The 56455-nt window shown below is 74.5% G+C and carries 48 protein-coding genes and 1 riboswitch (1 of these 49 running past the window's edge); of the genes, 24 read left to right on the top strand and 24 right to left on the bottom strand.

Features of this window, described 5'->3' with window-relative positions; genetic code table 11:
* Positions 1 to 5: 5 nt before the first annotated feature.
* The 9 genes from ACFVFS_RS07395 to ACFVFS_RS07435 form a co-directional block, all read right to left on the bottom strand.
* Positions 6 to 2045 (bottom strand): PIG-L family deacetylase, encoded by a 2040-nt coding sequence (locus ACFVFS_RS07395; RefSeq protein WP_380621148.1) that lies wholly within the window; start codon positions 2043 to 2045, stop codon positions 6 to 8.
* Positions 2046 to 2434: 389 nt separating this feature from the next.
* Entirely contained in the window at positions 2435 to 2818 is a 384-nt protein-coding gene (locus ACFVFS_RS07400) for a VOC family protein (RefSeq protein WP_380621150.1), read from the bottom strand.
* 122 nt (positions 2819 to 2940) lie between these two features.
* A complete protein-coding gene (locus tag ACFVFS_RS07405; protein ID WP_380621257.1) occupies positions 2941 to 4071 on the bottom strand; it encodes a methyltransferase in 1131 nt (376 codons plus the stop codon).
* Positions 4072 to 4395: 324 nt separating this feature from the next.
* Entirely contained in the window at positions 4396 to 5316 is a 921-nt protein-coding gene (locus ACFVFS_RS07410) for an STM4011 family radical SAM protein (protein ID WP_380621152.1), read from the bottom strand.
* An 11-nt stretch (positions 5317 to 5327) separates the two neighbouring features.
* Positions 5328 to 6719, bottom strand: a complete 1392-nt coding sequence (locus ACFVFS_RS07415; protein WP_380621154.1) for an STM4012 family radical SAM protein — start codon at positions 6717 to 6719, stop codon at positions 5328 to 5330.
* Positions 6716 to 7558: an STM4013/SEN3800 family hydrolase gene (locus ACFVFS_RS07420; protein WP_380621259.1), complete on the bottom strand. Its 843-nt coding sequence runs from the start codon at positions 7556 to 7558 to the stop codon at positions 6716 to 6718. The genes ACFVFS_RS07415 and ACFVFS_RS07420 overlap by 4 nt, the downstream gene beginning before the upstream one ends.
* A gap of 56 nt (positions 7559 to 7614) precedes the next feature.
* Positions 7615 to 8850 carry an STM4014 family protein gene (locus ACFVFS_RS07425; RefSeq protein ID WP_380621156.1) on the bottom strand — a complete coding sequence of 412 codons (1236 nt, stop codon included), beginning with the start codon at positions 8848 to 8850 and terminating at the stop codon, positions 7615 to 7617.
* A gap of 10 nt (positions 8851 to 8860) precedes the next feature.
* Positions 8861 to 9811 (bottom strand): STM4015 family protein, encoded by a 951-nt coding sequence (locus ACFVFS_RS07430; RefSeq protein WP_380621260.1) that lies wholly within the window; start codon positions 9809 to 9811, stop codon positions 8861 to 8863.
* Positions 9812 to 9895: 84 nt separating this feature from the next.
* Positions 9896 to 10867: an STM4015 family protein gene (locus tag ACFVFS_RS07435; RefSeq protein ID WP_380621158.1), complete on the bottom strand. Its 972-nt coding sequence runs from the start codon at positions 10865 to 10867 to the stop codon at positions 9896 to 9898.
* A 229-nt stretch (positions 10868 to 11096) separates the two neighbouring features.
* Between ACFVFS_RS07435 and ACFVFS_RS07440 the strand changes: the two genes are divergently transcribed.
* The 3 genes from ACFVFS_RS07440 to ACFVFS_RS07450 all read left to right on the top strand — a co-directional run bounded on the left by ACFVFS_RS07440 (position 11097) and on the right by ACFVFS_RS07450 (position 13702).
* The gene (locus ACFVFS_RS07440) at positions 11097 to 11423 is read left to right on the top strand and encodes a hypothetical protein (RefSeq protein ID WP_380621160.1); all 327 of its coding nucleotides are present in this window, start codon (positions 11097 to 11099) and stop codon (positions 11421 to 11423) included.
* 112 nt (positions 11424 to 11535) lie between these two features.
* Positions 11536 to 12669 (top strand): DUF6745 domain-containing protein, encoded by a 1134-nt coding sequence (locus ACFVFS_RS07445; RefSeq protein WP_380621162.1) that lies wholly within the window; start codon positions 11536 to 11538, stop codon positions 12667 to 12669.
* 484 nt (positions 12670 to 13153) lie between these two features.
* Positions 13154 to 13702 carry a YciI family protein gene (locus tag ACFVFS_RS07450; RefSeq protein ID WP_380621164.1) on the top strand — a complete coding sequence of 183 codons (549 nt, stop codon included), beginning with the start codon at positions 13154 to 13156 and terminating at the stop codon, positions 13700 to 13702.
* Positions 13703 to 13797: 95 nt separating this feature from the next.
* Here the strand turns inward: ACFVFS_RS07450 and ACFVFS_RS07455 are convergent, their stop codons facing one another.
* A complete protein-coding gene (locus ACFVFS_RS07455; RefSeq protein ID WP_380621166.1) occupies positions 13798 to 14007 on the bottom strand; it encodes a hypothetical protein in 210 nt (69 codons plus the stop codon).
* A 269-nt stretch (positions 14008 to 14276) separates the two neighbouring features.
* Between ACFVFS_RS07455 and ACFVFS_RS07460 the strand changes: the two genes are divergently transcribed.
* Positions 14277 to 15161, top strand: coding sequence for a hypothetical protein (locus ACFVFS_RS07460; RefSeq protein WP_380621167.1), 885 nt, complete (start codon positions 14277 to 14279; stop codon positions 15159 to 15161).
* A gap of 15 nt (positions 15162 to 15176) precedes the next feature.
* Here the strand turns inward: ACFVFS_RS07460 and ACFVFS_RS07465 are convergent, their stop codons facing one another.
* Positions 15177 to 16028, bottom strand: coding sequence for a class I SAM-dependent methyltransferase (locus ACFVFS_RS07465; RefSeq protein ID WP_380621169.1), 852 nt, complete (start codon positions 16026 to 16028; stop codon positions 15177 to 15179).
* Positions 16029 to 16090: 62 nt separating this feature from the next.
* Positions 16091 to 17587, bottom strand: a complete 1497-nt coding sequence (locus ACFVFS_RS07470; RefSeq protein WP_380621171.1) for a bifunctional phosphatase PAP2/diacylglycerol kinase family protein — start codon at positions 17585 to 17587, stop codon at positions 16091 to 16093.
* Between the two features lie 169 nt (positions 17588 to 17756).
* Between ACFVFS_RS07470 and ACFVFS_RS07475 the strand changes: the two genes are divergently transcribed.
* On the top strand, positions 17757 to 18431 hold the full coding sequence (locus ACFVFS_RS07475) for a lysophospholipid acyltransferase family protein (RefSeq protein WP_380621173.1): 675 nt from the start codon (positions 17757 to 17759) through the stop codon (positions 18429 to 18431).
* On the opposite strand, the gene ACFVFS_RS07480 is transcribed toward ACFVFS_RS07475, so the two are convergent.
* A complete protein-coding gene (locus ACFVFS_RS07480; RefSeq protein ID WP_380621175.1) occupies positions 18364 to 19017 on the bottom strand; it encodes a hypothetical protein in 654 nt (217 codons plus the stop codon). The two genes, ACFVFS_RS07475 and ACFVFS_RS07480, sit on opposite strands and share 68 nt — an antisense overlap.
* 164 nt (positions 19018 to 19181) lie before the next feature.
* Here ACFVFS_RS07480 and ACFVFS_RS07485 point away from each other — a divergent pair, with 164 nt between their 5' ends.
* A complete protein-coding gene (locus ACFVFS_RS07485; RefSeq protein ID WP_380621177.1) occupies positions 19182 to 19595 on the top strand; it encodes a VOC family protein in 414 nt (137 codons plus the stop codon).
* A gap of 217 nt (positions 19596 to 19812) precedes the next feature.
* Here ACFVFS_RS07485 and ACFVFS_RS07490 read toward each other — a convergent pair whose 3' ends face one another.
* Positions 19813 to 21414 (bottom strand): ABC-F family ATP-binding cassette domain-containing protein, encoded by a 1602-nt coding sequence (locus ACFVFS_RS07490; RefSeq protein ID WP_380621179.1) that lies wholly within the window; start codon positions 21412 to 21414, stop codon positions 19813 to 19815.
* A 192-nt stretch (positions 21415 to 21606) separates the two neighbouring features.
* Between ACFVFS_RS07490 and ACFVFS_RS07495 the strand changes: the two genes are divergently transcribed.
* The 8 genes from ACFVFS_RS07495 (at position 21607) to lepB (ending at position 35998) form a co-directional block, all read left to right on the top strand.
* The gene (locus ACFVFS_RS07495; RefSeq protein ID WP_380621181.1) at positions 21607 to 22590 is read left to right on the top strand and encodes a RimK family alpha-L-glutamate ligase; all 984 of its coding nucleotides are present in this window, start codon (positions 21607 to 21609) and stop codon (positions 22588 to 22590) included.
* A 114-nt stretch (positions 22591 to 22704) separates the two neighbouring features.
* Positions 22705 to 22887, top strand: a riboswitch (M-box (ykoK) riboswitch).
* 368 nt (positions 22888 to 23255) lie between these two features.
* Positions 23256 to 24422: a magnesium and cobalt transport protein CorA gene (locus ACFVFS_RS07500; protein ID WP_380621183.1), complete on the top strand. Its 1167-nt coding sequence runs from the start codon at positions 23256 to 23258 to the stop codon at positions 24420 to 24422.
* Between the two features lie 874 nt (positions 24423 to 25296).
* Positions 25297 to 27444, top strand: a complete 2148-nt coding sequence (locus ACFVFS_RS07505) for a hypothetical protein (protein WP_380621185.1) — start codon at positions 25297 to 25299, stop codon at positions 27442 to 27444.
* 85 nt (positions 27445 to 27529) lie between these two features.
* Positions 27530 to 29074, top strand: a complete 1545-nt coding sequence (locus tag ACFVFS_RS07510; RefSeq protein ID WP_380621187.1) for an N-6 DNA methylase — start codon at positions 27530 to 27532, stop codon at positions 29072 to 29074.
* Positions 29067 to 30299: a restriction endonuclease subunit S gene (locus ACFVFS_RS07515; RefSeq protein ID WP_380621189.1), complete on the top strand. Its 1233-nt coding sequence runs from the start codon at positions 29067 to 29069 to the stop codon at positions 30297 to 30299. The genes ACFVFS_RS07510 and ACFVFS_RS07515 overlap by 8 nt, the downstream gene beginning before the upstream one ends.
* On the top strand, positions 30296 to 33403 hold the full coding sequence (locus ACFVFS_RS07520; RefSeq protein ID WP_380621191.1) for a type I restriction endonuclease subunit R: 3108 nt from the start codon (positions 30296 to 30298) through the stop codon (positions 33401 to 33403). The genes ACFVFS_RS07515 and ACFVFS_RS07520 overlap by 4 nt, the downstream gene beginning before the upstream one ends.
* 267 nt (positions 33404 to 33670) lie before the next feature.
* The gene (locus ACFVFS_RS07525; RefSeq protein ID WP_380621193.1) at positions 33671 to 34741 is read left to right on the top strand and encodes a helix-turn-helix transcriptional regulator; all 1071 of its coding nucleotides are present in this window, start codon (positions 33671 to 33673) and stop codon (positions 34739 to 34741) included.
* 114 nt (positions 34742 to 34855) lie between these two features.
* The gene (gene lepB / locus ACFVFS_RS07530; protein ID WP_380621195.1) at positions 34856 to 35998 is read left to right on the top strand and encodes a signal peptidase I; all 1143 of its coding nucleotides are present in this window, start codon (positions 34856 to 34858) and stop codon (positions 35996 to 35998) included.
* 75 nt (positions 35999 to 36073) lie between these two features.
* Here lepB and ACFVFS_RS07535 read toward each other — a convergent pair whose 3' ends face one another.
* On the bottom strand, positions 36074 to 37552 hold the full coding sequence (locus tag ACFVFS_RS07535; RefSeq protein WP_380621197.1) for an MFS transporter: 1479 nt from the start codon (positions 37550 to 37552) through the stop codon (positions 36074 to 36076).
* Between the two features lie 71 nt (positions 37553 to 37623).
* Here ACFVFS_RS07535 and ACFVFS_RS07540 point away from each other — a divergent pair, with 71 nt between their 5' ends.
* Together ACFVFS_RS07540 and ACFVFS_RS07545 are read left to right on the top strand one after the other, a co-directional pair.
* Positions 37624 to 38280 (top strand): TetR/AcrR family transcriptional regulator, encoded by a 657-nt coding sequence (locus tag ACFVFS_RS07540; protein ID WP_380621199.1) that lies wholly within the window; start codon positions 37624 to 37626, stop codon positions 38278 to 38280.
* Positions 38281 to 38352: 72 nt separating this feature from the next.
* The gene (locus tag ACFVFS_RS07545; RefSeq protein WP_380621201.1) at positions 38353 to 39546 is read left to right on the top strand and encodes a trans-sulfuration enzyme family protein; all 1194 of its coding nucleotides are present in this window, start codon (positions 38353 to 38355) and stop codon (positions 39544 to 39546) included.
* A 154-nt stretch (positions 39547 to 39700) separates the two neighbouring features.
* On the opposite strand, the gene ACFVFS_RS07550 is transcribed toward ACFVFS_RS07545, so the two are convergent.
* Together ACFVFS_RS07550 and ACFVFS_RS07555 are read right to left on the bottom strand one after the other, a co-directional pair.
* Positions 39701 to 41482 (bottom strand): SpoIIE family protein phosphatase, encoded by a 1782-nt coding sequence (locus ACFVFS_RS07550; RefSeq protein ID WP_380621203.1) that lies wholly within the window; start codon positions 41480 to 41482, stop codon positions 39701 to 39703.
* Between the two features lie 98 nt (positions 41483 to 41580).
* The gene (locus ACFVFS_RS07555; RefSeq protein ID WP_380621205.1) at positions 41581 to 42045 is read right to left on the bottom strand and encodes a MarR family winged helix-turn-helix transcriptional regulator; all 465 of its coding nucleotides are present in this window, start codon (positions 42043 to 42045) and stop codon (positions 41581 to 41583) included.
* 90 nt (positions 42046 to 42135) lie between these two features.
* Here ACFVFS_RS07555 and ACFVFS_RS07560 point away from each other — a divergent pair, with 90 nt between their 5' ends.
* Positions 42136 to 42981 carry an SDR family NAD(P)-dependent oxidoreductase gene (locus tag ACFVFS_RS07560; protein ID WP_380621207.1) on the top strand — a complete coding sequence of 282 codons (846 nt, stop codon included), beginning with the start codon at positions 42136 to 42138 and terminating at the stop codon, positions 42979 to 42981.
* Between the two features lie 314 nt (positions 42982 to 43295).
* Here the strand turns inward: ACFVFS_RS07560 and helR are convergent, their stop codons facing one another.
* A complete protein-coding gene (gene helR / locus ACFVFS_RS07565; protein ID WP_380621209.1) occupies positions 43296 to 45497 on the bottom strand; it encodes an RNA polymerase recycling motor ATPase HelR in 2202 nt (733 codons plus the stop codon).
* 348 nt (positions 45498 to 45845) lie between these two features.
* Here helR and ACFVFS_RS07570 point away from each other — a divergent pair, with 348 nt between their 5' ends.
* Entirely contained in the window at positions 45846 to 47063 is a 1218-nt protein-coding gene (locus tag ACFVFS_RS07570; protein WP_380621211.1) for an ROK family transcriptional regulator, read from the top strand.
* 32 nt (positions 47064 to 47095) lie between these two features.
* On the opposite strand, the gene ACFVFS_RS07575 is transcribed toward ACFVFS_RS07570, so the two are convergent.
* The 3 genes from ACFVFS_RS07575 to ACFVFS_RS07585 form a co-directional block, all read right to left on the bottom strand.
* The gene (locus ACFVFS_RS07575) at positions 47096 to 47569 is read right to left on the bottom strand and encodes a DUF6623 family protein (RefSeq protein ID WP_380621213.1); all 474 of its coding nucleotides are present in this window, start codon (positions 47567 to 47569) and stop codon (positions 47096 to 47098) included.
* Between the two features lie 163 nt (positions 47570 to 47732).
* A complete protein-coding gene (locus ACFVFS_RS07580) occupies positions 47733 to 47951 on the bottom strand; it encodes a DUF397 domain-containing protein (RefSeq protein ID WP_380621215.1) in 219 nt (72 codons plus the stop codon).
* Complete coding sequence (locus ACFVFS_RS07585) at positions 47948 to 48991, bottom strand: DUF5753 domain-containing protein (protein WP_380621217.1); 1044 nt, start codon at positions 48989 to 48991, stop codon at positions 47948 to 47950. The genes ACFVFS_RS07580 and ACFVFS_RS07585 overlap by 4 nt, the downstream gene beginning before the upstream one ends.
* A gap of 104 nt (positions 48992 to 49095) precedes the next feature.
* Here ACFVFS_RS07585 and ACFVFS_RS07590 point away from each other — a divergent pair, with 104 nt between their 5' ends.
* On the top strand, positions 49096 to 49530 hold the full coding sequence (locus tag ACFVFS_RS07590) for an ATP-binding protein (protein ID WP_380621219.1): 435 nt from the start codon (positions 49096 to 49098) through the stop codon (positions 49528 to 49530).
* Positions 49531 to 49625: 95 nt separating this feature from the next.
* Here ACFVFS_RS07590 and ACFVFS_RS07595 read toward each other — a convergent pair whose 3' ends face one another.
* A complete protein-coding gene (locus ACFVFS_RS07595; RefSeq protein WP_380621221.1) occupies positions 49626 to 50477 on the bottom strand; it encodes a class I SAM-dependent methyltransferase in 852 nt (283 codons plus the stop codon).
* Between the two features lie 73 nt (positions 50478 to 50550).
* On the opposite strand from ACFVFS_RS07595, the gene ACFVFS_RS07600 reads away from it, so the two are divergent.
* The 5 genes from ACFVFS_RS07600 (at position 50551) to ACFVFS_RS07620 (ending at position 55069) form a co-directional block, all read left to right on the top strand.
* Positions 50551 to 51600 (top strand): HEAT repeat domain-containing protein, encoded by a 1050-nt coding sequence (locus ACFVFS_RS07600; RefSeq protein ID WP_380621223.1) that lies wholly within the window; start codon positions 50551 to 50553, stop codon positions 51598 to 51600.
* Positions 51601 to 51748: 148 nt separating this feature from the next.
* Positions 51749 to 52819 (top strand): sheath polysaccharide-degrading enzyme, encoded by a 1071-nt coding sequence (locus ACFVFS_RS07605; protein WP_380621225.1) that lies wholly within the window; start codon positions 51749 to 51751, stop codon positions 52817 to 52819.
* Positions 52820 to 52905: 86 nt separating this feature from the next.
* Complete coding sequence (locus tag ACFVFS_RS07610; protein ID WP_380621227.1) at positions 52906 to 53676, top strand: class I SAM-dependent methyltransferase; 771 nt, start codon at positions 52906 to 52908, stop codon at positions 53674 to 53676.
* Positions 53673 to 54266: a DedA family protein gene (locus tag ACFVFS_RS07615; RefSeq protein ID WP_380621229.1), complete on the top strand. Its 594-nt coding sequence runs from the start codon at positions 53673 to 53675 to the stop codon at positions 54264 to 54266. Before ACFVFS_RS07610 ends, ACFVFS_RS07615 begins: the two co-directional genes overlap by 4 nt.
* Positions 54267 to 54484: 218 nt before the next feature.
* On the top strand, positions 54485 to 55069 hold the full coding sequence (locus ACFVFS_RS07620) for a hypothetical protein (RefSeq protein ID WP_380621231.1): 585 nt from the start codon (positions 54485 to 54487) through the stop codon (positions 55067 to 55069).
* Between the two features lie 23 nt (positions 55070 to 55092).
* Here the strand turns inward: ACFVFS_RS07620 and ACFVFS_RS07625 are convergent, their stop codons facing one another.
* Together ACFVFS_RS07625 and ACFVFS_RS07630 are read right to left on the bottom strand one after the other, a co-directional pair.
* Complete coding sequence (locus tag ACFVFS_RS07625; protein WP_380621233.1) at positions 55093 to 55773, bottom strand: transcriptional regulator; 681 nt, start codon at positions 55771 to 55773, stop codon at positions 55093 to 55095.
* Between the two features lie 298 nt (positions 55774 to 56071).
* On the bottom strand, positions 56072 to 56455 hold the 3' portion of the coding sequence (locus ACFVFS_RS07630; RefSeq protein ID WP_380621235.1) for a response regulator. Its footprint extends 294 nt past the window's final position; 384 of the gene's 678 nt are visible here — the last part of the coding sequence; its start codon lies beyond the right edge, outside the window — the gene reads right to left on this strand; it ends in the stop codon at positions 56072 to 56074.

The following is a 56455-nucleotide window of genomic DNA, read 5'->3' on the forward strand; positions in this document are numbered from 1 at the left end:
CGGAGTCAGTCCCCGGCCTGCTGCCAGCCGCCGAAGGGGCTGTCGGCCCCCGGGTCGATCTGGCGCGCCGTGTGCAGGACGGCGTCCGGCCCGAGGGCCAGGACGACGCGGCGGCCGGCGGCGTCGAGTGCCACGGTCGGCGCGCCGACGATCAGCCGGCCGAGGTCGGACCACTGCGCGTTGAAGCCGCGGGCGGACGCTGACAGCGAGGCCACGCTGATCCCGCCGGCGCCGTTGCGGATGGCCACGGTCGTCCGGCCCTCGCTCCCGGTCACCGCGGCGACGCCCTCCAGGCCGCTCGGGCCGCCCAGCGACTCGGGCGTGGTGGTCCAGGAGCCGTTCGGCCGCACGTAGCGGGTGACGACCTGGCCGGTGCCGGCCTGGTGGAAGAAGAGCTCCAGTCGGCCGTCCGCGGCGCGGCCCACGGTGATCGGTCCGGCCGGGGCCGGGCCGAGGAAGGCGGGGTCCCGGGTGAAGGGACCCCCGGGCGCCGACTGCCGCCAGTGCCCGATGCCCTCCCTGGTCGGTGCGAACAGCTCGATCCGGCCGTCGGCGGTGAGGGCGGCGGCCAGGCCGTCCCGCACTCGGGTGCCGCCGAGGTCGGCCCAGGCGGCCGGCCAGTCGCCGCCCGGCAGCTGGCCCAGCGCGCTGACCCCGCCGCCCGCGTTGCGGACGAAGACGGTCAGCCGCCCGTCGCCGCCGAGGACCGGGACGGGGCTGCCGATGAACCCCGGGGTGGCGGGGTCGGGGTTGCCGAGCACGGTCCACTCGCCCCAGCTGCCCGGGGAGGTCTGGGCGACGGTGACGACCCGGTCGTCGCTCAGCCGGATGCCGAAGAGGTGGATCAGTCCGGAGGCGTCCCGCACCACGCCGAGCGCGGCCGCGATGTCCTCGCCACCGGGAACGGGTACCGGCCCGCCCCAGTCGCCGCCCGGTTCGGACTCGCGCCAGGCCTGCACCCGGTTGTCGAGCACCGCGAAGGCGTTCAGCGCGCCGGTGCCGTCCTGGGCCGCCCAGGCGGTGCCGTTCGACCAGCGCGGATACTGCCGGGACGGGAAGTCCGCGTAGAAATTCGCCTCGTCCGGATTCGGCTGGGGGTCGTACCTGCCCGAATATCCGCTGCCGGCCGTGGGGCGCTTGGGCCCGAGGTAGGCGAGAAAGGTCTTCTTCTTCTCTTTCGCGGTACTCGCGGGCAGATTCGGCGGGTCCATCCGGACGTTGTAGTCGCGGTAGTTCCGGAGAATCACCCGGCCGTTCCCGTCCGGCCCGTGATAACCGAGCGCGGCCTTTCCGGCGAACCGCGCGGCGGCGATGTGGTCGGTGTGGTCGGCGGGATTGAGCGGATTGCGGTCGTAGCCCTTCGGCACGCGCGGGTCCTGGGTGAGCAGCACCGTCGGGCGGAACCGCTCCATCAGTTCGGTCAGCGTGGCCAGGAGTTCGTCGTGGGTGTAGCTCTGGTGCGCGTACGCGAGGTCGCAGACCCCGTCCGCGGGCAGGCTGCCGAGGGTCGCCTGGTGGGAGGGCCCGCCCGGTCCCTCGGCGAAGAGGGTGTCCAGGGTGGCCCGGCCGCCGCCGGCGGGGTAGTTGGTGTCGCCGCCGTCGTGCAGCCTGAGGAAGACCAGCTGGATCTGCGGCGCCTGGTCCAAGGTGTCCAGCTGGACGATCTTTCCACTGGTCAGCCGTTCTGCGGCGGTGTTCCAGGTGGGTTCGGCCACCCCGGCCAGACGGGCGTGCGCGGCCCGGGCCCCGGCGTCCCGGCTCTCCGAGTAGGCGCACGGGCTGGGGAACCGGGGGTCCGTCGTCTCGCCGCCGGTCAGGTAGACGGTGACGGACGGGGCCGCGTACTGCCGGTTCAGGTCCGGGTTCATGAAGAGGATGTCGTCGTCCTGGTGCGCGACGATCTGCAGGAAGGATTCGTCGCCCGCGACGGCGGGTGCGACGGCGGCGGCGGGCTCCACGACCTCCGCCGGGGCGGCGCCGGCCGGCCCCTGGGGCGTGCTCAGGGCGGCCACCAGCACGGGCCCCACGGCCTTCGGAAATCGCATTGCACCCCCGGTCTCCTCGCCCCCGAGCAGGAGATCGGTGGTATCGCCCGGTCGGCCCGGAATGGACTATCCCCGGGGCGATCGGCCGGCGTCAAATCCCCATCGGCAAACCCCGCCGATCGTCGGGGGTGCGGGTCGGGCGTCGCCTCGTAAATCACCCTTTGCTGGCGAAGAGATGCATATCAGGCATCACGTGAGATATGCGGGCAAGTCGGGCGGTCGGCGGGCGCGATATGAGGGGTGCGAAATCCGTGTGCCGACAATTCCGGTCGCGACTCCGCGATTCCCGGCGGCGGGATCCCGGTGCTCACGGCCGGACGGCGGCGGGCACGCCGACGCCCGGCCGGATCCGGTCCGGCCGGGCGCTCGGGTGACGCGGTCGGCGGCCGTCAGCCGGAGGTCCGCTCGTTCAGGCAGAGAATGTTGCCCTCGCTGTCCTTGAACCAGGCGGCGCGCATGCCCTCGGCTTCCGCCACGCCGTCCACGGTCTTCAGCCAGGGCAGGTCGTACTCCTCGAACACGACGCCCTTCCCGCGCAGGGCCGCCATCTCGGCGTCCAGGTCGGGGACCTTGAAACTGGCCAGGGTGTGGGCGGCCTGGCCGGCGCTGGGTGTCTCGTAGATGCCGAACTCGGTGCCGCCGCACTCGAAGGTCAGATCGCCCTCCGGGCCGGCGTCGGTGAGTGCGAGACCGAGGGTGTCGGTGTAGTAGGCCCTCGCCCGGGCCAGGTCGGCGGCAGGGATGATCGCCACCAGGGGTGCCTCTCCAAGCATGCTGATCGCCTCCTCGTCCTTCCAGCGTAGGTACGCCGGGCCGTCGTCGGCCACGCCGGCCGCCCGCCGGATCCTTGGCGGGCGGCCGGTATGGCCCGGTGTGTCCGGCGGGCGACGGGACGTCACACCGGGGCGAGGCGCCAGAGCGACGTCACCTCGGCGGCGCGGGCGGCGCGGAGCGGATCGACGGCCCGGACGTCGGTGCGCGGGGCGGCCTCGGTCGCGCGGCGGTGCCGGGGGCGGGTGTCGAGGCGGCCGACGACGCGCAGACCGGCGGCGGCGAAGGCCGTGCGCAGGTCGGCGCGCGATCGCAGGTCCAGGCGCTCGGCGAGATCGGAGAGGATCAGCCAGCCCTCGCCGCCCGGGGCGAGCCGGTCGGCCAGCCCGCCGAGGAAGCCGTGCAGCATCCGGCCGCCGGGGTCGTACACGCCCTGTTCGAGGGCGGAGGTGGGCTCGGCCGGCAACCACGGCGGATTGCACACCACCAGGCCGGCCCGCCTGCCGCCCGAGGGGTAGAGACCGGTGCCGGCCGGTCGGACGCGGTCGGTCAGGCCCAGGCGGCGTGCGTTGTCGAGCGCGCAGACCAGGGCACGCGGGTTGGCGTCGGTGACCAGCACCCGTCCGACCCCGCGTCGGGCCAGTACGGCGGCCAGCACTCCGGTGCCGGTGCCGAGGTCGAACGCGCTCCCGTGGCCGAGTGCGGCGGTGGGCAGCGGCGCCCGGGCCACCAGGTCGACGTACTCGCCGCGAACCGGGGCGAACACGCCGTAGTGCGGGTGGACCCGCGCGCCGAGCGCGGGCACGTGCACGCCCCGCTCGTGCCATTGCCACGCGCCGAGGATGCCGAGCAGCTCCCGGAGCGCGACCACCCGCGGCCCGTCGGACGGACCGTACGCCTCCCGGCACGCCTGCCGGACGTCGGGTGCGCGGCGCAGCAGGAGGGCGTGGTCGGCCTCCAGCCGCACCACGAGACGGCCGAGCAGGCCTGCGGTCCGGGCGCGTTCACGCCGCTGGTCCCGGAACGCCTCGCCCGGGGTCGTCGGGTCCGCGGAACGAGGTGGGCGTGCCTCGCGTTCGGCCCGGCGGGCGAGGGCGGTGAGCAGTTGGCGGGCACCGTGGTAGTCGCCCTGCCAGAGCAGGGCGGTGCCCTGGGAGATCAGCCGGTGGGCGGCGTCGGCCCGTAGCCGGTCGTCGGCGAGGACGACGCGGGCGGGCGGCGGCGCGTCGGTCTCGCTGTGCCAGCGGGCGGTCAGGGAAACGGCAGGAGCGGTGGCGGCGGTGTTGGTGCCGGCTTTTGCGGAGGCGTCGGTGCGGATGGTGGTGGGCACGGGGATTCCTCGTGGTCGAACGTGCGGATGGGCACGAAGAGCACACCGACGAGGAGGGGAGCAACGGTGGGTCAGACGAGATGTGGCTCCCCGGTCGGCGTGCGGACCGACGAGTCGCCGAGCACCAGGCCCGGTACGGCGCGGCTTGCCATGGGCAGTCCTTTCCCTGGGATCACCGTCTTGGGGATCACGGTCACGGTGTCACGCACTGTGGTCGGCCCGCAACAGGTTTTCCCGGGCGGCGGGCCGTCACCAGGTGTGCGGGATGCGCTCCAGGACGCCGTCCGCGAAGACGTCGTACAGCGGCAGGGTCTCCAGGTGGACGTAGCCGATGTGGCAGTCGCAGACCGCGAGCGGGCAGGGGCGCGGGGCGAGGCGGGCGCGGTAGGAGCCGTCGTAGAGGTTGCCGAGTTCCTCGCGGACGAAGTGGCAGCGGCGGACGGTGCCGTCGCCGTCGACCGACACCACCGACTCGCCGGTCCGGCAGGGGCGGCCGGCACTGGGGTGGGCGTTCCGGCTGAAGCCGAAGTGCGGGTCGAGGGCGGTCCAGTCGGCCGCCTCGGCATCCGTGTAGGTGTACCCCTCGGCGGCGTTGATCCAGACGTAGGCCTCCGGGGACAGCTCGGCGCGCAGTCGCCGGGCGGCCGCCAGGTGCTCCGGCTGCCCCACCACCCCGATGCTGTAGCGCGCGCCCAGGGCGTCGAGTTCGCGGCACTTGGCGAGGAAGCGGTCGTGGTCGACCTGGCCGGGGTGGTAGGTGACCCAGAGCGCGAGGGTGGTGAGGTCCGCCTCGGCCAGCCAGCCGGTGCGGCAGCTCAGGTTGGTCTGGATGGCGACCCGCCGCACGTGCGGCAGCCGGCTCAGGTCGACCATGGCCCGGCGGTACCAGGACCGCACCAGCCCCTCGCCCCAGGGGGTGAACAGCACCGAGACGGTGTCACCGGTGCCGGCGCGGTCGGCCACCCAGCCGGTGAACCGCTCCAACGCGGCGCGGTCGGCGCGCAGTTGCTCCGGCGTGTCGCGCCGCTTGGCGAACGGGCAGTAGGGGCAGTCGTAGTCGCAGGAGGCCAGCGGGCCCCGGTAGAGGATGCCGAGGTCGAGGGGCTGTCCGTTCGGGGTGTCGGCGGCGTTGGAGGAGGCGTCGGTGGTGGTGCCGGTGGTGGAGGGCATGCCGAGGAAGGTCATTTCGCCTCGTATTCGGCCATCAGCGTGCGCACCTCGGGCGAGAACAGCATCGGGCCGACCGCGTCCGAGTGCGCCAGGCCCTCGGGCGACAGGCGGAGGTCGGTGTCCGTGCCGCCGTCCGCCAGCCAGCCGCGGGCCGCGAACGCCGCCAGCTCGGCCGGGAAGTCCTCGGCCGGCGTCCCGCCGAAGCGGGCCCGGTACTCGTCGAGCGCCAGCCCCTCGGCCTGGAGCAGCGACTGCACCAGGTGCCGCCGCCGCGCCTCGGCCGGCGTCATCGCCCGGCCTACCAGCGCGCGGTCGAAGGTCTCGGTGGCCACGTAGTCGTCGATGATGCGGCGTACCTCGGTGGCGTCCACCGCGTAGTCGAAGGAGTAGTGCAGCCGGGACGTGTAGGAGCGGGCGCCGCAGCCGAGGCCGACCATGCCGTCGGTCTGGCAGGCGTACTCGCTCACCCCGGCCTGCGGGGCGGCCGCCCGGCGGAACATCCGCATCGACACCTGCTGGTAGCCGTTGGCGAGCAGGTGGTCGCGGCCGGCCCGGTAGAGCGCGAGCCGGCGGGCGTCCCACTGGACCGGGCTCTCCGCCTCCCCGCGCCGGGCGAGACCGGTCAGCGGGCGCACGTAGAGCGGGTAGAGGTACAGCTCCTCGGGCTGCCAGGCCAGCGCGGCGTCCAGCGAGTGGAGCCAGCTGGCCTCGGTCTGACCGTCGATGCCGTAGATGAGGTCGATGTTGAGGACCGGGAACCCGGCGTCGCGGATCCGGCCCAGCGCGGCCTCGACGTCGGCGCGCTTCTGCGGGCGGACCGCCGAGCGGGCCTCCGCGTCCACGAAGGACTGCACGCCCAGGCTGAGGCGGGTGGTGCCCCGCTCGGCGAGCACCGCGAGCCGGTCGGCCGTGGCCGTGGCGGGGGAGGCCTCGACCGACAGCGGGACCGCCCGCAGGTCGGCGCCCATCCGGTGCTCGGCGATGTCGCAGAGCCGCTCCAGCTCGGCGGCGCTCAGGTAGGTGGGGGTGCCGCCGCCGAACGCGGCGAGCGCGAACCGGGCGCCGTCGCCCAGTGCCGCGCGCACGGCGCCCGCCTGCCGGTCGAGGGCGTCCAGGTAGGCCGTGGTCAGGCCGTCCGGGCCGCCGATCCGGGTGAACAGGTTGCAGAAGCCGCAGCGCACCTCGCAGAACGGGATGTGCAGGTAGAGGGAGAGCGCGTGCTGTGCCTCGCCCTCCCACAGCTCGCGCAGCGGCGGCCGGTCGGGCAGCTCGCGGTAGGCGGTCTTGTGCGGGTAGGCGTAGACGTACGACTGGTACGGGGGCGCGTACGGCGGCTCGGCCGCCGCTGCGGGCCCGGGCGCGGAGGCCGTGTCGTGCGACGGGCGGGCGGGGGCGGTGGTCATGCGGTCTCCTCGGCGGGCGTGGCGGAGGGCGGGGTGCTCGCGGGGAGCGTGAAGTGGGCGTACGGCACCGTCCAGACGACCTCGTGGCCGATCCGGTGGCCGGTGTAGCCGTCCTCGCCGTAGGCCGTGCCGTGGTCCGAGCAGACGATCGCGAAGCACGGCCGGCGGGCGCTCATCGCCGCGAACAGCCGGCCGATGTGGGCGTCCACGTACTCCAGGGCGGCGGCGTGGCTCGCCCGGCTGTCGCCGTGCTCGCGGGTCGCGCCGGGCAGGTGGAACCAGTTCGGCTGGTGCAGCGCCGGGACGTTGACGAAGAGGAAGAGCGGCTGTCCGGCCGGCTGTTCGGCGGCGACCTGCTCGGCGCGGGCGACCTGCTCCTCGAAGGAGGTCGGCGAGGGCACCCCCATCTCCGGCGACCAGTGGCTCTCCTGGAAGAGCCCGGGCAGCACCGAGCCCAGCGGGCCCTGCTTGTTGAAGAAGCCGACGCCGCCGATGCAGACCGTCCGGTAGCCGGCGGCGGCGAGCGCGCCCGGCAGGTCCGGGGCGTCGAACACCCAGGTGCGCGGCGCGGTGCTCTCCGAACCGGCGAACCGGGCGGCGAACAGGCGGGGGTGCGGCCCGCCGGGCGCGGCCGGGGTCGGCAGGAAGCCGGCCAGGATCGCCTGGTGGGCGGCGTAGGTGAAGCTGCCGGGGGAGTGCCGCCGCTCCCAGCGCCCACCGGGCAGGTGCGCCGCCAGGTGGGGGATCCGTCCGGCGGCGGCCAGCTCCTCGGCGACGTCGAAGCGCAGGGTGTCGAGCGTGACGAGCAGCAGGTCGTGGCTGCCCACCACGGTGTTCATGTCGGGGGACTCGGGCGGGTGGACCGCGTCGGCGGGGCGGGTGCTGGGCTGGTGGTTCATCGGTGCTGTTCCGTACGTGGGTGGATCGTCGGGTGCGGGTGCGGGTGCGGGTGCGGGTGCGGGTGCGTGGGCGGAGGGGGCGGGGGCGCGCCGAGCGCGGCGAGCTGGGCGGCGTAGGTGTCGAGGCCCTCGGCGGGGCCGCCGGGCAGGCCGGTGAGATGGGGCAGCAGGTCGCCGAAGGCGTTGACCTCGCCGACCACCGTCCGCCGCCACGCCGCGGTCGGCAGTACGTCGACACCGACCATCGGGGAGTGCGGGAAGCAGGCGGCCGCCCGCTCCGCCGTCTCCAGCACGTCCGGCCAGGCCGGTCCGGCGACCTCCCGGGCCAGCTCCAGGCTGCCCCGGGCGCCGCCGAGGTGGAGGTTGGTCATCGGGTGGGCGCTGGTGCGGACCACCGCGTGGGTGGCCCGCCCGGCGACCACGACGACCCGCAGATCGGCCGAGCGGCCCGCCTGGGAGGCCTTCGGCACCCACTGCTCGACGTGCAGGCCGTCCGGGGCGAGCCGGTCGACCAGCTCCGCGACCAGCCGCTCCTCCTGGTAACGGCGGACCCGCAGCGAGTTGTGCAGCCGTCCGTCGGCGAGCTCCACCGAGGTGGTGGCCCGCAGCTGGCCGCGCGGGCCGAACTCCAGCGCCACCACGCCCGACGCGGAGGAGCCGTGGGACGGTTTGACGAAGACCCGGCGCAGCCCGGCGGCGTCCAGCCGGGCGCGGAGGTCCTCCCAGCCCGTGACGGCCGCCCCGTCGAGGGCCTGCGGCACCGGCACGCCGGCGCGCGACAGCAGCGCGTGCGCCCGCCGCTTGTCGAACATCACCGCGATCTCCTCCGGGTCCCCGAGCAGCCGCACCCCGGGGGCGTCGGCCAGCGCGCGCAGCGCGGCCATGACTCCGGCGTACCAGGCGGCGCCGCCCTCGACCCGGGTCGGCGCGTACTCCGTGCCGAGCGCCGGTCCGCGCAGCAGCGCGTCCACGGCCTCCTCCTCGCCGGGCGACTCGATCCGCAGCACGGTGCCCGCGGGCGGCCGGTACCCGCCGCGCAGCAGGTCGAGCCAGGGCAGGACGGCGGGCTCGGGCAGTCCGGCGGCCCGGGCGGCGGCCGCGAACAGCGTCACCCGGCGGTGGCCGGGGTTGCCGAGCACGGTCAGCCGCCCGTCGGGCGGCAGCCGGTGCTCCGGCCGGGCCGGGCGCGCGGCCCGGGCCCGGTCGGAGCTCTGGGGGGTCGTCGTCAGCATCGGTGCCCGCCTACTCGGCCACCGCGACGTAGCGCCACTCGTCCTCGTCGTCCTCCTCGGCGTCGGAGAGGTCGACGTCGACGCCCGGCAGGGCCTGGCGCACCCGCTCCTGCATGGCGTCGGTGAGGTAGTGGTGGTGCAGGTCGAGGGACTTGAGGTGGGTGAGCGGCTGGCCGTCGAGCAGCGCGGCCGCGCCCTCGTCGCTCAGCACGCCCATCGCGAGGCTCAGCGACTCCAGCTGCGGCACCACCGGGGCGTGTGCGACGGCGGCGGCGATCTCGTCCTGGAACTCGCTGTTCTCCAGGCCGAGGTGGCGCAGCGACGGCAGCCGGGTGCCGGCCAGGAACGGCGCGAGGTCGTCGATCGTCGCGTCGCCCCCGTACTCGTCGACGCCCAGCCACAGCTCCAGGCGCTCCAGCGCGGGCAGTTCGCTCGCGGCGACCGCCCGGACCACGTCGTCCGGCAGCCCGCCGGCCTCGAACCGCAGGTCGGTCAGCCGGTCGTGCCGCACCGGGTGGAGCACGAGTCCGTTGCCGCCGCGCACCACCAGGGTGGTGATCTGCGGGAACGCCTTCAGCACCGGGGTGACGTCCGACATCTCCAGCCAGGAGATCTCGCAGTCCTCGGACGTCACGTCGGCGATGTACAGCGCCTCGAGGGCGGGGAACCGATCGGCGTCGGCGACGATCCGGTCGAGCGTCTCGCGCACCGGTACGTAGTCCCGCACCCACCAGGGGCCGATGAGCAGGGCGCGGACGGCGGAGGGGTCGACCGCGGCGAGGAAGGCCGACCAGAGTTCGTCGAAGCCGTGCTTCGACCCGTAGCCGACGGCCAGCCGCCAGGCGGCGGTGTCCGCCGCGGGCAGCTCGTCGGTCAGCCCGCGCCGGTCGTGCCGGCCGGGCTCGTTGAGCGAGAGGTTGACGACCGGAAGGTGGAGGAAGTGGTCGCCGAGCTTGGTGATGAACACAGGTGCCCCCCTGGGCGGCGTGCATGGCGCTGGTGCTTGAGCGGGTGCGGGTAGCGGACGGGTGGACGCAGGCGCGGGCTACTCGGCGACGGCGACGTAGCGCCACCGGTCGTCGGGCTTGCCGGGCTCGGAGAGGTCGATCGCCACTCCGGGCAGGGAGTCGCGCAGTCGCTGCTGCATGGCGTCGGTGAGGAAGTGGTGGTGCAGGTCGAGGGACTTGAGGTGGGTGAGCGGCTGGCCCTCCAGCAGCGCCGTCGCACCCTGGTCGGTGAACACGCCCATCGACAGGTTCAGCGACTCCAGCCGGGGCACCACGGGGGCGTGCGCGACGGCGGCGGCGATCTCGTCCTGGATCTCGCTGTTCTGCAGGCCGAGGTGGCGCAGCGCGGGGAAGCGCGCGCCGTCCAGGAACGGCTCCAGGTCGGCCAGCTCGGTGGTTCCGCCGTAGTTGGCCACCCCGAGCCAGAACTCCAGCCGCTCCAGGGCGGGCAGCTCGCTGGCGGCGACCGCCTGCGGCACCTCGCGGGGCAGGCCGCCCGACTCGAAGCGCAGCGCCCGCAGGTGCTCGTGCTTCACCGGCTGGAGCCCCATGCCCTCGCCTTCGCCCTCACCCTCGCCCTCGGCGGCTTCCTCGCAGGTGCCGCGCACCACCAGTTCGGTGAGCAGCGGGAAGGTCGTCAGCACCGGCGTCACGTCGATCATCTCGATCCAGGAGATCTCGTTCTCCTCGAACGTGATGTCGCCGATGAACAGGCCGCGCAGGCCGGGCAGCCGGTCGGCCGCGCCGAGGATCGCGGCCAGCGGCCCGGCGAAGCTCTCCGGGCCGTCCTGCGACCACTCGCCGACCACCACGGCGCTCACCCGGGCGGTGTCCACGCGGTCCAGGAACTGCTGCCAGCGCGCGGCCCAGTCCTCGTCCGCCTCGAACTCGATGGCGATCTTCCAGGCCACGGCGGCGGGATCGGGCAGCGGGGCGCCCCCGTCGACGGCCGCGACGAAGTCGAGGACGGGGAGGCCGTGGAACTCCTCGATGTGGTTGTTGACCGTCATGCGCTGCTCCTCGGAGGGGTCGGTGCGGGCCGAACAAGTGTCTACCAGCCCCGACCGACAATCCGGTGCCCGGGGCGTCGCCCGGGCGCGTTGCGCACGCCTCCCCCGCGCCCCGCCGGCCCCGTTCGGCACGGCCGCCACCCGGGCCCCGGACGTCGTTGTCAGACCCCTGTCCTATGGTCCGGGGCGTGGGATTCCGATGCGTCGTCGAGTCGGTGAGGGAGAGCTGATGTTCCGTCAGGGAGATGTGCTGATGGTTCCGGTGGAGGAGGCCGCGGTGCCGGCCCGGGTGGAGTCGCTGGCCGCGCAGCCCCGGGACGCGCGGGGCCGGATGGTGCTGGCGCTGGGCGAGGTCACCGGGCACGCGCACGCGGTGGTCGGCCCAGGGGAGCTGCGGCGCGAGTCGGGGCCGTTCGGCACGGCGTGGCTGCACCTGCCCGAGGGCGGCCGGGTGGTGCACGAGGAGCATGCGGCGATCCCGCTGCCCAAGGGCTGGTACCGGGTGGTCCGCCAGCGCGAGTACGTGCCGGGCGCGGTGCGCGTGGTTGCCGACTGACGGACGGTGGCGCGCGCCTGGGCGCGCGGACGCAGTGGACACGGACGAGGGCGGGCGCGCGGCGCCCGCGGCACGGCCGGGCGGGGTGCCCGGGCGGGAACGGAGAGTTGTGATGGTGACTGGACAGACGGCACCGGCCCGCGTGGCGGGCGGACCCGCCGAGGTGACGGCCCGCTGGCGGGCGGCCGCCGCGGCCACCGGCCCGGCCGACCGGGCCGGGGTCGAGCGGGCGGTGCGGGCCGCCTACCGGGCCGCGGGCCTGGCCGAGCCCGCCGCCGTGCGGTGGTTCGGCTCGCCGCTGGCGGCCGCCGAGGCGGCGCTGGAGCTGCGCGAGGCGGGCGCGGTGACGGTGCGCGAGGCGGTCCGCACCCTGCCCTGGGAGGCGGTGCGCCGCCAGGCCGTCGAGCGGACCGGCGCGCTCGGCTGGGCGCCGCTGTGGGCGCTCACCGGCGGTGAGCTCGGCCCGGTGACCAATGTGCTCGCCGACCGGATCCGCGGCGCCGTCCTCGACCGGCTCGCGCCGGAGCCGGACACCGAGAACGACGAGGACGAGGTGGTCGAGGCCGCCCGCGAGCGCCGGACCGCCGCCCGGATCGCGCTGCTCGACGCCGTCCGCGGCCAGCACGACGCCCCCTGGTTCGCCGCCCTGGAGGCGGCCGGCGCGCTCGGCCCGTCGCCGGAGGCGCCGGGCGGCCCCGCGGCCGAGGCCGTCACCGCGCTGGCGGAGGTCGCCCTAGGGGCGGGCTGGTGGTGGCCGTACGCGGACGTGGCACTGGTCAGTGAGCGCCCGGTGGCACTGCACCGCGACGAGGCGGGCCGGCTCGACCGCGCCGACGGCCCGGCCCTGGCGTACTCCGACGGCTTCGCCCTGCACGCCTGGCGGGGCATGCCCGTGCCCGCCGAGTTCCTCGCCGGGCTCGGTACCGTCACCGTCGAGCGGATCCGCACCGAGGAGAACGCCGAGCTGCGCCGCGTCCTGCTGGAGCACTACGGCTACGAGCAGTACCTGGCCGACTCCGGCGCCGTCCCGGTGCACCAGGACGAGACCGGCGTGCTCTGGCGGATCGACCTGCCCGACGACGAGGCGGTCGTGATGGTCGAGGTGGTCAACTCCACCGCCGAGCCCGACGGCACCTTCCGCACCTACTGGCTGCGGGTCCCGCCCGGCACGCTCACCGCGCGCGCCGGGGTGGCCTGGACGTTCGGCATCACCGAGGCGGAGTACCACCCGCAGCGCGAGACCTGACGGGTGCTGCCCCGCCGGGCAGCCGACCCGGGGCGGCGGCAGGGCCCGGTCACCGGAAGGCGGCGGCGTTCCGGCGGGCCCGGCCGGCGAACGGCGTAACCGGGTTTCCCGGCAGCCGCTCGACGTCCGGGCCGACCTGCCGTTCGGTGGCGGTCGGTTCGCCCAGGATGTCGAGGGTGCGGTCGGCGACGCCCGACTCCGGGCCATGGAAGCGGAGCCGTGAGGTTTGCAGGTACCGGATCCGGCTGACACGATGCCGGGTCCGAGCCTGGGACCGGAGCCGACAGCGACGAGTTCACGGAGCTCCGCGGAGGCGCTCCGCGCTTCGCCGACCTCCGGATCAACGCCCGAAAGGCTCTGGGGACGACCACCGGCGTCGGCCGGCCCCGATCATTCCGCACGGGGAGGACGGCGCGGGCCGGGCCACCGGGGCCGTCGCGGAAATCGGGTCGACGCGGTCGCCCGGGGGCGACACCCTGCCCGCATGGAGTTCTTCACCTACCACCGGGACCGGCCCCGCTCGCTCGCGCTGCGCGAGGGGTTGCTGGAGGACCACCGGTCCTACATGGACGGCTTCGCCGCGGAGATGATCGCGCGCGGCCCCACCCTGTCCGATGCCGACGGCACCCCCACCGGCAGCGTCCACGTCCTCGATCTGCCGGACCCCGCCGCCGCCCGGGCCTTCGCCTTCGACGAGCCGTGCTACCAGGCGGGCGTCTACCGGGACGTCCTGCTGCGGCGGTGGCGCAACCTCCTGGGGCGCACCATGGCGGACTTCCCCGGCGGCCGCACTGGCGGCAACCGCTACCTGGTGCTCGGCCTCGGCGCCGGTGCGGCCGCCGACCTCGCCCCGCCGTCCGAGCGCGACGAGCTGATCGCCTACGGTCCGCTCCTCTCCGACGACGGCGGCGCCTGGCTGGGCACCGCGGCCCTCCTGCGCGCCCCCGACCCGCACACCGCCCGCGCCGTCCTCACCGAGGGCTGCTACGCCGCCGTCGAGGTTCACCGCTGGCAGTTCGGCGGCCGGGCCTGACGGGGGACCGGTGCGGCCGGGGGGGGGCTTGGGAACGCGGCACCGCCCGCGCCTGGGACGGGCGCGGGCGGTGCGGATTCGATGGAGCGGTGGGGTCAGCTGACGTCGATGCCGTCGAAGGAGCCGATGATGGCGTCGCCGCCGACATTGGTGATCTCGCCGCCGGCGAGCTGGTTGCCGGTGCCGATGACGGTGATGGTCGTGGTGACGACCGTCACCTCGTCGGCGAAGGCCTGGGAGGTGGGCAGGGAAAGGGCGCCGACGGCGGCGACGAGGACGGCGAACGTACGGATGGTGCGGTACATGGTGCATATCCCTTCGTGAACCAACGGTGCTTCGAACCCTAGATACCTGCACGGTGTCAGGGATAGGAATGTCACCCGAACGGATTGATGTGCGTGTCGCCTGGCGGACTTCGTCGTTTTGCACTCAGGGGGATCTCGGCCTGGCGAATAAATGATCATCAGAGCGGTTCGCGGAGCCGGAAAATCGGATTGCCTACCCGGGGGTGCGCTGTCACAGTGCTCCTGCGGTCGGGCCCCGGCCGTACCGGGGGACGGGAGGGCCTGGAACGGTGCCGCCATCACCTGCAGAACTGGCGGCGGCCTACGACCGGCCGCCGTACCGCACGCCCTCCCCGCCGCCACGGGAGCGGCACGAGGTGGTCCTGGACGTGCTGCTGCCCTGGCGGCTGGCCGGACGGGTCTACGGTCCGTACCGGATGATGCGGCTGACCGCCTCCGGGGTCACCGCCGTCGTCGGTGCCGAGTTCCTCGGCCCCGCCGTCCAGCCGATCGCGACCAGGGCCGCCGCGGAGACGCTCGACCCGGTCGTCGAACGCCTGCTGACGCTGCGGGCCCTCCTCGGCCTCGGCATCGTCCTGTACCTCGTCCGCGCGGTGACCGGGACCTGGACGACCGGCGACCTGCTCACCGAGCTGATCGGCGTGGACAGCGTCGTCATGCTGCTCACCGGCCCGATCGCGTTGGTGCTGGGCTGCGTGCCGCTGCTCCTGCTGGCCTATCCGGGCACCCGGCGGCGGGTGGGCCGGCTGATCGTCCGGCCGCTGCTGGTCGGGCTCTTCACCGCCGTCGTGTTCGTCGTCATGATGCGATCGGCCTTCTTCCCCCTGGCCGGCCTGCTGATGCTGTGGCTGGCACCGTTCAACCTCTGCGTGCTCTACCTCGTGCACCGCAACTCCTTCGCCGTGCGCGCCCACCCCCTGGTGAGGCCCCTGGTCGCGGTGCCCCTGGTCTGGCTGACCGCCCTCGGGCACGTCCTGTTCGTCGACACGAAGGGCGCCTCCACCCACGGCCCGGCGCTGGTGGCCCTGTTGGCGGGCCCGATCGGGGTCACCGTGACCGCGGTGGTCGAGATCGTGCTGCTGCGGCGCCGGCACCGGGTCGGATTCCGCGGACCCCTCGGGGAGGCCGGGGGCTCCGCGGGACTCCGGGCATGACCGTCGAGGGGGGCGTCAGCCCGCGCGGCCGGAGCCGGCCGCGCGGGCGAGCAGGACCGGCTGGAAGAAGCCGGTCGCGGATGGCGGCTGCCACTCCACCGCGGTGAAGCCGGCCTCGGCGGCGAACCCGCTGAGCTGATCCCGGGTGAGCGCCCAGTACGACGTGCGGTGCACGCGCACCGCTCCCCAGCCCTCGCGATCCGCGTCCTCGCCGCTCTCCCCGTCCTCCCCGCCGTCGCGATGCGCGAGCCGGAAGAGCTCCAGGTCGTACCGCTCACCGTCATCGTGCCAGTGCCACAGCTGGAAGGTGACGGTCCGTCGGCCATGCTCGTCCGTCGCCACCTGGGGTGCCGTTGACGTCGGCCGGTCGCGCCGCAGTTCGTCGTACGGGCGGACGGAGAGCAGCAGCAGGCCGCCGGGGCGCAGCACCCGGTGCAGTTCGGCGAACGCGGTGCGCACGTCCGCCGCGGCGAGCAGGTGCGGCAGCGCGTTGTCCGCGCAGACGACGGCGTCGAACCGCCCGTCGGCGCAGGGGAGTCGGCGCATGTCGGCGGCCGCGGTCGGCAGGTGCAGCCCGCGGGCCGCCGCCTCGCGCGCGGCCCGGGCGGCGGCGGCCGGGCTGAGGTCGGTGCCGGTGACCCGGTGGCCGTGCGCGGCGAGCCCGATCGCCTGGGTTCCGATGCCGCAGGCGCAGTCGAGGAGGTCGGCCGGTGCGTCGCCGAGCCGGGCGCGCAGGAGCGCGTCGAGGCTCGCGCCCTGCCGCTCCACGCTCGCCTCCCAGTCGGCGTAGACCCGGTGGTAGTCGGCGGCCAGGTGATCGTAGAAGCGGGCGACGGAACGGTCCGGCCCACCGGTAGGCGCGTCCATGCGGTCACGCTAGCGGAGCCCCGGCCGACCCGTCCCCGGAGATTTCGCGGGCTACGGGGCGCTCAGGCCGCCGCGGGCCGGTAGACGGTCAGCGCCCGGGGGGCCTTGGCCAGCCGGAGCGCGCCGGCGGCGGGCAGGGACTCGCCGTCGACGGCGAGCCGGTCGGCGTCGCCCAGGGCGTCCAGGTCGAGGGCTCGGAGCCGGGCGGCGTGGTAGACCCGGGAGCGGGCGAGCGTGCCGGAGAGGAACGCGGCCGCGAGCCGGGTCCGGGCCAGCGGCCGTCCGCCGTCGACCACCCGGACGTCCAGCAGGCCGTCGGCGAGCCCGCTCCGGTGGGTCGGGGCGAAACCGGGCGGATCGTAGGCGCCGTTGCCCGCGAACAGCAGCCAGAGCCGGCGTTCGCGCCCGCCCGCCCGGACGGTGACCGGCTCGGCGGTGGTCAGCACCCGCGCGGTCGCCACCGCGAGGGCCGGCCACTTGCCCAGCCGACCCTCGAACTCCTCGCGCAGCCGGACCAGTTCGGGATAGACGCCCAGGCTGAAGGTGTTGAGGAAGTGCCGGCGCTCGGTGTCGTCGGCGGCCAGGCCGAGGTCCACCCCGCACGCCTCGCCGGCGGTCACGGCCGCCGCCGTCGCCTCGATGCCGTGGATGCCGAGGTCCAGCGCGAAGTGGTTGAGGGTGCCGCCGGGGAAGACCGCGAGCGGCAGGTTGCGTTCCACGGCCAGTCCGGCGGCCAGGTTGACGCTGCCGTCGCCGCCGCAGACCCCGAGCGCCCCGCCGGCCGCCGCGGCCCGGTCGGCGGCCTCGGCGAGCAGCGCGGGCAGGTCGTCCTCGGGCCCGGAGAGCCGGACGTCGGCCCGGGGCAGCAGGGCGCGCAGCGCGGCGACCGTCTCCTCGGGGCCGTCGGCGGACAACGAGCCGCTGCCGGAACCGGAGTTGACCACCACCCACAGGCCAGCCCCCTCGGGGAGCGCCGGGGCCGGACGGCGCGGCGGCCCGGCGGCCGGCCGCAGATGGGAGGCCCGGGGCCACCACCGGAGCGTGAGCACCGCGAGTGCGGAGCCCAGGGCGAACCCCGCCAGCACATCGCCCGGGTGGTGCGCGCCGGTGTACACCCGGGAGGCGCCGACGGCCAGGGCGACCGGTGCGAGCAGCGCGGCCGCCGCCGGGGACTCGATCGCGACGGCCGTGGCGAACGCGGCGGCCGAGGCGGAGTGGCCGGAGGGGAACGAGGTGGTGACCGGCTGGCGGAGCAGCCGCCGGGCCACCGGAACGGGGTGCAGCGGGGGCCGCGGGCGACGGGTCAGCTGTTTGGCCGCGATGTTGGCGGCGGTGGAGGCGAGCAGCAGCGAACTCACCCCGCGCAGTGCCGCCCGCCGTTCGGCCCGCCCGCCGACCGCCCCGAGCACGGCGGCCGTGCCGAACCAGAGCATCCCGTGGTCCGCGGCCCGGCTCAGCCGACGCAGCCAGGGACCGGCCAGCGACCCCGCTCCGAAGGGGCGGTGGGCCGCGGCGACCCGGTGGAACAGGGCCCGGTCGATGACGTCCAGTCGCCTCATTCGTTCGAGCCTAGACCCGATCGGCCGCCCGCGCGCGGTGAGCGGCCGGGCCTCGCCCGGGGCGGTACCCGGCCCCGCTGAGTACGGGTACTCAGGCGTGGCCCGCCGGTTCTGCGCAGACTGGTCGGCAGGACCCGCACCGCCGTCACCGAGGACCCACGCCACCGCCATGCTGAGCCGCGCCTCCACCCTCCTGCTGCCCGCCTTCGGCCGTCTGCACATCACGGCCGACCCCGCCGACGCCGATGGGCCCGCTCCGGGCAGCATCGTGGCGGCCAACCACACCTCGCTCGCCGACCCCGCCGTCGTCCTCGCCGCCCTGCACCGGCTCGGCGCGCGGCCGGTCGTCCTGGCCACGGCCGGGCTCTGGCGGGTCCCGCTGCTCGGACCGGCGCTGCGCCGGGAGGGGCACATCCCGGTCCACCGGGGCACCGCGCGGGCGGCGGAGTCGCTCGACGCGGCGGCCGAGGCCCTGGCCGCCGGGCGGGTCGTGCTGATCTACGGCGAGGGCGGACTGCCGCGCCGCCGGGACTCCGGGGAACTGCCGCCCGGCCCGTTCCGCAGCGGCCTGGCCCGCCTGGCGCAGGCCACCGGCGCGCCGGTCGTCCCGCTCGGCCAGGCCGGATCCCGCCGACTGACCTCGGGCGGCCCGCTCAAGCAGTTCGCCGGCCTGGTCACCGCCCCGGTCCGCCGTCCCACCCTGCACGTCCACCTCGGCGCCCCGCTGCACCTGCCGGCCGACACCGCCGCGGCCACCGCCGAGGCCCACCGCGCCGTCACCGCCGCCTGGACGGTCGCCGCCCGCCGGGCCGGGAGGGCTGGAGCGGAGCCCGGGCCGGCGTGATCCGGCCCGTCGGCGCCCTGCCGGCGTCGAGGCCCCGGTAGCGACGGTCGGGTGATGCCGGGGAGGTGGTCGCCCGCGGCGGCCGCACCGGCGAGGCGCCGGGGCGGTGCCGTGCTGCTCGACAGCCCGAGGAGCCCCAGAAGACGACCTCGTCCGGCTGGTCGTCGGCGTGGAGCACCGTGCGGCGGCCCGTCCAGCGGCCGGGGGACAGCGTCTCGTGCGCGTCGGCCTCCACGGTCCGCGACCAGCCGGCGAGGGCGGACCGCTGCGAGCCGAAGAGCGCCAGAACCTCGTGGTCCGCCAGGGGGTGGAGCCGGTGGAAGAAGGTCCCGCCGTGAAGATCGGCGGCCGGCGCGGCCGGATCCCCGGCCTCGTGGATGTCGAGGACGGAGTGGGTGCCGCCCTCCAGAGCCTCCTCGTCCTCCAGGAGTGCCATCAGCTCCGCGACCGTCGCGGGCGGTGCCTCGCCCTCCAGGGGGTGGTACTGGTAGTCGCCGGCGGTGAGCACCTCCAGCTTCGGCGCGTCGAGCGAGGCGGCGAGGCCGCCGAGCCGGCGCCTACGGTAGCTCCACCCGGTCGCGCCCACAGTCGTCCGCTCCTTCGTCCACCCCGGATCCGGTCCGCATCAACCCCACGCTGTCGACCGCTTCTGACACACCGTCCGCGGAGTACCGGTCGGGGAGGGCCCGGCCGCCCCGCGCGGGGCCGGTGTCCGGGGCCGGTGTCGGTGGGGTGGTCTACGGTCGCGGCATGGATCACGAACACGACGCGACGGCAGGGCTGTTCACGACGATCGGCCGCACGGTGGTGCTTGTGGAGGACGCCGACGCGGCGCTCGCCTTCTACCGGGACGGCCTCGGCTTCACCGTGCTCTTCGACGGGGACCTCGACGGGTACCGGCTGCTGCACGTGGGGCCGGCGGGCGGGGCGGGGGCTGGGCTGTGGCTGATGCCGGCGGAGTCCGCGGACGCGCGGGCGGCGGTGGGGTGCCAGACGGGCGGCATGCCGCTGCTGGTGCTCCACACGGACGACCTCGACCGGGTGGCGGACCGGCTGGCGCAGCTCGGCGTGGCCACCCGGCCCGGCGTGCCGGACGGCGGGCCGGGCCGCTCGCTGCACTTCCGGGACCTCTACGGGAACGAACTGATCGCCGCCCAGCTGTAGGCGCGCCGGGGCCGGAGGACGTCGCGGGCGCCGCCCGGGTGGTGCCGGTCCTCACGGCGGAGGCCCACTGGGAGCGGGCGCGCGAGCTGCGTGCCCTGATCCGGGCGGAGGGGCCGTCCGTGGCCCGCTCCGCCCGGTTCCTCATCGAGGCCCGCGTGCCCTGACGACACCCGGGGACCCTGACCCGGGGACCCTGACACCCCAGGGGGCGGGCGCGTCAGCCGGCGGCGACCAGGTCGAGGTAGTCCTCGCTCCACAGGTCCTCGTCCCCGCCGGGCAGCAGCAGGACCCGGTCCGGCCGCAGCGCCTCGACCGCCCCCGGGTCGTGGGTGACCAGCACGATCGCGCCCGGATAGCCGCCCACCGCCGCCAGCACCTCGGCCCGCGAGGCCGGGTCGAGGTTGTTGGTCGGCTCGTCGAGCAGCAGCACATTGGCACCCGAGTGGACCAGCCCGGCCAGGGCCAGCCTGGTCTTCTCGCCGCCGGACAGCACCCCGGCGGGCTTGTCGGCGTCGTCGCCGCGGAACAGGAACGCGCCGAGCACGTGCCGGACGTCGCCGTCGCCGAGCCCCGGCGCGGCCGCGGCGAGGTTCTCCCGGACGGTGCGGTCCGGATCCAGGGTGTCGTGCTCCTGGGCGAAGTAGCCGAGCCGCAGTCCCGGCCCGGGAACGACGCGCCCGCCGTCCGCGGCCTCCCGGCCGGCCAGGATCCGCAGCAGCGTGGTCTTGCCCGCCCCGTTGGGGCCGAGCACGACGAGCCGACTGCCCCGGTCGACGGCCAGGTCGAGCCCGTCGAGCACGGCGCGCCCGCCGTAGGACTTGGCGAGGCCGACCGCGCCGAGCGGCATCCGGCCGCAGGGCGCCGGCTCGGGCAGCCGGATGCGGGCGGTGCGCTCGGCCTGGCGGACGGGTTCGAGCGCCGCGATCATCCGGTCGGCCCGGCGGGCCATCGACCGGGCGGAGACGGCGGTCGCCACGTTGGCCCGCATCCGGTCGGCCTGGGCGTGCAGGGCGGCGGCCTTGCGCTCGGCGTTGGCCCGCTCGCGGGCGCGGCGGCGCTCGTCGGCCGCGCGCTGCGCCAGGTACGCGGCCCAGCCGGTGTTGTGGACGTCGACCGTGGCGCGTTGCGGATCCAGGTGGAAGACCCGGTTGACGGTGTCGGCGAGCAGCGGCACGTCGTGGCTGATGAGCACCAGCCCGCCCGGGTAGCCGGCCAGGTGGCCGCGCAGCCACTGGACGGCGTCCGCGTCGAGGTGGTTGGTGGGCTCGTCGAGCAGCAGGGTGCCGTGGTCGGCGAAGAGGATCCGGGCCAGCTCGACCCGGCGCCGCTGGCCGCCGGAGAGTGCGCCGAGCGGGCTGTCCAGCACCCGCTCGGGCAGGCCGAGGCCGGCCGCGACCCGGGCGGCCTCGGCCTCCGCCGGGTAGCCGCCACGGGCCTGGAACTCGGCCTCGGCCCGGCTGTAGGCGGCCATGGCGCGGCGCTGGGCGCGCTCGTCACCGGCGGTGGCCATGGCGTTCTCGGCCGCGCGCAGGTTCCGGACGGCGGCGTCCAGGCCGCGCGCCGCCAGGATCCGCCCGGTGACGGTCACGGCCGGGTCGGCGGCGCGGGAGTCCTGCGCGAGGTAGCCGACCGGGCCGGTGCGGGTGACGGTTCCGGCGGCGGGGCGCAGCCGCCCGGCGAGGGTGGCGAGCAGGGTGGTCTTGCCGGCGCCGTTGCGGCCCACGAGGCCGATGCGGTCGCCGGGGGCGATGTGGAGGGTGACGTCGGACAGCAGCAGGCGGGCGGCGACGCGCACGTCGACACCACGGGTGGTGATCAAGGGAATGACGCTCCGTAACAGCGAACGGACACACGGGTGGCGTGGTGGCGGGTCCGTCAGCTAGGAGATGCGGGGCGTCGACATGGCGCCGAGGTTAACCCGCGATGCCCGGCGGGCGCACACGAATTTCTCCCGGGACGGAATTCCGGGAAGCCCTTGTCCGGGCATGTCCGTGACATGTTCCATGGGCCCATGGGGCGTAGCGAGCTCGTTCTGATGACCGATCACGGCTCGACCGAGGGCAGCCGGGAAGCGCTGGCCACCGCCGTCCGGCGGCTCACCGGGCGGGCGCCGGTGCTGCTCGACGCGCGGCACTTCATGAGCGGCGGCCCGGCCGGTCCGCCCGGCGCCGGCCGGGTGTGCGGCACCGGCGACGGGGTCGTCCTGGAGGTCCCCGCCGAGGGTCTCGCGGTGCCCGCCCGGACGGTGATCCTGTACGAGATACCGCCGCACCGGCGCCTGGAGCTCGCCGACTGCCAGCGGGCCCTGCGCGAGCACGGCGTCCGCTCCCTCGGCACCGCCGTCGACGGCTGGCGCGCGGCCAGCGACAAGCGGCTGACCGTCGAGGCCCTCGCCCGCCACGGCGTCCGCCAGATGCCCACCGTCACGCTCTCCCGGCCCACCGCCGCCGAGGCCGCCGAGGTGTTCGACCGGCTCGGCGGCGACGTGTGGGCCCGCCCGGCGGTCGGCATGAGCGGGCAGGACGTCTTCCACGTCACCACCCGCGCCCGGCTCGCCGAGGCGGCCGAGTGCTACGCGCGGGCCGGCGCCGACTGGCTGCTCGCCCGGGACGCCCGCAACTTCACCGCGGACGGCCGCGGCCGCCACCAGTACCGGGTGACCGTGCTCGGCGGGCGGGCGCTGCGCGCCGTCGAGCACGTGCAGGACGACCCGGACGAGCCGTGCAACCTCGCCCGGGGCGCCGTCTCCACCCCGCTGTCGCCGACCGAGCTGCCCGCCGGGCTGGCGGAGCTGGCGGTGGCGGCCACCGGGGCCGTCGGGCTGCCCTTCGCCGCCGTCGACCTCGCGGCGGAGAGCGGCGGCGTGGTCTTCGAGGTCAACGTCCACCCGGCGTTCGGCTCGCCCGGTGCGGTGGAGGCGGTCGCCGTGCCGTACGTGGCGGCCCACCTGGATCCCGAGGGGCAATCGTCCTTCCAGGTCGCGAATATGACGTAGCGTCACGAGATCGCGCGCCGGGCGCGCGTCACCGGCGCACGCTCCTGAGGCGCTCACTACCGAACCCCCGGTCGAAGGAACCCTCCGGCGGGTACTAGACTCGGGGAGGTTGTGAAGGCACCTCGTTCGGTGAGGCGTCGCCATGGACACAGGCCACTGACCCCACGACGTCGAGAGACGCCCAGGGTCAGGACAGGTCTCCCCGGCCTAAGGGGTGACCCCAAGTGGCTGCACCCCGGGATCCCGGGGCGCTACGCCGTGGCGTGCCAAAGCTCTGACGAGATTCAGGGGTGCCCACCCGTCGTCGCGGCGCCCGTGCGCGCCCGCCCGGCGGTGTGGAGCCTCCTGGCGGCCCGGTTACGGCGACCCCGCGCGGGCGCCCCGACGGCGAGGAGGTGAGAGCAGTGGAGTGCAGTAGTAGTCCGGGTCGAAGTCGGCCCCGCCCCAGGATGTCGTCCCCCACTCTTCCTGGCACCCGGCACCCCTCCTCCCGTACCGCTCCCGGCCCCCGCCGCCGCACCGCCCGCCGCTGACTCCGGCGCGGCCGCGCGCGGCCCGGGCGCCGTGCGTGGTGGAGGACGGCCGGGCGCCTCCCGCCCGCCCCGCACCCGCGACCTGTCCTGTTCCCGGGTGCGGCGGCCACCGAACCGCGGAGGTACCCCGTCATGTCCGACTGGCGTGTACGCGCTGTGCGTGCGAGCAAGCGTCCCTTCACCCGTCCCGTCACCCCGGCCGGCGCCGCCGTCCAGCCGGCCCCCGAGCACTCGATGGACCCGCGCCCGGACCAGCCGGCCGAGCCGGTGAGCCTGGAGCGCTCCGTCGTCGACGCGGCCGTCTACCGCGACGGCCACCGCGTGCAGTCGGCCGCCAACCTGGCCGACGTCTACCGCGAACTGCCGGGCAAGCCCGGCACCATGGCCTGGATCGGGCTCTACCGCCCCGCCGAGTCCCAGCTGCTGGAGGCCGCCGAGCGGTTCAACCTGCACGAGCTGGCCGTCGAGGACGCCATCGTCGCCCACCAGCGCCCCAAGCTGGAGCGCTACGGCGACACCCTGTTCGTGGTGCTGCGCGCCGCCCGCTACCTGGACGACGTGGAGGAGGTCGACTTCGGCGAGATCCACCTCTTCGTCGGCCCCGACTTCGTCCTCACCGTCCGCCACTCCCAGGCCCCCGACCTCTCCGCCGTCCGCCGCCGCCTGGAGACCGACCCGGAACTGCTGGCGCTCGGCCCCGAGGCCGTGCTCTACGCGGTCCTCGACGCCGTCGTCGACGGCTACGCCCCGGTCATCGCCGGCCTCCAGCACGACATCGACGAGATCGAGACCGAGGTGTTCGGCGGCGACCCGCAGGTGTCCCGGCGCATCTACGAACTCTCCCGCGAGGTCATCGAGTTCCAGCGCGCCACCCGGCCGCTGCTGGAGATCATGCGGAGCCTGGAGGCCGGTTTCGGCAAGTACGGCACCGACGAGGAGCTCCAGCGCTACCTGCGCGACGTCGCCGACCACGCCACCTACGCCGCCGAGCGGGTCGACGGCTTCCGCCAGATGCTGCAGAACATCCTCACCGTCAACGCCACCCTGGTCTCGCAGCGCCAGAACGAGGAGATGAAGCAGCTCGCCGAGGCCGGCCACGCCCAGAACGACGAGATCAAGAAGATCTCCTCCTGGGCCGCCATCCTCTTCGCCCCGACCCTGATCGGCACCGTCTACGGCATGAACTTCGACACCATGCCGGAACTCCACTGGGCCTTCGGCTACCCCTTCGCGATCGCCCTGATGGCCCTGGTCTGCACCAGCCTCTACCTGATCTTCAAGCGCCGCGACTGGCTGTAGCCGGTGAACGGGAGGGCCCGGGGCCGGGAAGGAATCCGGACCTGCGGACCCCGTGGACCCCGTGGACCCCGAGCCACGGTGCGCCGGCGCACCGCTCCGCCCGACCGGGGGTGTGCCCGGTCGGGCGGAGCGGTGTCCGGGCGGCGGGCGGACCCGGGCGTCCACTCGGTCACAGTCTGTGCCGGGTCCACCAGACGACGGCGGCGACCACCGCACCACCCGCCGCCGTCGCGATTCCCCGGACCAACTCGTCGCCGACCATGCGGACGACCCGCCGCCACCCGCGGGGAAGGGGCTCATGGACAGTCGGGCCCGCGGCGTCGTGATGCGGTTCGGGCGGGGCTGCGGCCCGACTCGACGCGGCTTTCTCGAAGGACGTACCCTCCGGGACGGAACTGATGGCTTTCTCCGTTCGACATGGCGTGCTGGAAAGCTGTCGGATCTTGTGATGAGCGGCCCCTCGTTGGCGCGGGGGGCCGTCGTCGTTCCACCTCCGGGCCTGCGGCACCGGGCGGAGTCGTGCGGGCGTGAACCCAGGTGCGGACGGGCGGACGCCGTCCGTCCGCGGCGGGCCACCGGGAACGCGTTCGGTCAGCCCGCGCCCACGTGCGTGGGCCGTTCGTCGGCGAGGGCGTGAACAGTGGTGCCAGGGGCCATGCGTACCTCCGGGGAACGGGCCGTGTGATCACCGGCCTCGGGACCGCCGCCGCGGCGGTCCGGGTGATGGACATCGAGACTGACAGGCCTTGCCCAACCGGTGATCTGACATCCTGATAGCACCCGCTATCAACTCACCGGAGACCTCCCCGAGCGGGGTGATCGATAGAGTGCCGGCGCGGCACACCGCCGTGGGCGGCCGAGGAGGGGAGCCACAGTGGCCGGTGACCGGGGACCTCGTGGTTCCGAGCCGTCCGGGGCGTCGCCCTGGCGGATCTCGCCGACGGAGATCGCGACGCTCGCGCAGGTCGAGCGAGCCGTACCCGCCAACTGGCGGCGGCGGCACGACGATTTTCCCGCCCCGGTCGAGCATGTGGGCGGGCGTACCTACTTCGACGGCCGCGCGGTGGTCGACTGGCTCCTGACGACGGGCCGCGGCAACGCCGATGAGAACGACCTGGGCACGGAACTCGCCCTGCACACCCTGACCTCCTGGACCGCGCGCCTGCCGGCACGGGACCTGCTGGACGTGCTCACCGCGCTCCTGTGCGTCCGTCACGGCAAGGGCGGTCCGCTGGTCCTGGGCGGAACCAGCTGGGAGGAGGTCGTCGAGAGCGGCAGGGCGCTGGACGCGGACGACACCTGCCTCATGCGCGAGTTGGCGGCCGCCGGCCCGTGGGGCCTGTCGCTGGCCCGGCTCACCGACGAGCTCGCGGAGGCCGCCGCCAACATGCGCCGGCGCGGTGATCACCTGGCGGCGGCGCACCGTGCACCCGTGGCGGACGCCTTCGAATGGCTGCTCGGGGCACGCCGCCGATTCGGGCTCCACGAGCTGACGGCCGATACCCTCCACGGCGGGATGGCCGAGTGCATGGCGCGGGTCACGGGGATCGACGGTATGGCCGACCCGGTGGTCGCCAACCCGGACGCCCGCAGTGGCGACCTCCTGGTGGCCCTGCACGCTGCTGCCGGACGGGACAGCGGATGGCGGTTCCTCGCATCCGACCCGGACCCCGCGCTGGCCCGGCTCGTCCGGCGCCGGATGCTTGTCCGGGGTGTGACGGGGGCGGCCCTCGACGTCCAGGAGGGCGAGGGTGTCGCCGACGGCCGCGACGGCCCCCATGTGGTCGTCTCCGTAATTCCCTACCGGGGCGGCGAGAAACGGCGACCCGAAGAGGCACTGGAACGGGTCGAGGCGCTGACCGACCTTCTCGCCGACGGCTGCGTGGCCGTCGTCCTGGGTCCCGCCGATGCCTTGACGGAGCAGCTGAGCCCGCACGGCGAAGCGGACCGATTCCGCCGGACCTTCCTGACGGACGGACTCCTCAAGGCCGCCGTCGCACTCCCCGGCGGGGCCTTGCCCTATCGGCCGGGGTACCGCACCGCGCTGTGGGTACTGGCGCGCACACCCGAACGGGAGAGGCGGGGCCGGGTCCTGCTGGCGGACCTCTCGGGTGCGGACGCGTCGGGGCGGACGCTCGCCGGGCTCGCGGCGGACATCAGGGGGTGGAGCGCCGCCGGCTGGGACAACGACCGTCCGCTCGCGCTCCAGCACGGCGTGGTCGTCGCCGTCGAGGAACTGAACGGCCGCGCCGGGGCGGCGCTCTCACCCGGGCGGCGGCCCTCCGGCGCGGCCGTCGACCGGCCGGCGCGCATCGCCGACCTGGAGCTGCGGCTGAAGGACCTGGGCGAGCGAACCGCGCGGGACGCGGCCTCGCACGGGGACCTGCGGGTCCATGCCGCGCTCCGGCCGGACAGCAGGGGCCCGGTGCCCATGACCACCATCGCGAGGCTGCGGAGTGAACGCCGGCTGCGGACTCTCCCGGGCCACCGGATCGCCACCGGGGACCTGGCGGGAGCCGGAGACCACGTCGTCCTCACACCTGCGGAGGTCCTCGGGACGACGGCGGTCGGAACACACCGCATCGACCGTGCCCTGTTGATGACCGCCTACGGCCACGCCGCTTTCACCGAGCCGGGTGACCTGGTGGTCACGACCCAGCCCCGGTTCGGGGTGTACCTCGACGAGGACGGATTCTCCGTCGTCGCCCATCCCGCCCGGGTGCTCCGGCTGCGGAGGGGGAGCGGAGCGCGGGCGCGCCCGCGGGTCCTCGCCGCCCTCCTCGGTCTGGCCGCAGCGGACCACGGCCGTGGGCGGGGCTCGGTGCACACCGCGCGTACGCTCGAAAGGCTGGAGATCCCCGATGTCGGCACGGAGGAGGCCGAACGCCTGGAGGCCCTTCTCGACGAGATCGAGCGGCGGTCCTCGATCCTGCACCGGCAGGCCGAGGCCCTCCACGATCTGGGGCGCCTGGCCGCCGCCGGGACCGCCGACGGAACCCTGGCCCTGTACACCGACCGGTGACCGACCGACCCGCCCACGAGGGAGCTGAACCACCGCCATGCCGCCGCGCAGAAAGCAGGCCGACGCACGGATCGAGCCGTCCGGCATGCCAGCCTCCGAGGAGGCCCGGAGACTCCTCTGGACGGCCGCCGACAAGCTGCGCGGTTCCATGGCGGTCGCGCGGTACAAGGAGTACCTCCTCGGTCTGGTCTTCCTGAAGTACCTCTCCGACGCCTTCGACGAGCGCCGTCGGGAGATCGTCGAGGAGCTCGCGGAGGAGGGGCTGGACGCCGATCAGCGGGCGGGATTCCTGGAGGACAAGGACGAGTACATCGGGTATCACACCTGCTGGGTCCCGGAGACCGCCCGTTGGAGCGCCATCGCCGCCCGGACCGGGAGCGAGGAGATCGGCCAGTTCCTCGACGACGCGGTTGGCGCCGTCATGCGCGAGAACCCCTCGCTCGCCGGTGTGCTGCCGAGGATCTACGGCCAGGAGGACGTCGGCTGGCGCCGGATCGCCGAGCTGGTCGCCCTGATCGGCGACGAACGGTTCACCGGCCGCGGCGCGAAGCCGGCGCGCGAGGCCATGGGCGAGGTCTACGCCGGACTCCTCGACGGGTTCTCCGCAGCGGAAGGGCCACGAGGCGGTGACTTCCACACACCGGCGAGCGTGGGCGAGCTCCTGGTCGGGATGCTGGAGCCGGACCAGGGCCTGATCTACGATCCGGCCTGCGGTGCGGGAGGCTTGCTGGTCCGAGCCGCCGGGTTCGCCACCGGTGGCCGTGCGGCCGGACACACCGGCCTGCAGGTCCGTGGCCAGGACCGGGGCGAGCTCGCCTGGAGGCTGGCGACGATGAATCTCGCCATTCACGGTACCGATGGTGACTTGGCCCCGGCGGACAGCCTCGGTGATGACCGGTTCCCCGGGTTGAAGGCCGACTTCATCCTGTCCAGGCCTCCCTTCAACCTCAAGAACTGGGCACCGGACGCCTCAGACCCGCGCTGGCGGTTCGGTGTGCCCCCGCAGTCAAATGCGAACTTCGCCTGGCTGCAGCACATCGTCGCCAAGCTCGGGGACCGGGCCACCGCAGGAGTGGTGCTGGCCGGCACCTCCGTCATCGGCGGTCAGGGCGGCGAGAGCGGGATCCGCAGGGCGCTGATCGAGAGCGACCTGGTGGCCTGTCTGGTGGCACTGCCGCCGAACCTCTTCCGCAGCACCTCGATCCCGACGTTCCTGTGGATCCTCGACACGGACAAGTCCCCGCGGGGAACGGGGGCCCTGGAGGACCGGCGCGGCCAGATCCTGTTCGTCGACGCCGCGGGAATGGGCACCGGGGCCGGCCGAGGAGGGCGGGTCCTCACCGACGACGACATCGCGGAGGTCGTCGGCACCTACCGTGCGTGGCGCGGCAGGGCCTCGGCCGGTGACCGGCGGTACGCGGACGTTCCGGGGTTCTGCGGGTCGGCCGGTCTGGCAGCGGTCCGGGACGCCGACCACGTGCTCCTGCCGGCCCGGTACATCGCCGAGGCGGGAGTGGAGTCGACCGCGGACCGGATCGGGCGTCTGACCGAGGAGCTCTACGCACTCTTCGACAGGGCGGACGAGCTGACCGGGGCGGTGCGGGCACAGCTGCGGAGGATCGATGGCTGACTGGCCGTTCGTCGAGTACCAGTCGCTCGCCTCGCCGGAGGACCGTGCGGCGTTCGCGATGGGCCCGTTCGGGCCGAGGATCACCAAGGATGACTTCGTCCGCGAAGGCGTTCCCGTCATCCGCGGGGTAAACCTGGTGACCGGTGTCCTCGGCGGAGAGTTCGCCTACGTCAGCGAGGAGAAGGCGGACGAGGTCCGGTCGGCCAACGCCGGTCCGGGAGACATCGTCCTCACGCATCGCGGTGCGGTCGGCCGGGTGTCCGTGATTCCGCACGGGCGCGGATTCAGCCGGTACGTCATCGACTCGGCGCAGTTGAGGTGCCGGCTGGACCGGACGAGGGCGGTGCCGGAGTTCTACCACTACTGGTTCCGGTCCGAGGCGGGCCGGCGGTCGATCCTGGCTCAGGCCTCCGCCCCGGGCAGGCCCGGCATGGCCGCCCCGCTGACCTCGATCCGCACCCTCCGGGTCCCGTGTCCGCCGCTGGCCGAGCAGCAGGCCGTGGCCGACGTTCTCGGCGCCTTGGACGACAAGATCGCCGGGAACGACGATCTGGTGGCGGCGCTCCACGAACTGGGGCTGGCGCACTTCGACCGGGCCGTCGAATCGGACGGCTCGGTCCGGGTCGCGGTCGGATCCGTTGTGCGCGAGCCGTTCCGGGGCACGGCGTCCGGGGAACTCGACGTCCCGGGCGGTGTCCGGGTGATCGACCGGGACTGCATCCGCGACGGCCAGGTGTCCGTCGAGTCCGCGCGCCGGGTGCCCGCGCAGGAGGCGGACAGCACGAGGATGCTGCGGCGCCACGATGTCCTGGTCGCCCCGGCCCACGGCGGTGGACCGGGGCGGGGCGCCCGCTGGACCTCGGACGCGGCCGCGGTGGCCGACGCCCGGCTGCTGGCCGTCCGCTTCGCGCCGGAGCTGGTCGACCCCGTGTGCGCGGGCCTGGCGGTGCTGCGGGCGCAGCCCCGGATCGACGCCGCGGCCGAAGGGGCCTCCAGGCAGGCGGGGCTGCGTGAGACCCACCTCGCGCGCCTGGAGCTCGTCCTGCCCGGGCCCGCTCGCCGTCCCGCCCTCCGGGCTGCCCTCGATGCGCTGGAGAACCGGGCTGACGAGGCGCGCAGGGAGTCCGACACCCTGGCGGAGCTCCGGGACAGCCTCATTCCACACCTCATGACGGGCTGGGTGCGTGTCAGGGACCTCGAAGCAGCCGTGGAGGGCGCTACGTGACCGGTCCGCTCACCGAGGCCGAGTGGGTCCGGCTCGGCTGGGAGGTGGTCGAAGGAAGCCGCCTCGCCCCCGGATCCGGCCATCGCCGTTCCTGGGACGACCTCGTCCTCCACGACCGGCTGCGCGACGCCGTCGTCCGCCTCAACCCCGGCCTGCCGGCAACCGCGGTGAGCGAAGCGCTGTCCGCCGCGGCCGATCCCGTCTCCCACGACCTGTACGCCGAGAACCGGCGCGGGCACGGCCAGCTGACCCGCGGGGTCCCGGTGGTCCATGTGGACGAGTTCGGTGCCCGGCACACCCTCCTGGTCCGCCTGGTCGATCCGGCGGACGCGGACGCGAACCGGTACGTCGTCGCGACGGGCGTCGTCCTCGCCGGCGCCGACGGCCGGCGCTGCCGCCTGGACGCCGTCCTGTACGTCAACGGTCTGCCGGTGGCCGTCATCGAGGTCAAGGAGTCCCGGAAAGCGGGGATGTTGCAGGGGGCGCACCGCCAGGTCCGGTGTTACACCGAGGCGTTTCCCGGAGCCTTCCGCCACACGGCCGTGACCCTGCTCGCCTCTGCGGCGGACGCCCTCTACGGGATGCCCCTGACCCCCTTCGAGCACTACGCGCCCTGGAACGTCGACGAGGCGGGCCGGTCGGTCCGGCAGGACGGAACAGACCGGCCCGCCGGGGAACGGGTTCTCCTGGCCGTTCGCGGCCTGTTCGACCGCACGCGGCTGCTGAGGCTGGTCGAGGGGTTCGTCGGGTTTTCGGCGGAGGCCACGTACATCGCGCGCCCGCACCAGTACTTCGCGGCCACGAAGGCCGCGCGCAGGGTGGTCGAGGCCTTCCGCACCGACGGACGGGCGGGTGTCGTCCACCACGCGGCCGGTGCCGGCGGATCCTGGACGATGGCTCTGACCTGCGGCCTCGTCTTCCGGGAGCCGGTGCTGAACCGGCCGACCGTTGTCGTCGTCACGGACCGGGCCGATCGCGCGCGCCAACTGTTCGAGACCTTCCGGGAGCGGGGGACCGTGCCGGAGCCCCTGCACCACGCGTTCTCCCGGGAGGATCTGCGTGAGCTGTTGGCGGGCGGGCAGTCCGGTGTCGTCTTCACCACCCTGCAGAAGTTCGGCCCCACTCCCGGTGAGCAGAAGTCCGGCGGGGGCCACCCGATGCTGTCCGATCGGCGGAACGTCGTCGTCATCGTCGACGAAGCGCACCGCTGGACGCGCTCCTCGCACCTCCACCGGGCGCTGCCGAACGCGACCCTGCTCGCCTTCACCTCCGCGCCGCCCTCCGCGGACGACCGGGCGATCCGCCGGCTGTACGGTGCCGGGATCGACGTCTACGACTTCGAACGCGCCACCGCGGACGGCATGACGCTTCCCGTCTTCTACGAGAACCGGACCGTCGAACTCGATCACGACTCGTCGTCCGACCTTCCGGAGATCGACGAGGAGTCCGATCGGCTTCCCCGGCCGGGCGGCCGCCGGCTGCAACGGACGGTCGCCACGCTGAACTCCGCGCACGGATCCCCAGCCCGGGTCCGCACGCTGGCGGCCGATCTGGCGGCGCACTGGGAGCAGCGCCGTGCTCACATGGCACCCTTCATCGGCGCGCCCGGCAAAGCACTGATCGTCTGCGCCAGCCGGGAGTTGTGCGTCCGGGTCTTCGACGCCCTCAGGGAGGAGCGACCCGACTGGGCCCACCCGGCGGTCGACCGCGGCAGGATGAAGGTCGTCGTCTCCGACTCCGGCACGGATCCGGACGGACTGCGCGCACACGCCCTGACACCATCCGAACGCTCGATCGTCGAGATGCGGGCTCGGACGGCGGACGACGACCTCGAACTGCTCATCGTCCACAGCATGCTGCTCTCCGGTTTCGACGCGCCTCCGGTGCACACCATGTATCTGGACCGTCCGCTCAGAGGCACGCTGCTGATGCAGGCCCTGGCCCGGGTCAACCGGCCGTTCCGCGGGAAGCCGGCCGGCCTCCTGGTGGGCTACGTGCCGCTCGCCGACGGCATCCGCCGGACGCTTGCCGAGTTCTCGCCCGGCGGCCGGATCACGGGAACCGATGACCCGAAGATCTTCGCCGTACTGGACGAACTGCGCGCGGAGTACGACACCGTGTGCGAGCTGCTCTCGGGCGTCGACTGGCGGACCATGCTCGCCGCACCGGGCCCCGACGCGTACCGCGGCGCGGTGTGGCGGACCCTGGACCACCTGCGGGCCCCCCGCACGCCGGGGAACGGGGGCGCCGCCGAGCCGAGGCTGCTCGGGCGGCGCTTTCTCGAACACACCCACCGTTTGCAGTGGTTGTACGCGATGGCGTTCGCCGGTGACGGGGTCTCGGAACGGTTCCCGGAGTTCCCGGACTGGCGCTCCGACATCGCGTTCCTGACGGAGGTCCGGGCCGGGATGGCCGAGCTCGAACCGGAGGACCCGCGGTCGGCTCCTCCGGTCGGCTTCGGTGAGCTGGAGGAACGGCTCGCGCAGCTTGCCTCACCCGGCGGTGCGGGAGCGGGTGAACCGGCGGCCGCGGAAGCCGGCGCCGGGGCCGCGATCGCCGGACTCCGGGCGTCCGACACCCCGCACCTGGTCGCGGACACCCTGCGGAGGGTGGCGGAGCGCTCCGTGCGCGAGGTCACCGAGCACAACACCGTCCGGCGCGCGGCACTGTCCGCGCGGCTGCGGGATCTGACGGCCGGCTACGAGCGGCGGGAGATCACCAGCGACGAGGTCATCGCCGAACTGACCGACCTGGCACGGGAGGCCGCCGGGGACGGGGCCCGGCGCGATCACTTCAGTCCGCCGCTGAGCGAGGACGAGCTCGCGTTCTTCGACGCGCTCGCGGGCCACGGCCCGGCCCGCGTCGAGTTGGGCGACGAGGCCCTCGCCCGGATCGCCCGCGAGATGGTGGTCACTGTGCGGCAGCGGCTGACGATCGACTGGCTCTCCCACGAACCCGCCCGCGCGCGGCTGCGCAGCACCGTCAGGCGGCTGCTGGCCAGGCACGGATACCCTCCCGCCGGGGTCCCGGAGGCGGTCGCGCTCGTCATCGGGCAACTGGAGTACTTCGCCCGGGAGTGGGAGGCGAAGCGAACGGAGGCGTGAGGTCCGGCCGGCCACCGTTCCGCTGGGGGATCGGAGGTGACGTCCAGTCAAGAAAATCGGGGTGAGGCCGACTTGGGTCGGGCGGATGCCGCCCGTGTCAAGGCCCGCGGCGGCACTGTCGCGGCTGGTTCGGACGTTCACGAGGATGAGGGGGCGGCTTCGGGGGCCCGACCGGAGACGGAGGGCGGATCCGCCTGTCGGTGCATGGGCCGACGGTCGGTCTGCCTGCTAACTTCCCGGACCATGGGATCACGTGGAGCACGTGGGGTGGCGGCGCAGCAGGCGATGGAGGGGCTCCGGGAACTCGCCGGGGCGGGGCTGACGGCCGAGAAGGTGTTCCGCAGAGCCGACGAACTGCTCCGCACGCTCCTGGAGTACGACGCGGTCTGCTGGCACTCGGCGGACCCGGCGACCGGGTTGGTGACCTCGGTGCTGAGCGACGACCTCAGCCTGACGGGGTTCGAGACCGCCGTGCGCCTGGAGGTGTGGGCGGACGACGTGGCGACCTTCCCCGCGATCCGCCGCAGCGGCGTCCGCGCGGAGACGCTCAGCCGGGTGACCGGGGGCCGGCTGACGGACAGTGTGCGGTTCCGCGAGATGATCGGGCCGGCCGGGTTCGGCGACGAACTGCGGGCGGTGTTCGACGCGCACGGCGGGATGTGGGGCTGCGCGGCGTTCATGCGGGCGGCCGACCGGGGGCCGTTCCTGGCCCAGCAACGGGAGCTCGCGGACCTGGCCGCGCGCCACCTGGGCAACGCGTTACGGGCCTGCCACGTGCCGCCGGCCGGCGCGAACGGCCGCCGGGCGGCGGAGCCGCAGGACGAGGGCCCGGCCGTGGTGGTGCTCGGCCCGGCGAACCGGCCGCTCGCGCTCTCCGGCCCGGCGGAGGAACTGCTCGGCCGGCTGGCGGACCCCAGCCGGACCCCGCTCGGTGTGCCGACGGCGTTCGCGGTGGCCGCCGAACAGGCCCGCCGGGCGGCGCGCGGCCTGGCCGTGTCGCAGGCGAAGATCCGGGTGCAGGACGGCGAGGGCCGCTGGTACGTGCTGCACGGCTCGACCCTGAAGGGCGGCAGCGAGGGCGATGTGACGGTGGTCGCGGCCCCGGCCACGCCCGCCGACGCGATGCCGCTCTACCTCTCCGCGTACGGGCTGACGGCGCGGGAGCAGGAGGTGGCGCTGCTACTGGTGCGCGGGTGCGACACCCGGGACGTGTCGAGGCTGCTGGCGATGAAGCCGTACACCGTGCAGGACCACCTGAAGTCGGTGTTCGCCAAGGCGGGGGTGGCCAGCCGCCGCGAGCTGGTCGCGCGGATCATGCTCGGTGGTGGGACGGCGTAGGAGTGGAGGGGGCGCGGGTGTACGTTCTGACGGGTCGGCGGGAACTACCGTTCGTTAGCTGACTACGGGGGGTCCCGCGGCGGGGCCCGCCGGGCCGTCCGGAGGGGGCCAGGGATGAGCATCGAGGAGAGCGCGGGTTCGGCGGGCAGCGGTGAGGCCGGTGCGGGCACCGCTCCGGCGGACGGTCCGGGAGCGCCGGGCGGTGCGGCGGGCGGTGCGCCGGCCGGCGCCACCGGCCCGGTCGGCCTCGCGGCGCCGGAGGCTCCCGGGGCGGGCGGCAAGGGCGCGGGCGGCCAGGGTGTGGGCGGCCAGGGTGCGGGTGACGAAGGCACGGGCGGCGCGGGCGGGGCCGACGGTGGCGATGAGGCCGACGGCGGTGGTGAGGACGGTGGCGGCCGGAAGGCGGCGAAGGCGAAGAAGAAACGGCCGCTCTGGCAGGAGCTGCCGCTCCTCATCGTCATCGCCCTGCTGCTCTCGCTGGGCATCAAGACCTTCTTCGTCCAGGCGTTCTCCATCCCCTCCGGGTCGATGCAGCACACGCTGGAGAAGAACGACCGCGTCCTCGTCGACAAGTTCACGCCGTGGTTCGGCGCCGAGCCGGAGCGCGGCGAGGTGGTCGTGTTCAAGGACCCGGGCGGCTGGCTGGACGAGATGCCGAGGGAGAAGGGCAACGCCCTCGTCGAGGGCCTCCGCACGGTGCTCGGCACCGTGGGCCTGCTGCCGTCCGACAGTGAGAAGGACCTGATCAAGCGGGTGATCGCGGTCGGCGGCGACACGGTCGAGTGTCGGCAGGGCAGCCCGCTCAAGGTCAACGGGGTGGCGCTGGACGAGCCGTACCTGTTCCCGGGTTCGACGCCGTGCGACGACGCGCCGGTGGGTGAGGTGACCGTCCCCAAGGACCACCTGTGGGTGATGGGCGACCACCGCAACGACTCGCGCGACTCGCGCTTCCACGTCAACGAGCCGGGCGCCGGCTTCGTCCCGGTGAAGAACGTGATCGGCCGGGCGTTCGTGATCGCCTGGCCGCTGTCGCGCTGGGACACCCTGCCGGTGCCGGACACCTTCGAGCAGAAGGGCCTCGCGTCCGGCGGAGCGCTCCAGGGCGGCGACCGTTCGGTCGAACCCGCCGGTCCGGCCGCGCCGGAGGCCGCCGCGGTGGCCGCGGCCGTGCCGTTCGTGCTCTGGCGGCGGCGCCGGACCGAGCGGACCGCGCGTTCCGAGCGGGCGCAGCGCTCCGAGCACGCAGAGCAGGCCTAGCCGGGGCTCCGGCGCGTGGACGGCGGTGCCCCGTCGGGCGTGCGGCGACGCGGTCCGGCGGGGCACTGCCGGAGGTCAGCCCTGCCGTGCCGCCTCGGGGCGCAGCCTGCGGGCGATCAGCATGCCCGCGACGGCGAGCAGGCCGGTGAGGGCGAACACGGCCAGGAGCGCGGTGCGGGTGGACCCGCCGTGGTTCTGGGCGAACGCGATGGCCGCGCCGCCGAGTCCGGCGATCACGCCGGTCGCCAGGGTCTGGGCGAGCTGCAGCGCGCCGCTGGCCTCACCCTGCTGCTCCGGCGGGGCCTGCTCCAGGGTGTCGGTGGTGGAGGCGTTGAAGCCGATGCCCATGCCGAGGCCGCCGACGGCCCAGCCGGCCAGGGCGATCCAGGAGGGGAGTGCGCTGGTCAGGATCGTCAGCGAGATGAGTGCGACGCCCGCCAGCAGGACGGCGAAGCCCAGCACGGTGGACGCCGTGCGGCTGCCGTTCCTCCCGTTGTCCCGCTTGGCCTGCAGGCCTGAGCCGACGACCCAGGTGAGGGCGCCGGCGGACAGGCCCAGGCCGGCCGAGGTGGTGTCCATGCCGCGCAGCTGCTGAAGCCCGAGGGGCAGGAAGGCCTCGCTGCCGAAGTAGACGCCGCACAGCAGGCCGCGGACGACGACACCCGCACCGAGGCCGGGCCGGGCGCCGAGGGTGCCGTCCGGGGTGACCCGGCGCAGCGCGGGCACCGCGACGGCGACACCGGCCGCGGACAGCGCTATCAGCAGGACGGGGTTCTTCAGCAGCAGCGCCTGGAGCAGGACGCCGGTGCCCGCGGTGAGCAGGACCGCGCCGGCCAGCGGGCGCTTCCACCACGGAACGGCCGGGGCCGGGGCGGTGGCGGCTGCTTCCGCGCGGTGCAGGCGGCGCAGGCCTGGCAGGGTGAGCAGTGCGGCCACCGCGGCGATCGGCAGCATGAGCAGGAAGACCGAGCGCCACGAGACGTGGTCGGCGAGGACGCCGGTGATGGCGGGGCCGATGAGGGAGGGGATCGTCCAGGCCGAGGACAGCAGGGCGTACATCCGGGCCCGCAGGTGCTCGGGGTAGGCGAGTCCGATCATGGCGAAGGCCATGGCCATGACCGCTCCCACGCCCAGGCCCTGTCCGAAGCGACCCGCCAGGAACAGGGGCCAGGAGGGTGCGGCGCCGGCGACCGCGCAGCCCGCCGCGAAGACGATCATGCCCAGCGCCATCGGGCGCCACGGCCCCCGGCGGTCGGCGGCACGTCCGGCGAGCACGGTGCCGATGATGTTGGCGAGCATCAGCGCGGACAGGCCCCATCCGTAGGCGCCCAGGCCGTCGAGGCTCTCCGCGATACCGGGCAGTACGGTCGCCACTCCGAGGGACTCGAACGCGACCATGCCCACCGAGAGCAGGACGCCGAGGGTGAGTGCGCGGTACGCGCCGCCGAAGACGCTCTCCCCGACGGCCCTGTTCCTGGCGGGAGGGGAGAGCGGGGCTTCTCCGGGGGCGGGCGCGGCGCCGCTGTCCGCCTCGTCGGCGGAGGTGTGGGACATGGGGGACTCCCTTGCAGTGTTTCGTTCCGTTCCGAATCGAAACGTAATTGAATGCTACCTATACTTGCCGCATGGTCAACACCAGGAGCGACGGAGGAAGGGCGGCGGCCCGTAGAGCCGCCGGCAGGCCGCGGGACACCCGGATCGACGAGGCCGTGCCCGAGGCGGTGATGGAGATCCTCGACGAGGTCGGTTACGGCAGCCTCACGCTGGAGGCGGTGGCCGCCCGCGCCGGTACGAGCAAGCCCGCGCTGCGCCGCCGCTGGCGCTCACGCCAGCACCTGGTCGTGTCCGCGCTGGCCCGGGCCGTCGGCACCGCCCCGACCCCCGACACCGGCTGCACGCACTGCGACCTCGTCGCCGGTATCGGCACCCTCGGTGAGGCGTTCACCAGCACCGTGGGCCGAAGCGTGCTGCCGGGGCTCGTCGCGGACCTCGCCCACGATCCCCAACTGGAGAAGGAGTTCAAGGACGCCTTCTTCCACCCGCGCCGCGCGACCACGGCGGAAGCGCTGCGCCGCGGCATCGACCGGGGCGACATCCGACCCGGTGCGGACATCGACCTCCTGTTGGACATGCTGGCGTCGACCACGTACTACCGCGTGCTCTTCGGGCACCTGCCGATCACACCGGAACTGGCCGAGGACGTCGTGTCGGTGGTCATGGCGGGCATCGCCACCGAACGGTGGCGCGGCGAGCACGGCCGCTCCCACCACGGGTCGGGGTGACGTCGGGATCCAGGCCACCGGGACGGAATTGGACCTGTTCCGCTCCCGGCACCCCGGGCCAGCATGGGCGTTATGAGCGACCACCACCGCGCGCTGCGCCCCGAGAGCCGGATCGTCCACCCGCCCGTCGAGGAGGTGACCGGCAGCCGCCCGCTGGGTACGCCGCTGCACCAGGGCCACGTCTTCGCCTTCCCCGACAGCGACGCGCTCGCGGACGCCTTCGGCGGCCCGGACAAGGCGTTCCTCTACAGCCGGCACGGCAATCCGACGGTCCGTTCGCTGGAGCGCGCGGTGGCCGACCTGGAGGGCGGCAGCGGTGCGCTGGCCGCCTCCTCCGGCATGGGGGCGATCACCACCGTGCTGCTCGCGCTGCTGCGCTCCGGCGACCACGTGATCGCCCAGCGGAGGCTCTACGGCGGCACCTTCGCGACGCTCGCCGACCTGGTGGAGCGCTGGGGCGTCGAGGTCACCCACGTGAGCGGCGACGACCCGGAGGAGGTGCGCGCCGCCCTGCGGCCGACCACCCGCCTGCTGCACCTGGAGACCGTCTCCAACCCCACCGCCCGCGTCACCGACCTGCCGGCGCTGATCGGCGCGGCCCGCGAGGCCGGCGTCCTGAGCGTGGTGGACAACACCTTCACCACGCCGCTGCTCTGCCGCCCGATCGAGCACGGCGCCGACATCGTGATCCACTCGGCCACCAAGTACCTCGGCGGCCACTCCGACGTGCTGGCCGGGCTGGCCGTCTTCGCCGACCCGGAGGTCCACCACCGGGTCTGGCACCACGGGGTGGAGCAGGGCGCGGCGCTCGACCCGTTCGCCGCCTGGCTCACCCTGCGGGGGATGCAGACCCTGGGCCTGCGGATGCGGCGGCACAACGAGTCCGCGCTGGACCTGGCCGGTCGGCTCGCCGCCCACCCGGCGGTCGCGGCCGTGCACCACCCGGGACTGCCCGGCCACCCGGACCACGAGCGGGCCCGCCGACTGCTCCCGGACGGCCAGGGCGGGGTGTTCGCCTTCGACCTGGCCGGCGGACGGGAGGCCGCCCGGGCCTTCGTCGGCGCGGTCCGCCTCGCCTCGCTCGCCCCCTCGCTGGGCGGCGTGCACACCCTGGTGCTGCACCCGGCCAGCACCTCCCACCGCCAGCTGTCCGACGAGGAGCTGACGGCGGCCGGCATCGGTCCGGGCACGGTACGGCTCTCGGTCGGCATCGAGCACCCGGAGGACCTCTGGGCGGATCTGGAGCAGGCGCTGGCCGGACTCTGAGCCCCGGCGGGCCGCGGGCCCGGCCGCAGGCCCCCGGCATCGTGGGAGGTTCCCGGGGCGGCGGACGCCACCACGACGCGGCCCGCGGGGTCGAAGCCCCCGACCGGGCTCAGGCCCCACGGGCACGGACGGCGCGTGCCCGGGGTGGCCGGCCCTACGCCCGGGTCCGGGGCCGGGGCCGGGCCGCCAGGACGGCGATGTCGTCCTCGGCCGGGCTGCCGGGCCTCGGGCCGAGACCGCGCAGCGCCGCGTCCAGCAGTTCGTCCAGCGGCCCGGCGGCCGGCAGCCGCAGGGCGGCGAGGCGGGCCAGTGAGGCGTCGATGTCCTCGCCGCGCCGCTCCACCAGGCCGTCCGTGTACAGCAGCAGGGTCTCGCCCGGCAGCAGGTCGCGGCCGGCCTGCTCGTAGCCGCCGAACCCGGTGCCCAGCGGCGGCCCGGTGGGGATCCGCAGCAGTTCGGTGGGCCGGCCGGGCGCGATGAGGGCCGGCGGGAGGTGGCCCGCGCTGGAGAAGGTCCACCGGCCCCGGCCCGGGTCGGCGAGGGCGAGCAGACAGGTGGCCGGACGGGCGGACTCGTTGGCGGCGATGACGGCGTCCAGCTGCCGCAGGATGCGGTGCGGCGGCAGGTCCGTCCCGGCGACGTCGCGCAGGGTGGCGCGGTAGTTGCTCATGTCGACGGCCGCCTCGACGCCGTGGCCCATCACGTCGCCCATGACCAGCAGCGTCCGTCCGAACGGCAGTCGGACGGTCTCGTACCAGTCGCCGCCGACCACCGAGCTGCTGCCGGAGGGCCGGTAGCGGGAGGCGAGTTCGAGGTTCTGGTGCGGGTGGCCGGGCTCGCTGAGCAGGGCGCGCTGGAGGTCGAGCGCGATGCCCTGGGAGCGGCTGTAGCGGCGCGCGTTGTCGATGCCGGTGGCGGCCCGGGCGGCGAGGTCGCCGACCAGCACGGCGTCGTCGGGCCCGAAGCCGGGGGAGCCGGCGGTTCGGGCCAGGGTCAGCAGTCCGATCAGCCGGCCGCGCGCGGTGAGCGGCACCACCAGCAGCGAGGCCACCCCGGCGGTCCGGTACACGGCCGCCGAGGCCCGGTCGGGCGCCGCCCCGGCCAGCTCCTCGACGGTGCGCGGCGCGACCAGCACGGCGACCCCGGAGGCCAGGGCGCGGGCGGCCGCCGAACCCTCCCGGTGGCGCACCGACTCGCCGGGGCGGGGCAGCCGGTCCACGGCGGTCCGCAGTCCGTCGGCGCAGTCGAGCGCGGCCCGGTGGAAGCGCTGTCCCGGGGTCCGGCCGGTGCGGGCCTCGGCGTCCGGCGGCAGGACGTCGACGGTGGCCAGCCCGGCCAGCCGGGGAACGGCGAACGCGGCCAGCTCAGCGCAGGTGGTGTCGACGTCCAGGGTGGTGCCGATCCGCTCGGCGGCGGACTCCAGGAGGGCCAGACGGGTCCGGGCCTGGGCCAGCTCGCGCCGCAGCTCCTGGACCGGGTCGGGATCGTCCAGCACCACGACCACCACACCGGTGACGCGGCCCCCGGCGCTCAGCGGCCGGTAGCGCACCCGCAGACCGGACGGCACCGGCGAGCCCGGACCGCCCGGCGCGCCGGTGGTGCACTCGCGGTCCCGCCCGTCGGCCAGGACCCGGCGCAGCGTGCTGACGGCGCCCGCGAACGCCGTGGCCTGCGCCGATCGGCCCAGCAGGTCGGTCCGGCGCAGGCCGGTGGCCGTGGTGAACGCCGGATTCACGTACAGCCAGCGCAGCTCGGCGTCGAGCAGCGCCACTCCGGCCGGCAGCGCGCCGAGCAGCCCACCCGGAAGGTCCGGGCGATCACTGTCCGTGGTGGTGTCGGCGCTCCCGACGAGTGCCGCGGCAGCCGCCGTGAGCGCCGCGTCGTCCGCGCCCGCCGGGGTGCCGCGCTTCCCTCGCCTGCCGCGCCCGAACCGCATGGGCCCATGATCACGCGCCGGGGCGCGCCACGCCCACGGACTGGTCGGTGCTTGACCACCCGGTGGGTTTCCGATAAGGCGACCGCAGGTCTGGGCGCTCAGGCCCCGGAGGGGCGCTTGAGCTTGGCCCAGACGGCCTCCAGCGCGGCGATGTCGGAGTCGTCGAGCCGGTCGTCGAAGACCTCGGCGAGCGCCGCGCGGCGGGTCGCGTCGGCAGCGGCGAACAGCCGCCGGCCCTCCGGGGTCAGCGCGATCCGCACCGAGCGGGCGTCGGTGGGGGAGGGGGCGCGCTCGACCAGGCCGCGCGCCTGGAGGGCGTCGGCGACCCGGGAGACCTGGCTGCGGCTGAGCAGGGTCTTGGCGCCCAGGTCGGAGGCGGCCACCGGCCGCTCCTGGGCGTGCAGCCAGAGCATCACCTCGAACCAGGAGAGTGTCAGGTCGTGGGCCCGGACGAGGGCCTGGTCGACCCGGGTGCTCAGGGTGGTACCGGCCCAGACCAGGCCGTAGAAGGCGTGGTCGCGGGCGGTGAGGTCTCCCAGGGTGAGGTCGGTGCGCTGCGCCATGCCGGTCAGCCTACCTTTTTGCGTGTGCGCGCACACATGTTGCTAGGGTGTGTGTGCACGCACACAAAAGCCCATCCGAAGGAGCGCCCCATGGCCGTCGACCGGACCGTCCTCATCACCGGCACCTCCAGTGGCATCGGCCTCGCCGCCGCGGTGGCCGCCGCCCGCGCGGGCTTCCGCGTCGTCGCCACCATGCGCGATCCCCGGCGCTCCGGCGCCCTGCTCAAGGCCGCCGAGGCGGCGGGCGTCGCCGACCGGGTCGAGGTCGCCCGGCTCGACGTCACCGACGCCGCCTCCGTCGCCGAGTGCCTGGCGAGCGTGCTCGACCGGCACGGCCGGCTGGACGCCGTGGTCAACAATGCGGGCGCCGGGCGGGTCGGCACCGTCGAGCGGGACGGGCTCGCCCCCGTCCGGGAGGTCATGGAGGTCAACTTCTTCGGCGTGGTCGAGGTGACCCGGGCCGCCCTGCCGCACCTGCGGGCCACGGGTGGCCGGGTGGTCACCGTGACCAGCGTCGGCGGCGTGGTCGGCCAGCCCTTCAACGAGGCCTACAGCGCCGCCAAGTTCGCCGTCGAGGGGTTCATGGAGTCGCTCGCCCCGGTCGCCGCCACGGTCGGCGTCGCCGTCTCGGTCGTCGAGCCCGGGGCCGTGGCCAGCGAGTTCGTCGCCAGCCAGGGCATCGACCTGCCCGCGCTGCTGGCCGCCGCCGGCCCGTACGCGCCCGCCCTGGACGCGTACGCCGCCCGCACCCGGGCCGCCTTCGACCAGGCGCAGACCCCGGAGGAGGCCGCCGAGACCGTGGTCGCCGCGCTCACCGCCGACCGGCCGCCCTTCCGGCTGCAGACCTCCGAGCGCGCCCGGGCCTTCGTCGCCGCCAAGCTCGCCGATCTCGACGGCTCCGCGGTCCAGGGCCTCACCTCCGGTTGGGTGGCCTGAGCCCCTGGGGCCCCGGGCTCCCGAGGGCCGCACCGTAGTCGGACGGATGGTCGGCCGATCGTCGTGTCGGGGCGTGTTCACCTCATGGGCATTGACCCGCTGTCACTGTCGCTGGAACGATTCATGACGGTGACTACGCGCGTAAACCCCAGGCTCTCGCGGCACGGCACGGGGTCGTGAGGCGTCGAGTGGCGGGAGCGTCGACGACGGACCCGGACGCGGGCCCGGCCGGTCGACTGCCGACACGCGCTCCGGCCGTGCCGGTCACAGCCTCGCGCGGACGGCTGTGACCGGCACGGCCGGTCCCCCGGGCCCTAACGCGCCACGTCACCACCGGTGAGCACCACGAGCTGCCGGGTCGCCCGGGTCATCGCGACGTAGCGGTCGACCGCGCCCGCGACGCCCTCGCCGAAGGACGCCGGATCGACGAGCACCACCAGGTCGAACTCCAGGCCCTTCGCCAGCGACGGCGTGAGCGAGCGGATCCGGGGCGAATCGCGGAACTCCGCGCGGCCCGTCGCCCGGAACGCCTCCCCGAACGCCGCGTCGCCGATCACGCAGGCCGTGCCCTCGGCGTGCGCGTCGAGCCAGCCGCCGAGCACGCCGTCCAGCTCCGCGACCGCACCGTGAGTGACCGGCACCCCGCTGCGGCGCACCGAGACGGGCACATTGGCGTCCGGCAGGGCGGCCCGGACGACGGGCTCGGCCTCCGCCATGACCTCCTCGGGCGTGCGGTAGTTGACGCTCAGCGAGGCGACCTCGGTCCGGTCCAGGCCGATCCGGGCCAGCCGCTCCTGCCAGGACTCGGTGAAGCCGTCCCGGGCCTGGGCCCGGTCCCCGACGATGGTGAAGCTCCGGGACGGGCAGCGCAGCAGCAGCATCTGCCACTCGGCGTCGGTCAGCTCCTGGGCCTCGTCCACCACGATGTGGGCGAAGGGGCCGGCCAGCCGGTCCGGGTCGGCGCCGGGCAGCGTACCGCCGTCGACCAGGGTGTCCCGCAGGTCCTGGCCGCGCAGCATGGCCACCGCCCCCTCGCCGTCGTCGTCCGCCGCCAGGATGTCCGTGATCACCTCGGCCATCCGGTCCCGTTCGGCGGCGAGCGCGGCCTCCCGGCGCCGCCTCCTCCGGGCCTCCTCCGGGTCCCCGAGCCGCTGGCGTGCCGCGTCCAGGATCGGCAGGTCGGAGACCGTCCAGGCCTGCGCCTCGGTCCGCTGCAGCCGGCGCACCTCCTCGGGCGTCAGCCACGGGGCGCACAGCCGCAGATAGGCGGGCACCGTCCAGAGGTCGCCGACCAGGTCGGCGGCCTCCAGCAGGGGCCAGGCGCGGTGCAGGGCGGTGACCAGCTCCTCGTCCCGCCGCAGCGAGCGCAGGAAGGTCTCGACCGGGATCTCCTCGCCGCCGTCCAGCTTGGCCAGCAGCAGCTCGGCCAGCTCCGCCCAGATCTGCTCGCGCGCCTCGTTGTGCGGGGTGCCCGGATCGGGCGCCCCGAAGGCCTCGGCCCAGTCGTCGGCGCTCAGCCAGAGGTCCTCCCAGTCCGTGGAGACGGCCATGCCCTCCGTCGGCGGCTCCTCGTAGATCCGCACGGCCTGCTCCACCGCCCGCACCATGGCCGCCGAGGACTTCAGCCGCGCCGCCTCCGGATCGCGTTCGACCGCCGCGCCCGCGCCCTCGGCGACGAGGTCCCGCACGGTGCAGGTCTGCACGCCCTCCTCGCCGAGGCTGGGCAGCACGTCGGAGACGTAGTCCAGGTAGGGCTGGTGCGGGCCGACGAACAGCAGGCCGCCGCGCCGGTGGCCGAGCCGCGGGTCGGAGTAGAGCAGGTAGGCCGCGCGGTGCAGCGCGACCACCGTCTTGCCGGTGCCGGGACCGCCGTCGACGACCAGCGCGCCGCGCGAGCCGGCCCGCACGATGGCGTCCTGGTCGGCCTGGATGGTGGCCAGCACGTCCCGCATCCGCGCCGAGCGGCTGCCGCCCAGGGTGGCGATGAACGCGGACTGGTCGTCGAGGGCGGCGTGCCCCTCCAGGCCCTCGGGCGCGAACACCTCGTCCCAGTAGTCGGTGATCCGCCCGTCCGTCCAGCGGTAGCGGCGGCGGCTGGCCAGGCCCGTCGGATCGGCGTGGGTGGCGCCGAAGAACGGCGCGGCGGCGGGCGAGCGCCAGTCCAGCAGCAGCCGGCGGCCCTCGCTGTCGGTGAGGCCGAGGCGGCCGACGTACACCGGACCACCGCCGTCCGCCGGGACGATCCGGCCCAGGCACAGGTCCAGGCCGAAGCGGCGCAGCGCGCGCAGCCGGCCGGTCAGGCGGTGGACCTCGATGTCCCGGTCCATCGCGGCCCGGCCGGCGCCGCCGGGGGCCCGCCGGGCGGCGTCGAGCAGGTCGGAGACCTCGGCGACGGCCTGCTCCAGGCTCGCCGCGACGGCCGCGAAGTGCCGCTCGTCCTGGGCGACCAGCGCCGGGTCGGCCTTGGCGGAGAGGCGGTCGGGGAGATCGAACACGCTGGTGGCGAGGGAGGTCATGGCAGCGGCTCCGATCCGCGGTTCCGACAAAGGGGAAGGCACTGAGCAAAACTCCCAAAGGTGGCTGGTTCCGGCTTCGGTCGACGATTGTGCGCCAGGACCGGGGCCTTGCGGCAAGACCCCCCGTGCGCTATATCTTGAGAGTGGCAAGAGGAGTGTGACGTCCTACCATTCCTGCCGCCCCCACTTCCTCTCCCTCCGGCGCTCTGCGCGCGCGTGGGAACCCGCCGATGAGTGGCGTGACGACCGGTCATACTGGCTGATGCCCGGGCCCCGGGTGCGCCGATCGGTGCGGCCGGGCCGCGCCCGGGACCGCGCGCTGGACCGCGCCCGAGACCGGAGGACCCGATGAGCCGCGACCTGCCGACCACCGTTCCGCCGGGCCCCGCGCCGGCGCAGCCGTGGAACCGGCAGCGGCTGCGCAGCAACAACGAGTGGCTGCTGCTCGAACGGCTGCGGCTCGGCGGCCCGTCCTCGCGCGCCCAGCTCGCCCGGGACACCGGCCTCTCCAAGCCCACCGTCTCCACCGCCCTGGCCGCCCTCGAACACGCCGGGCTGGCCCGCGAGGCGGGGCGGTTCATCCCCGAGCGGGGGCGTACCGCCGTCCTGTACGAGCCCGACCCGCGCGCCGGGCACGTCCTCGGTGTCGACATCGGCCGGGCCCGGCTGCGGGTCGCCGTCGCCGACCTGGCCGGGGACATCGTGGCGCGCCGGGACATCCCCAACGAGGGGCGGACGGCGAACGCGGTGGCCGATGCGGTGGTCGACGCGGCCCGCGAGGCCACCACCGAGGCCGGGCTGGCGGCGGCGGACATCGTGCACGCGGTGATCGGCACGCCCGGTGTCTGGGACGAGCAGCGGCGCGGCGTGCGGTACGCCACCAGCCTGCCGGGTTGGGGCAGGCCCGGTCTGTTCGACCGGATAGCGGACGGGCTCGCGACCACCATCACCGTCGGCAACGACGCCAACCTCGCCGCGCTCGGCGAGTACACGCTCGGCGCCGGCCGGGGGAGCGGCAGCCGGATGTTCGCCTACGTGCTCGTCGGCACCGGCCTCGGCGTCGGCGTGGTCAAGGACGGCGAGCCGCTGGTCGGCGCGCACGGCGCGCTGGGCGAGGTCGGCCTGGTCCCGCTCCCGCCGCACGCCGACGGAACGCCGGGCGGCACCGTGGAACAGGCGGCGGCGGCCGACGCCGTCGTCCGCACGGCCCTCGGCCTCGGCATGGCCGGCCCGCTGACGGCCAAGGATGTCTTCGACGCGGCCCGCTCCGGCGACCCGCTGGCCACCACCGCCGTGCACCGCGCGGCGGGCCAACTCGCCTACGCCGTCGCGGTGCTGTCGGCGGTGCTGGACCCGGACCTGATCGTCCTCGGCGGCGGCATCGGCGCCAGCGCCGACCTGCTGCTCGACCCCCTCGGTCAGGCCCTCGACGGCCTCAGCCCGATGCGGCCCACCCTCGCCCCGAGCCGCCTCGGCGAGGAGGCCGTCCTCCTGGGAGCCCTCGCCACGGCCCTGGACCGGGCCCGCCCCGAGGTCTTCGAGCGCCGCTCGGCGCTGGTCGACTGAGCGGCCGGGATCGACCGCTGGTCAGGTTCCGGTCAGTTCGTGAAGTCACCGCCCGCCGTTCCGAGGATGAAGCGCGAGGGCGCGATCGGTGTGTCGAACCCGATCGCCGCGACGACGAAGAAGGAGATGCCGATACCGAAGGCCACGGAGTGCGGCTGGTCGAGGGTGAACGTGTTCTGACCGTCCAGCCCGGTGCGGTGTTCGCCTTCCCCGGCGAGATTCTCGAACTGCTGGATCGGAGCGGAGCCGTCCCAGACGTGGACCCGGGTGAGCCGGCCGAATCCGACGTCGGTCATGAACAGCACGAAGACCTTGACCAGGCTCGTCCGGGCGTCGTTGACGATCACCGGCGTCGGCACGGCGACGTGGAACCAGCTGCTCTTTCCGGGGGTGATGTCGACATCGGATCCCCACCCGAAGTGCCCGTTGCGGCTGAGATTCTCGGGATTCTCCACCACCATGGCGTTCCCGTGGATCCAACTCGCTTGCAACGTCACAAGACCCACCTCCTCGGCAGGTTATTTCTTTTCTTGCAGTCTCACACTCGGGAGTCACGCCTTTCAAGGGCCGGGCCCCGCATACTTTCCGCTATCGCGGGCCTGTTATCGATTCGTAGAGTAACGGTGAATGAAACGGCCCCGCACCGGGTGGGTGCGGGGCCGTGGGGCGTCAGCGGTGGGTGGTGAAGTCTCCGGCGTTGATGCCGGCGACGAAGGCGAGCCATGCGTCGCCGGTGAAGGCGAGCGCGGGGCCGTCGGGGTTCTTGCTGTCACGGACCAGGACGGAGTCGCTCAACTGCCCGAACTCCACGCAGTTCTCGTTCGGGTTGCTTGCGTTTGCCTTCGTCCAGATGACCGGTAGGGCGGAGGCAATGGGGTAATGGGTCACTTGAGCTGATCTCTTTTCTCTTGGATGACCTTGAGGGATTCACCGAGGCTCAGGGCGGTCGCCATGATCTCGTCGAAAGCCGTTCGGTAGAGATCGACGTGACCGGGGCTCTCCACCCAGTTGCTGGTGAGCATGTCGCTGAGCAGGACGAGGTCGAGATCACGCTGACGGAACTCCAGGAGCGTGAACGGACCGCTCATGCCGGGGTGCGGAGGTGCGAACGCGGGCATGACCTGAATGCTGACGTTCGGAAGGTCGCTCCACTGGATCAGCTTGTCGAGCTGGTCGGCCATGACGCCATCGGGCGCCCTCATCGTCAGCGCCGATTCGTGGATGACCGCCCAGAGTTTGAGTGGCGTATCGGCCCGGGTGAGTACCGACTGTCGATTGATCCGCACGTCGACCCGGGCTTCGACGCTGGGCGTCGTGAAGACGCCGCTCGAGATGATGGCGTGCGCGTATCGACGTGTCTGGAGCAGGCCGGGGATGTAGGAGGACTCGTAGGACTTGTTGCCGATCGCGGTCTCTTCGAGCCTGATCAGGTCGTGGTACAGGGAGTTGAGCTGGTCGAATCCGGCCGCCCAGCCCGGGCGGTGCTTGTCCTTGAGGATCTCGACCAGTACTTCCTTGAGTTCCGGGTCACACTCGTAGAAGTCGAGGAGCGCGCGGACGACATCGGGCTTCAGCTGCACCCGGGCGTTCTCGTATCTGCTCAGCTTCACCAGGTTGACGTTGTCGACCTGAGCCGCGACCTCCTCCGCCGAGAGGTTCCTGAGCTCCCGAAGTCTCCGCAGCTCCGCCGCGATGCGCCGGTAGCGCACGGCCGGGACAGCAATTGCCATGTCTGTAGCCCCTCCTGAGTGGTGCGTGGACCAGTGTGCACGGTCGCGACGGTGCTTCGCCACCGGCAACTCGACTCCAGAGGCGGCACCTTGGATCGAAGGATGAAAGTTTTCATATTTCCTCGACTTGACTTGCGGTAGGGCTGCCGCCTGATCCATGCTGATCGTGACGAGAGTATGACGCACCGTGATGGTCATGTGTGGCGACTTCTCTCACATGGCCATTGCGACCAACCACCGGGCATTCCCATGCCCTTTGGCGGCCGCCTTGGCTGGAACCTCTGTGCGGAAGGCGGCTCCCCGTGCCCGGATTTCCCTCATCAGCCCGAAATGCCAGCCACTGGCTCCCGCGCAGCAGGCGGTCGCCGGGGGAGGCGCGCAGATGCCTCGAACGACTGCTCGGCGAGGTCGTCGGCGGCGAACGTTTCATCGACACCGGCCTGTTGCTCGTCAGCGAGTTGGTGACCAATGCGGTGGTGCACGGGTCCTCGCGGGACAACCGGGTGCTGCTGGAGCTCTCCGCCGACCCCGTCCGACTGCGGATCGAGGTGCACGACGCGCTGGCCGACCGTGCGCCGGTTCTTCGGGCCACCGACCGCGATGAGGAGTCCGGACGCGGCCTCCTGCTCGTCAAATCGCTGTCGGAGAAGTGGGGTTGCTGTCCCAGGGGCGGCATCGGGAAGGTCGTCTGGTGCGAGATCGGACCGGCGCTCGACTGCCCGGAGGGCGTGGTGTGAGGGAGGGCCGGTTGGTCACCGTCGAGGTCGCCGGCGGCATCCTGCCGTCGACGGCCTTCCCGACGGTGTCCACCGGCCGTGCGTCCGCCGGGCCGTCAGTGGTCGGCCCCTTCCTGCCGATGCCAGATGAAGACCTCGGTGCTCGGTTGGCGTTGCGAGAACAGGCCGGCGGGCGAGGCCTCGTGCAGGAGGCGGCGGAGGTCGGTCTCGAAGGCCGGGAGGCGCGGGCCGAACAGGTGCGGTGCGGAGGAGGAGATGGACAGGACCTCGGCGACGGTCTCGTCGGCCGTCCGGATGAGTGCCTGGCCGCCGGGAACGACGAGGCGGCGGGGGCCTGCGAAGCCCGCGGCGGCGAGGACCGCGGCCTCGTCGCCGGGGGTGCCGTGGGGGAGGAAGCCCTGCCCGGCCCGGCGGACCGGGCCCAGGTAGTCCTGTACCAGCGCGGCGATGGCGTCGTGCGGGACCGGGGGGTGGGGGAGGCCTTCGGTGGGGCGCCGCTCGGACTTGAGGTCGGAGAGGTGTACGAGTGCCCCGCCGGGGCGCAGCAGTGTGCGGACGGTGGCCGCCACCCGCGCGCGGTCCATCCAGTGGAAGGACTGGCCGAACGCGGCGACGTCGAACTCGCCGAGGCCGTTTGGCAATTGCTCGGCCCGGGCCCGGATCCAGCGGCACGAGTCGCTCAACCCCAGTGCCGCTGCGATGCGTTCGGCCTCGGCGATCATCCCGGCGTCCGGGTCGACGCCGATCACCTCCGCGAAGTGGCCGACCAGGTCGAGGGCCAGGGTGCCGGGGCCGCAGCCGACGTCGAGCAGGCGGCCCCGGCGGTCGAGGCGCAGGGCCTCGGCGAGTGCGGTCACCAGGCCCGGGGCGTACGGCAGTCGGCCCTTCCGGTAGTGCGCGGCGGTTCCCGCGAACAGGGTGTCGTCCCACTGCCAGTCGGCGGTCATACGCGGCCCGCCCCTCTCGTCGTCGGCGGAAATCGTTACCCGGACGCGGGTCCCTGGGGCAAGAATGGCACGCATGGACAACGGTGCGGGGCCGGCGGGGCGCCTGATGGCGGTGGCGCGGGCGGCGCGGGCCTCGGGGGCGGACCGCGACGAGCACGCCTACTGGGCGCTGGTCGCGGAAGCGGTGCAGGGTGACAGCGGGCAGGGCGTGTTGCGCTGCGGACTGTCGCTGCTGGAGTCCGCCGACTCCCTGGAGCGGGAGGTGGGCTGCGATCTGGTGGCCAACGCGGCCGACCGGCACGAGTCCCTGCGCGGTGGGGCGGCCACCGCCCTGATGGCGCTGGCCGAGGCGGAGACCCGGGTCGGCGTGCTGCGGTCCCTGGTGGTCGGCCTGGGCCGGACGCAGGACCCGCGCGCCGTCCCCGCCCTGGTGCGGTTCTCCCGGCACGAGAACGCCGATGTGCGCGGCCGGGCCGCCGCGGCGATCGGCTCCGCCAACAGCGGACGGCCGGACGGGGCCGATGTCCACGCCCTGATCCGGCTCACCCGGGACCAGGACCCCGACGTCCGCAACTGGGCGACCTTCACGCTGGGCTGCCAACTGGAGCACGACACGGCCGACATCAGGGCCGCGCTGTGGGCCCGCGCCACCGACGAGGACGGAGAGGTCCGGCAGGAGGCCGCGCGGGGCCTGGCCCGACGGCACGACCCCCGGGCGCTGCCCCTGGTCGCGCGCCTGCTGGAAGCCGCCGACGGCCCCCAGGTCTTCCTCGTGGAAGCGGCGGAGGTCCTGGGCGCCCCCGAACTCCTCCCGGCCCTGCACGCCTACTGCGAGCACGACCCCGACGGGACCGACCGGGCGATCGCGGCGTGCGACCCGGTACAGCGGGCCCGGATCGAGGGCGAGGCCTGGACGGTCGTCGTGGAACTGGAACGCCTGTGCCCGGGCGTCGGCGCCGCGCTCGACTCACCGCGCCACGAATCGGTGCACCATCTGCAGGTGACCGTCCGAGGAGCGGCCGAGGCCGCGGCCGACGCCGTGTACGACGCCGCCTCGCTGCTGGCCCGCGCCGACGGGAACCCGACGCGGGCGGCCGAACTGGTGCTGGCAGACCTCGTGTGACACGGCGGACTCCCGAGTCGGCACGGCGCTCGGCCGTGCGTCCGGTTTCCTCCCGCGGCCACGGAAACGGTGAGCAGCGCGCCCTTTTCCTGGTCTGACGTGCCGTCGGATAATGCGGGCACTTGAGAACCCGAGCCCTGGAGGCCCCGTGTCCCCGCGTTCCGCGTTCCTCGCCGCTGCCGCTGCCGCTGCCGCAGCGCTGCTGCTCGCTCCCGCCGCCGGGCCCGCCGTCGCCGCCCCCGCCGCGCAGACCGTGGACGTGTCCACCGCCGCCCAGTTGACGGCGGCGCTGGCGGCGGCCGCCCCCGGGCAGACGATCAGGCTGGCGCCCGGGGAGTACCACGGCTCCTTCGTCGCCCGGCGGGCCGGGACGGCGGCGCAGCCGGTGACGCTCACCGGACCGCGCAGCGCCGTCCTGGTCAACGACGGGCCGTCCGGCTCCGCACCCTCCTGTCCCGAGCCGACCGCCGGGTGGGACTCCGGGTACGGGCTCTGGCTCTACGGGGCGCCGTACTGGAACCTCACCGGGTTCACCGTGAAGGACTCCAAGAAGGGCTTGGTGCTGGACGGTTCGCCGCACGTGGTGATCGACGGGCTGTACGTGCACCACGTCGAGGACGAGGGCGTGCACTTCCGCCGCTCGTCCGCCGACGGGGTGCTGCGCGACTCCGTCGTCGAGTACACCGGCCGGGTCCAGCCGGGCTACGGGGAGGGGGTGTACCTCGGTTCGGCGAACTCCAACTGGGGCTGCCACGGCAACTCCGGCGGCGCGGACCGCTCGGACCGGGTGCTGGTGGAGGGCAACCGGATCGGCCCGTACGTCACCGCCGAGGGGATCGACGTCAAGGAGGGCACCTCGGGCGGCACGATCCGGGGCAACACCTTCGACGGGCGCGGCATCAGCGGCGAGAACTCCGCCGACTCCTGGGTGGACGTCAAGGGCAGCGGCTACCTCGTCGAGGACAACAGGGGCACCTTCGCGGCGCCCGGCACCTTCGCCAACGGCTACGAGACCCACAACCCGGCCACCAGCCCGTCCTTCCCGAACGGCTGCGGGAACACCTGGCGCGGCAACACCTCGGACCTCGGCGGCGTCGGCGCGTACGCCATCAGGATCACCTCGGTGTCGGCCTGCGCCGGCCGGCCGAACGTGGTGTACGCGTCCAACACCGTGACCCGGGCGACCGCCGGCCTGACCAACGTGCCCGTCACGCCCTGAGGACGGACGTTCCCCTACTTTCGTCGGGGGAGCGCGTCGCACAACGGCCGTCCCCCGGCGGCCCGCCGGTTCCTACCGTCGCATCCATGAACCACCACACCGACCGGCGGGCCGCGGACCGGGGCCCCTCCACGGCACGCGGCCGCACGGACACCTGGGCGTTCCTGCGGGAGGCCGTGCGCGACCTGCGGACCACCGGTGCCGTCGCCCCCAGCGGCAAGGCGCTGGCCCGCACCGTGACCGACCCGATCCGCGTCCGGGCCCCGCGCCCGCTGTCCGTCCTGGAGGCCGGCGCCGGCACCGGCGCGATCACCCGCGCCCTGCTGCCCCAACTCCCGCACGGCAGCCGCCTCGACCTCGTGGAGGCCAACCCCCGCTTCGTCGCGCGGCTCCACGAACTCCTGGACGCGCACCCGGCTCCGCCCGCCCGGAACATCCGGGTCACCGTGCACCAGACCTACGTCGAGGACCTGGACACCGACCGGCGCTACGACGTCATCGTCTCAGCCCTCCCGCTGACCAACTTCGCCCCCGACCGGGTCGAACGGATCATGGCCCGCTACCTGGACCTGCTCCTCCCCGGCGGCACCCTCTCCTCCTTCGCGTACCTGGGCACCCGCCGGGCGCGCACCCTCCTCGCCTCCCGTGCCGAGGCGCGTCGGCACGCCGCCGTCGACGCGATCACGGCGGCCTACCGGCACCGCTACGCCACCGGCCGCTGGACCGTCCTCGCCAACCTGCCCCCGGCCCACGTCTGGGAGCTGCGGCGCCCCGAGGTGACCGGTGGGCGGACCGGGGAGCAGGCCGGTGACCAGTCCGGCGGCCAGACCGACGACCAGTCCGGTGCCCGGCGGTGAGCTTCCTGACCGACGCCCTCGGCCACCTGCCGCCGCTCGCCGTGTACGGGGTGGTGGCCCTGGCCGTCTGCGCCGAATCGGTCCTGGTGCTGGGCGTGTTCACCCCCACCTTCGCCCTGCTGCTGACCTCCGGCGCCCTGGCCCGCGCCGGCACCGTCAGCCTGCCCCTGGTGATCGCGGCCGCCGCCACGGCGGCGGTCGCGGGCGACTACCTCGCCCACCGCACCGGCGGCGTCCTGGGCGAGCGGCTGCGCGAGGGCAGCATCGGCCGCCGGATCCCCGCCGCCGCCTGGCAGCAGGCCGAGGGCCTGATGGCCCGCCACGGGGGCCGGGCCGTGTTCGTCGGCCGCTTCCTGCCCATGGTCCGCACCCTGACCCCGCACCTCGCCGGAGCCACCGGCCTGCCCTACCGGAGGATGGCCTCCTACAGTGCCTGCGCCGCCGGACTGTGGGCCGCCGCCGAGGCCGGCACCGGGTACGCCGCGGCGACCTCCCTCCAACGGCTCGTCACCGTCGGCGGCCCCGTCCTCGCCGTCGCCGCCGCCCTGGTGGTCGCGGGCGTGGTCCTGCGGTTCAGGAAGCGGTGCTGACGGTGCCGTGGTCGGTCGGTCGGTGTCCGCGGCCGGGTGGCGGATCTCCGGCCCCACCTGATCGAGTTCGGCGGTAGGTGATCGAAATTCTCCGCCGGTCGACGCTCCGTGATCGTCAGATCTCGATCTGCTCACAAGTGCTTGAACTATGGACAGATCGTGTGACAGGCCTGGTTGAATCACGAACCTCTTCCAAGCGGAACGGAGTGTTCACGTCCATGCCTTCACGGATGCGCGGCGGTCGTCGCGGCCTGGCCGCCGTCGCCGGACTCGTCCTCACCGTCGGCCTCGCGCTGACCGGCTGTGACCCCACGACGGGCGATACCGCCACCGCCGCGGTCTCCTCGCCCGCCGTCACGGCCGAGGCCACCACCCCGGCCGCGCCCGCACCGGCGCCCCCGGCGCCGGTGGCCACCACGCCGCCGGCCGAGCCGGTCCTGACGCCGGCGCCCCCGGCGCCGGAGCCGACCGCCGCCGCGCCCGCGCCGACCGTCCCGGCGGCCCCGCCGAAGACCCCGCCGAGCAAGGCCGCCACCACCCCCAAGGCGCAGCCGACGCCCACCAGGGCCGAGCCGCAGCCCAAGGTCACGACCGCCCAGCCGCCGACCGACCCCGACCCGGCGCCCGCCGAGACGAAGCCCGCGGCGGCGGCCGGTGACTGCGAGATCAAGTCGAACGCCGGCAACTGCTACAAGGCCGGCCAGTTCTGCCGCAACGACGACCTCGGCAAGAGTACCCACGAGGCGGGCGGCCGGGTGATCACCTGCCGGATGGTCAGCGGCAAGCCGCACTGGCAGGCGTGAGCCGGACCCCCGCCCGGCGCGGCTCAGGGCAGTTCGGCGAGCGTGCTCCAGAACAGCCGCTCGTAGGCCTGTAGCAGCCGGCCGTACTCGCGGGCGGCGTCGAGGTCCGGACCGGCGGTCAGCCCCGCCGGTCCGAGCGCCTCGGCCGCCGCCCGCTCCAGCGCCGTCGCGGGCTGAGCGAAGAGGTCGAAGAACGCGCACGCCTCTTCGTCGAACCCGTGGAACCGGCGCAACGCCCCGGCCAGCGTCGCGCAGTACCCGCCCCAGGCCGCGAAGTTGGCCACCAGCGCCGCCGCCACGGCGGCCGGCCGCCCGTTCAGCGCGAGCCAGGCGAGGTACGCCGGGTAGGCCTGGCACCCGGCCAGCGGCGCCCCGGCGGGGGCCGGTCCGCAGGCGGCCGCCAGGGCCGGTAGCGTGCGCAGCGCGGCATTCTCGCCCTCGGCCAGCCCGGCGAACCAGGCGCCCAGCGGTCCGTCGGCGCACCGGGTGGCGAGCAGCAGCAGACTGCGCCGGTCGGAGGCGATGACCCGCCGCTGCTGCGCCGCCAGTTCGGCGAGCACGGCGAGCCGCCCCCGCCCCGCCGCGAACGCGGTCACGACGGCGGGATCCGCCTCGTCCGCCGGGGCCAACTCGGCGCGCAGCGCGCGGAGTCGCCGCCCGGGCGCAGGTTCCTCGGCCGGGTGCTCCGGCTGGTCGATCGGCATGGACGCCCTCCGCATCGCTGGCTCCGGTTCCACCGGCCCCGGTCCGTCGGCCGAGCCGAGTGCGGTCCTCACGTTAGCCGAGCGGGCACGGGCGGGCGGATCATGCCACGCCCCGCAGTGCGCGCGCCCGGAGCGTGTGTGCAGGTCGACGGCGGCCGTGAAACACCGTGGGAGGTGCGATGACCGCGCCTGGTCAAGGCGGTGGGGCGGCGCGCAGCCGGCGAACCTCGGCGTGCTGGCCCTTCCGTCCTACCGGGGCAGGGGCCGGGGCACGCGGTCGGACAGCGCCGGGCCGGGCTCACCCCCGGGCGCCGACCAGGCCGGACTCGTAGGCCAGGATCACCAGGTGGACGCGGTCGCGGGCGGCGAGCTTGGTGAGCAGGCGGGACATGTAGGTCTTCACGGTGGCGGTGCTGAGGACGAGTTCGGCGGCGATCTCGGTGTTGGACAGGCCGCGGCCGACGAGGGTGAGGATCTCGCGTTCGCGGTCGGTGATGCCGGTGAGGCGGCGGTCCGCCGGGGGCGCGGCGGTGGCGGGTCGGGCGGCGAACTCGGCGATCAGGCGGCGGGTGACGCTCGGGGCGATGAGGGCGTCGCCCGCGGCCACCACCCGGATCGCGCCGAGGATGTCGTCCAGGGCCATGTCCTTGACGAGGAATCCGGAGGCCCCGGCGCGCAGGGC

Source organism: Kitasatospora sp. NPDC057692 (assembly GCF_042799475.1).
Taxonomy (GTDB): Bacteria; Actinomycetota; Actinomycetes; order Streptomycetales; family Streptomycetaceae; genus Kitasatospora.

Bases quoted from the DNA above. Each gene is read 5' to 3' on its own strand.
- ACFVFS_RS07540 (WP_380621199.1), top strand. From the start codon at position 37,624: ATGGTCAACACCAGGAGCGACGGAGGAAGGGCGGCGGCCCGTAGAGCC.
- ACFVFS_RS07620 (WP_380621231.1), top strand. From the start codon at position 54,485: ATGCCTTCACGGATGCGCGGCGGTCGTCGCGGCCTGGCCGCCGTCGCC.
- ACFVFS_RS07455 (WP_380621166.1), bottom strand. From the start codon at position 14,007: ATGTACCGCACCATCCGTACGTTCGCCGTCCTCGTCGCCGCCGTCGGC.
- ACFVFS_RS07475 (WP_380621173.1), top strand. From the start codon at position 17,757: ATGCTGAGCCGCGCCTCCACCCTCCTGCTGCCCGCCTTCGGCCGTCTG.
- ACFVFS_RS07515 (WP_380621189.1), top strand. From the start codon at position 29,067: ATGGCTGACTGGCCGTTCGTCGAGTACCAGTCGCTCGCCTCGCCGGAG.
- ACFVFS_RS07465 (WP_380621169.1), bottom strand. From the start codon at position 16,028: ATGGACGCGCCTACCGGTGGGCCGGACCGTTCCGTCGCCCGCTTCTAC.
- ACFVFS_RS07425 (WP_380621156.1), bottom strand. From the start codon at position 8,850: ATGCTGACGACGACCCCCCAGAGCTCCGACCGGGCCCGGGCCGCGCGC.
- ACFVFS_RS07450 (WP_380621164.1), top strand. From the start codon at position 13,154: ATGGAGTTCTTCACCTACCACCGGGACCGGCCCCGCTCGCTCGCGCTG.
- ACFVFS_RS07545 (WP_380621201.1), top strand. From the start codon at position 38,353: ATGAGCGACCACCACCGCGCGCTGCGCCCCGAGAGCCGGATCGTCCAC.
- ACFVFS_RS07400 (WP_380621150.1), bottom strand. From the start codon at position 2,818: ATGCTTGGAGAGGCACCCCTGGTGGCGATCATCCCTGCCGCCGACCTG.
- ACFVFS_RS07595 (WP_380621221.1), bottom strand. From the start codon at position 50,477: ATGACCGCCGACTGGCAGTGGGACGACACCCTGTTCGCGGGAACCGCC.
- ACFVFS_RS07395 (WP_380621148.1), bottom strand. From the start codon at position 2,045: ATGCGATTTCCGAAGGCCGTGGGGCCCGTGCTGGTGGCCGCCCTGAGC.
- ACFVFS_RS07570 (WP_380621211.1), top strand. From the start codon at position 45,846: ATGAGCCGCGACCTGCCGACCACCGTTCCGCCGGGCCCCGCGCCGGCG.
- ACFVFS_RS07420 (WP_380621259.1), bottom strand. From the start codon at position 7,558: ATGAACACCGTGGTGGGCAGCCACGACCTGCTGCTCGTCACGCTCGAC.
- ACFVFS_RS07560 (WP_380621207.1), top strand. From the start codon at position 42,136: ATGGCCGTCGACCGGACCGTCCTCATCACCGGCACCTCCAGTGGCATC.
- ACFVFS_RS07555 (WP_380621205.1), bottom strand. From the start codon at position 42,045: ATGGCGCAGCGCACCGACCTCACCCTGGGAGACCTCACCGCCCGCGAC.
- ACFVFS_RS07495 (WP_380621181.1), top strand. From the start codon at position 21,607: ATGGGGCGTAGCGAGCTCGTTCTGATGACCGATCACGGCTCGACCGAG.
- ACFVFS_RS07500 (WP_380621183.1), top strand. From the start codon at position 23,256: ATGTCCGACTGGCGTGTACGCGCTGTGCGTGCGAGCAAGCGTCCCTTC.
- ACFVFS_RS07435 (WP_380621158.1), bottom strand. From the start codon at position 10,867: ATGACGGTCAACAACCACATCGAGGAGTTCCACGGCCTCCCCGTCCTC.
- ACFVFS_RS07600 (WP_380621223.1), top strand. From the start codon at position 50,551: ATGGACAACGGTGCGGGGCCGGCGGGGCGCCTGATGGCGGTGGCGCGG.
- ACFVFS_RS07445 (WP_380621162.1), top strand. From the start codon at position 11,536: ATGGTGACTGGACAGACGGCACCGGCCCGCGTGGCGGGCGGACCCGCC.
- ACFVFS_RS07625 (WP_380621233.1), bottom strand. From the start codon at position 55,773: ATGCCGATCGACCAGCCGGAGCACCCGGCCGAGGAACCTGCGCCCGGG.
- ACFVFS_RS07585 (WP_380621217.1), bottom strand. From the start codon at position 48,991: ATGACCATCACGGTGCGTCATACTCTCGTCACGATCAGCATGGATCAG.
- ACFVFS_RS07550 (WP_380621203.1), bottom strand. From the start codon at position 41,482: ATGCGGTTCGGGCGCGGCAGGCGAGGGAAGCGCGGCACCCCGGCGGGC.
- ACFVFS_RS07610 (WP_380621227.1), top strand. From the start codon at position 52,906: ATGAACCACCACACCGACCGGCGGGCCGCGGACCGGGGCCCCTCCACG.
- lepB (WP_380621195.1), top strand. From the start codon at position 34,856: ATGAGCATCGAGGAGAGCGCGGGTTCGGCGGGCAGCGGTGAGGCCGGT.
- ACFVFS_RS07535 (WP_380621197.1), bottom strand. From the start codon at position 37,552: ATGTCCCACACCTCCGCCGACGAGGCGGACAGCGGCGCCGCGCCCGCC.
- ACFVFS_RS07510 (WP_380621187.1), top strand. From the start codon at position 27,530: ATGCCAGCCTCCGAGGAGGCCCGGAGACTCCTCTGGACGGCCGCCGAC.
- ACFVFS_RS07485 (WP_380621177.1), top strand. From the start codon at position 19,182: ATGGATCACGAACACGACGCGACGGCAGGGCTGTTCACGACGATCGGC.
- ACFVFS_RS07410 (WP_380621152.1), bottom strand. From the start codon at position 5,316: ATGCCCTCCACCACCGGCACCACCACCGACGCCTCCTCCAACGCCGCC.
- ACFVFS_RS07415 (WP_380621154.1), bottom strand. From the start codon at position 6,719: ATGACCACCGCCCCCGCCCGCCCGTCGCACGACACGGCCTCCGCGCCC.
- ACFVFS_RS07440 (WP_380621160.1), top strand. From the start codon at position 11,097: ATGTTCCGTCAGGGAGATGTGCTGATGGTTCCGGTGGAGGAGGCCGCG.
- helR (WP_380621209.1), bottom strand. From the start codon at position 45,497: ATGACCTCCCTCGCCACCAGCGTGTTCGATCTCCCCGACCGCCTCTCC.
- ACFVFS_RS07470 (WP_380621171.1), bottom strand. From the start codon at position 17,587: ATGAGGCGACTGGACGTCATCGACCGGGCCCTGTTCCACCGGGTCGCC.